Genomic DNA, 57,671 nt, shown 5'->3' on the forward strand with positions numbered 1-57,671 from the left:
TGCGAGCACCACGTTCATCGTGTCGGCGTTCGCCAGACGACCGGCATCCCTGCCGAGTAGTCGTGCGACAGCCTCGGGATATACCGCTGCTTCGTCCGAAAAGAGCTTCTCTTGTTCAGAGTAGAGGCGATCAATATTGCCCGCATCGTAATGCGTCAAAAGATAGCGGAGATCAATTCAACGACGCCGGCGTCAAGTTTTCCCGAAATAGTGTGTGAGATATTTGTCATACAGCATTTCCGCGGCATCGATGGTTCGGGGATCCCCGACTGCGACCAGATCGGCATAGATGAGGAGAGGAGGCGTCACTCCGAGTTCTTGTTCCGGATAATGGAAATTCCAGAAGCGTTGTCTCAATTCCAGCTTGCCCCCGGGAGTTTTTCGTAGATGGAGTTGCTGAATCAGGGGCTTCTGCCCGCCGGTGATATAGAGGGTTTCCCTCCCGGCTACGAGGTAACGCTGAAGAAGGGCCGCCGCGGTTTCCGCACCCGCCAGAGTATCCTGCGGCAAGGCCTCGAGGTTGAGAGGTGTGATGATGTCGTAGCGCCCAAGCAGGAGCTTGGGCCTCAGTTTCTCGATGTAGCCCGCGATCCAGAGCTTGACGAGTTCGTGCTCATCCCGCAAGCGTGTATCGCCTCCGATGGTGATAAGGTACTGTTGCTTCTCAAGATTGGTCATGACGCCGGCCACAGTACCGAGAGCCACGCCCGCGGCTTTCGCGATGTCGCGATAGGGAGCATTCCGAAGCTCCTTCGCGCAAAGCAATGCAAACAGCACCTTGAGAGCAGCCCAGCCAAAGGGCTGCGGCCCCTCGTCATCCGGCTCCCGCTTCTTTCGTCGTTTCCCTTCGATCAGCACATGTACGCCGCCTGCCTTGATGAATGCGTTACCGGCTGTATCGAGGTACTGCACATCCATCTCGCGCAGAATAGCGCCGACGTCGTCGGTCAGGTATTCCGTTATCAACAGCACTCCGGTTTTTTTCCGCCGCGCGTTCTCGTTTACTTCCCTGGCGATGTAATGCGCATTGCTTTTATTCACAAGTCGCTTCGTCTCGGCAACGTACATGTACCTCCGGCCCCCGTGCCTCAACAGAAGCCCGGTATCCGTCGTTGTCGTACCGTCGACAGCCTCATCATCCGCCACGGCAAGATCCATCCCCGTAATTGCGGTGGCTTCCTGCACTGCGGTTTCAATTGTCTCTCTGTTGTCTGTCATCGCTGCACCGTTCGGTGGATCTGTTCAATTATTATGAACATTCAGTTTATTTGAACATAGTATTTTATTGAACGAATGTCAAGGGGGGCATTCTCTCAGTTGTCCAAATAAAATGAACACGAACAATAAATGAACATCCGCGTTATGTACGAATCAGCTTTCGCAGCGTTTCGAAGTGACGGTATTGACATTTCTCGCGCAATCCATCGCGATGGTTGGGCAATATTGGTACTGAAGTCCGGCCAAATCACTTTTCCGATGCGTGGCCTGAACAGGCAGGTCTTCGTGAGGCAGCCATTCTACCTGGTAGTGTGGAATCGCTATGCGGATAACACGCAGCAGCACGGATCCTCGCGGAGGAAGGAATTATCGGGATAGCACGGGAAAGCTGCAGTGATGGGGTTCCGAACTATTTGCGCACGAATCCGCATTCAATCCGCGTTTTTGCAGGTACGAGGTGGTGCACGATAGAAAGAGGCGTAAAATCCTTATGAATAATGCTTTATTTCGTTAAAAATTCATTTGCACTTGACTTCCACAAAATATTTATGTAGAATGCTCCGTACTTCAACACGTAAATGGTGAATCTGATACCGTTTCAGGAAGAAGGGCGGTGTGTCCCTTTTTCGGATCGCGTGATCGTTCGCGTGATCAACGCCTGTGCCTTCCGGACGGTTTTTCATATAGAGGAAGTGAGTATGGAATGAGCGGAATGTGGATAGTCGCGGGGGATGAAGGGGATGTTGATCCCTTTTACAACCACTGTGGTGGTTCGGGCTGTGAGATATTTACCGCCGGACAGGCGCAAACACACTGGAGCGCCAAAGCGGATGCGCCACCCGATGTATTGGTGCTCGACACGGAAACGGTTCCCGCGCAATCCGCGTATCGCCTTGTGCGCATGGTCGGTGCATCCCCTTCGGTTTCGCTCGTTCAGGTTGTGAACGCTTCCAACAGACACGCTGCTCTGGTACCGGCCGACCGCACCATCTCGAGACCCGCCGGTCGCATCGAGCTTCGATCAACACTGAACGAACTCTGGCGGGAGTACGTGGCGAACCAGGAATACACGGAAATCCAGCGCCGCCTGCTGGGTGAGATGGGCGCACGGCAGTTGGTCGGGAAAAGCAAGGTAATGCAGGAACTTGTCGAATTACTGCCGGATGTGGCCGGCGCCGCATCCACCGTACTTATTCTCGGGGAGACAGGTACGGGGAAGGAATTGGTTGCACGGGCGATTCACTCTCTCGGACCCCGTGCGCAACGTCCGTTTGTGACCGTGGATTGTGCCGCCTTGTCGGAATCTCTGGCCGAGAACGAATTGTTCGGACACGCCCGCGGCGCCTATACGGATGGCGGACGCCACAGTAACGGCCTGGTGCAGGAAGCGGATGGCGGCACGTTGTTCCTGGATGAAGTGGAATGTCTCCCTCTCGCGCTGCAAGCAAAGTTTCTCCGTCTGCTGCAGGAACGTGAGATCAAACCGCTGGGGCAGGCAAAATCTCAGACGGTGGATGTTCGTATCATCGCCGCGAGCAATGTGGACCTTCGCGACCTCGTGCGACAACGGCAATTTCGGGAAGATCTCTACTATCGCCTCAGTGTCGTACCGATCATGGTCCCGCCGTTGCGTGAGCGCGCCTCGGACATCCCGCAGCTCGTCCGGTATTTCCTCGCGAAACACCAGCATGAGCCGCTCAACACCGACACGGTAGACGCGAGCGTCCTTCGTGACTGGGAAGCCGAGTCCTGGCCGGGGAACGTCCGCGAACTGGAGAATCGGGTGCAGGAGTTTCTCGCGACCTCGCGGCTGCGACGGAGCAGCGCGGCGCCGGGAGCGCAGCCACGGAAATCCCTGCGCGAAATCCGCGCCGATGCCGAATACCGCTATCTCCGGGACGTCCTTGCCGAGACGCGTGGTAATCTCACCGCCGCGGCGTCTATCGCGGGTATGGACAGGAAAAGCTTGCGTAGTCTGCTGAACAAATGCGGCCTCGATGCGGCGCTGTTTCGGAAATGAGCGGCCGCGCGTACATCGCGAATCTGCGAACATCGGAGAACCCCGGGCCTCACGCCGGGGTTTTTCATTTCAGACTACGCATGATGCGGCGTTTACCGGGGAATCGCGAGCGGCAGGTGGGGGAAAACGCCCCGACCTGAACTTTGAAAATAAAATCAAAATTGGATTTTTCTGCTGCGAAACGGGGGGAAACACCCCGGTATCGCTTCGTGTGCGCCGGAACCGGCATCAATACCTGCTCAAATCGGGGTAAATGGAGCACGTCGTAAACTGGCACCGTATTTGCAGCATCTTCCCGAGTGAATTGCCACGAAACAAGGATTGCCATGTACGCGACGGATGTCCCCGCATCCGCGAACAAGGTGTTTTCACGAGGTGCGGGTGATTGATAAAGCGCTGCAGTTTATCGAGCGGGAAGTGAACGCGTATTTCGACGCGCGCTTCGGCCCGGCCACCCAAAAGTGGGTGACACTGGGTAATATTGCCCGTTTCGCGGACAGCGAAGGCGGCGGCAACGACGACAGCAGTGCCCGGGCGCTCATGACGCTGGTGAATATCGAGGAAGACCGTGTCGCGAAAAGTCCGGAACACAGCTTCCGTACCGTCCAGGGTGTGCGCTACCAGAATCCGGAAATTCCTCTCAATCTCTACGTTCTCTTCACCGCCACAAGTAACTCGTACACACTCTCGCTGCAGACGGTCGCGATGATCATGCAGTGCTTTCAGGGCTGCAACGTGTTTGCGAGCGCCACGAATCCGCGCCTCGATGCGTCCATTGACCGCCTGATACTGGATCTGTTCACGCTGAATTTCGAACAGATCAATCATCTCTGGAGCACCCTTGGCGGGAAATATTTTCCGTCCGTGCTGTACCGCGTGCGCATGGTGGGCATCGTGGACAGCGATCGCTTCGCGGGTGGCGGTCTCGTGCGCGAAATTGTCGTGAACGACGGTGCGATGAACCGGGGGGAGGGCTGACCGGATGCGGTATCGCGAGTTGTTCACCATCGAATTGCTGCATGACTATTTCGCCGATGGCGCTGCGAGGCGCATCGCAATTGTCCCCGATCGCGCAACCCGCACCGTACTTGCGGGTTGCGGTACGCTCGCGAAACAAAGCGGCAACCGCCTCTTCGTGATCGCGCGCACTGACGACGGGACCTCGCCGCGTGTCGCACCCGCGGCAGGGTCTGCGCTTACGTTTTTTCTCCATGCGGAGGACGCGTCCCTCTTTTCCCTGAGCCAACTCCGCTTCAACGCCGCGGCGGGGGAGCGCTTTCTGTTTTCCAATCGCGATGCGGGCGTCGTAGACGGACGGCTGTACTTGCAGCCACGCAACGAACTTTTCGACAATACCAAGGCATACAGTCTGGGGCGCTTCGTCCGCGACGGTGCCGGCGACTGCCATGAAGCTCTCGCGGATCTCGCGCCGGGGAGTTCGCTCAATAATGCGCAGCAATGGAGAAAGCTCGGACAGCTCGCCTACGCCGACGACGCGCAACGCGTGCGTGTGGCGGGTGATACGATGGTCCTGCCTGTGGATCCGCCTTCAGACGTCGTCTCTGTGCGGGTGCTCGGCTTCAACGCCGCGAACGGACAATACGATATCGAAAAGCGCGCGGAAGTATTTCCCTACAGCGTGCCGGTGGCAAGTCAGAGCGTATCGCTTGCCGCTCTGCCGGATGAGTTGTTCCGCGTGACGGTGAACGACACAGGACACACGCTGTATCACCGAAGCGCAGCGGACTGGCAGCAGGCCTTCGGCATCGTGCGGGTATACATCGACGGCGGTGAAGCGGCGACGCATCGCGTGCTGCACGCGGACGGCAGCTTCCTGAGTCCGGTGTTTGCCATCCGCATAGCCCCTGCGAGCGTGCTGTGGCAGTACAACGCGCGGACAGACCGCGTTCGGCGGGTGTTCGACGCTTCGGCGACGATAGAGTTCAGCCCCGTCGAAGCGCGCGTATTCCGCAGTACGCTGCCGCAGCGTTTGCGCGAACAGGCATATACGGGCATTACGGTGGAGTACAACGACAGCAATCCGCTGGATCCCGCCAAGAAAATCGACATCCCGCTGGCCTCCGTACCCGGCCCGGGAAACAGTGCGCTGGTAGAGCAGAGCGGTACGACATACGTAGTGAATCACGTCATTTTAAACTATTAACAACGGTGTGGTGCCATGGCAACAACCTATAAGACTCCCGGCGTCTACGTCGAAGAGATACCGAAACTCCCGCCTTCCGTCGCACAGGTGGAGACGGCCATTCCCGCTTTTGTCGGCTACACGAAACAGGCCGAGAGGAGCGGAGAGAATCTGACAAACAAACCAACACGTATCAGCTCGCTGCTCGAATTCGAGTCGCTGTACGGGGGCGCGAGCGTTCCGACGACCATCAATGTGACCATTGACACGGGCAACAACAATGCCGTGACCGCCGTCACCGCGCCGACGACGCAGCGCTACATGATGTACGACGCGCTTCGTCTGTTTTTCGACAATGGCGGTGGGGACTGCTATATCGTGTCCGTCGGTGGGTATGGCGGCGCACCGGCGGTCGGAACGGACAGCAGTGGTTTGCGGGGAGGGATAAAAGCGCTCGAAAAATTCGACGAACCGACCATAATTCTGATACCCGATGCCGTACAGCTAAACTCGGACTCCGAGCTTTTCTCGCTCCAGCAGCTCATCCTGTCGCAATGCGCGAAGCTGCAGGATCGCGTGGGAGTGTTCGACCTCAAGGAAAACATCAGCGGCGGGCAGGAAACGGCGGTGGACAATTTCCGAAATGCCATCGGGATCAACGACCTGAAATACGGCGCCGCGTACACGCCGTGGGTGCACACGACCTATCCGCGCGATATTGATTTCACCGCCTTCCGCACGACGGTGGTGGATACGGGCAGCAATCCCGTTGATCTCGGGACGCTGTCGTCCGACAGTACGTTGAATGATCTTGTCGCGACAGCAGTCGCGGCGGCAACTGAAAGCGCTCTCGTCGAAGCGGTGATCGAACGGATACGGAAAGCCAGTACCACGACCGGCGCGCTGAACGTCGCGCTCACCGCCGAGCCGACGATGAAGGACATGTTCCGGAAATTCAAACAAGCGGTGGACGCGGCGACGGATGAAGTGGAAGCCCGGAGCGCCTCTCTCCTGTTGTTCACGTTTCTGCGGGCGGCATTGCTCGAATTTCAAACCCTCAAAACCGCGCTCACGACTACCAACCTTCTGAATGATCTGAATGCATACGCTGCATCCACCACATACTGGCGCGGGGCGGCAACGACGCAAATTGCGCTCGAGCGCAATGCCGACGTCCGCAATCTCACCGGTCTTGGAGGTGCGGATGGCGACATCAATGGTGCGTATCCGGGTATCGACGCCACGTGGCTCGGAGTCGCGACGCCCTCGCTTGTGGCCGTCAATACCAAGGACTACGGAGATACGGGCAACGATGCGCTCATCCCCGGGATTGGCCGCATGGTGGCACTCGATGCACAGGCGGCATTCAACATCCTCGTCGCCTTCGCGGATGCCCTGCTCAACGCTGCGAAAACCTACAAGAAAGGCGCGCAGGAAGCACTGTACGAGAAACACCCGATTATCGGTAATATGGTGCGGGCTATCAAAAAGGAACTGAGTACCGTCCCGCCCAGCGGCGCGATCGCGGGCGTGTACGCACGCGTGGACAACTCCCGCGGCGTGTGGAAGGCGCCGGCAAACGAGAGTCTGGTCTCCGTGAGCGGCCCCTCCGTCAACATCAGCCATGAAGAGCAGGAGCGCCTGAACGTGGACGCGGTGGCGGGAAAATCCATCAATGCGATTCGGACATTCACCGGCAAGGGGACGCTCGTCTGGGGCGCGCGTACGCTTGCGGGCAACGACAACGAATGGCGGTATGTGAGCGTCCGGCGCTTCTTCAATATGGTGGAAGAGAGCTGCAAAAAAGCGACCGAACCGTTCGTGTTCGAACCGAACGACGCCAACACCTGGATCAAGGTGCAGGCCATGATCGAGAACTTCCTGACGCTGCTCTGGCGGCAAGGCGCGTTGCAGGGTGCGAAGCCCGAACACGCGTTTTATGTGGCCGTGGGGCTCGGCAAGACGATGACCGCCGTGGACATTCTCGAAGGCCGCATGATCGTGGAAATCGGCATGGCGGTGGTGCGTCCGGCGGAATTCATCATTCTGCAGTTCTCGCACAAGATGGCCGAGTCCTGATGCGCCCTGCGGCGGTCAGCAGTTTCGCATGAGATCATTCACTACAGCAACGGAACATACATATCATGGCAACAGCATATCCACTCCCGAAATTTCACTTCCGCGTCGAATGGGGCGGAAGCAAAATCGGTTTCACGGAAGTCACCGGTCTCGACATGCAGGTGGAGGCCATCGAGTACCGCGAGGGAAGCTCGCCCGAGTATTCGAAAATCAAAATGCCCGGCCTGCAGAAGTTCAGCAACATCACGCTCAAGCGCGGCACCTTCAGCGGAGACAAGGAATTCTACGCCTGGATAAAAACCGTGAGTTTGAACACCGTGGAGCGTCGTGACGTGACCATCAGTCTGCTCAACGAAGCGCACGAACCGGTGGTCACGTGGAAGGTCCGCAACGCCTTTCCTGTGAAAGTACAGGCGAGCGATATGAAATCCGACGGCAATGAAGTCGCGGTGGAGACGCTCGAACTCGCCCACGAAGGCATGGCCATCGTCGAATAAACGGAGCACGGCATCGCATGGCGAAAACGTCCTCACCGGCCGCCGGCGGGTACTATCCCCTTGTGGGTTTCCACTTCAAGGTGGAAGTGCTCGGGTACGGCAACGACAACGATTCCCGCTTCCAGAGTGTGGGCGGTCTCAACGTGGAGTACGACGTGGAGACCATCAAGGAAGGAGGCGAAAACCGTTATGAGCACAAACTGCCCGGACGCAGCAAGTATCCGGATCTGTCGCTCAAACGCGGCATACTGCGTGATTCCGATGTGATTCGCTGGTGTACCGATGCATTACAGGCGCACGACATCAAGCCGGCGATTCTCCGCGTCAGTCTGCTCAACGAAGAGCATCAGCCGGTGATGACGTGGAAGGTGCACAACGCCTGGCCGCGCAAATGGAGCGTGAGCGACTTCAACGCGACGGAGAATGCCATCGTCGTGGAGACCATAGACATCTGCTACTCCTATTTCGAAGTGGAGATTTGAGCATGCCCATTGAAATCAACGAGCTGCATATCAAAGTGACGGTGAATCAACCCGCGCCGGCCGGCGGAGAGGGCAGCAGCACGCCGCCCGCGAAAGCGGGAACGTCGGACGACAAACTGCTTGCGGACGCCGTGGAGCAGACCTTGCGCATTCTGAAAAAGGCGGGAGAACGCTGATGCCGACGACTGGCCAGTTGGAAAAACTGCGTATCATCGCGCACCTCACCGCGGATTACAGCGACGAGGTCACCGAAGCGAACACCTTCGAAGCCATGCTCAACCCCGAGGCCTATACGCTCGACTACAAGGTGGAGTATCAGGACGGGCAGGGGCAGGGCACCAGCGCCGCACAGCAGCGATTTACCGTAAAAAAACCCGAGGAAATCGCTTTCGAGCTGCTGCTGGATTCCACCGGTGTGACGGACGGAAATCCGCGGGACTCCATCGAAGAGGACATCAACAAGCTGCGCGATCTTCTCCTGAAATACGAGGGCGAGATTCACGAGCCGAAGCATTTCGTGGTGCTCTGGGGCAGTCTGCTGTTCAAAGGCCGCTGCACCGGCCTGACTATTACGATGAAGCTGTTCAATCCCGACGGCAAGCCGATACGCGCTCTCTGCAAAGCGAGTTTCAAAGGCAGCGTGGAGGACAATCTGCGTACGGCCGAGGAACGCAATCAATCCCCCGATCTGACGCATTCACGCCTGGTGAAGCAGGGCGACACCCTGCCGAAGCTGTGCTACGAGGTGTATGGTCATTCGAAATACTACCCGCTCGTCGCGCGCGTGAACCGTCTGCCGCAGTTCCGCGCCCTGGTTCCGGGCGAGCGTCTCTTTTTTCCGCCACTGGAGAAAAATACCCCGGTGTCATGAGTGATGAACGCGTCATAGCGAGCGATGCACCGAAATCGGTTGCCACGTTTTCCATACTCAGCGACGGTGTGAAAGTACCGGGCAGCATGCAGGTGCTGTCGGTGCTCGTCGAGCGCGAGGTGAATCGCATCCCTTCAGCGACCATCACCATTCAGGACGGAGCGGCCGCGGAGCAGTCGTTTGCCGTGAGCAACGGCGAAGAATTTGCGCCGGGCAAGCGCATCGAGATTCAGGCCGGTTACAGAAGCAACGAGGAACGGATATTCAGCGGCATCGTGATCAGTCAGGCCGTGAAAGTGCGGAAAAATGTCTCGTTGCTCGTGGTGGAATGTCGCCACAGCGCGGTGCGCATGAGCACACGACCGCTGTGCGCGTACTTCCATGACGTGACGGACCAGGATGTTGCGGACACGTTGTTCGCGGCCCACGGCTTGAGCGTCAGCACCTCGGGCAGCGCCGTCTCGCACGCCCAACTCGTGCAATACGACAGCACGGACTGGGACTTCATGCTCTGCCGCGCCGAAGCCAACGGATGGTGGGTGATCGCGGGCGATGACAGCATCACCGTCGGTCCTCCCGATTTCAGCCGCAGCGCGGAACTCACCCTGCAGTACGGTGCGACCATCCATGATCTCGACGCGGAAATGGACGCGCGTGTGCAGTTCGAGACACTGCGCGCGAACGGCTGGGATCCGGCGAGCCAGGCGTTGATATCTCCGGCGGAGGCAGCGGACCCGGGCGCACCGGCGGCGGGCAATATTGCCGGATCGGCACTTGCCGTTGCGACGGGTAACGACGCGCTGGACTATCGCCACGCCGGCGTCGGCGAGAGCGAGATGCAGGCCTGGGCGGACGGCGCGATGCGTAAACGACGGCTTGGAAAAATTCGCGGTACACTTCGTACCGATGGCACGGCGCTGGCGCTTCCCGGCAATCCCGTCGTGATCAACGGCGCCGGTGAGCGCTTCGAAGGCACGCACATGATGACGGGCGTACGTCACCAAATCGGCAAGGGCAACTGGGAGACGACGATTCAATTCGGTGAGTCACCAGAGCGCTTTGCCGAACGCTTTCGCGTGCATCAACCCGCCGCCTCTGCGCTGCTGCCACCGGTGCACGGTCTGCAGATCGGCATCGTCACCTCGCTCGAGGATCCTTTGGGAGAAGATCGCATTCAGGTGCGCCTGCCCCTGGTGGATGCGGCCGACGAGGGTGCCTGGATGCGCATGGCAAGTCCCGACGCGGGCAGCGGCCGGGGCATGGTGTTCCGGCCCGAAATCGAAGACGAGGTGATCGTCGGTTTCATCAACAACGACCCGCGGCACGGCGTGGTATTGGGTATGCTGCACAGCAGCGCGCATGCGGCGCCGCTCACGGGCAGCAACGACAATCACGAAAAGGGCTATGTGTCCCGGAGCGGCATACGGCTGCATTTCGACGACGACAAAACCATCGTGACATTATCGACGCCCGGAGGGCATTCCCTGGTTCTCGACGACGACGAGGCCGTCGTGCGCCTTGAGGACAGCAACGGCAATAAAATCGTCATGAACAGAGACGGTATCGAGATCGAGAGCGTACGCGATATGAAGTTGACCGCCGCCGTGGATGTCAAGGCAGAGGCCGGAGCGAATGCGGAATTCACGGCAGGCGCCAGCGCCAAGGTCGAAGGCGGCGCGGGTGCGGAACTCTCCGCCGGTGGAAACACCACCGTGCGCGGTGCAATGGTACAGATCAATTAACGAGGATGCGACATGGGGCAACCCGCGGCACGAATAGGTGATATGCACGTCTGTCCGATCGTGGTACCTCCACCGCATGTCGGCGGGCCGGTCATCGCGGGGACTCCTGCCGTGCTCATCGCCGGCATGCCCGCGGCGCGGGTCGGTGACATGTGCGCCTGCGCCGGTCCGCCCGACACCATCATTGCGGGCTCATCCACGGTGATGATCGGCGGCATGCCCGCTGCGCGCATGGGCGACAGCACGGCGCACGGCGGCAGCATTGTCGCGGGCGCCCCGACAGTCATGATTGGATAACACAGGATACAGGAGTTCCGGATGGCGGACACAAAAGATATGTTTCTCGGAACGGGATGGAGCTTCCCGCCGCGTTTCAATCAGGCGGCGGGCGCCGTGGAAATGACCGGTGGCTTCGACGACATACGCGCAAGTCTGGAAATCCTGCTCGGCACCCGTCCGGGCGAACGCGTCATGCAGCCCAAGTATGGCTGCAACATGGAGGATCTGTTGTTCGAAAATCTCAACACGGGCACAAAAACCCTGATGAAAGACAGAATTCAGACCGCGATCCTGTACTTCGAATCCCGCATCGAAATCGAGCGTATCGAACTCGACGATACGCGGCAGAACGAAGGTGTGATCCTCGTGCGCATAGACTACATCGTGAGCTCCACCAATTCCCGTTTCAATTTCGTGTTTCCGTACTTCCTCAATGAGGCATCGGAGCTTGACATGTTGACCACCAATCATCCGCTGGCCGGATAGCACATGGCAGATTGCAGCGAACAACGATCACCCCTGCAGCGGCAGGGCACAGCGCGCGGACAGCGGGCCATCGCTTCCTTGCGCCCGGAATCCGTGGAGCTTATCGACAAGAAGCCGGAAGACTGGATAGTCTGGGCAGCGAGATTCTCCTCCCGCGTCCGTTTTTACGACGAGGAACACCAGCCCTCGGGCAGTTTCGAACCGCTGTTCGGTGTCGATTTCGCGGCACGTCTCGCCACGATCACGACGCATCCCGCCGATACGGTGACGCTTTTTTCGCGTGAGCAGCTGACCGTGCTCCATGACACGTCGGCGCTGCTCGCGGCGCTGCGTGCATCGTACACAGCGCTTTACGACCTGGTGTTTTCGTATGTGCATATCGTTGACCGGCAATATCGCATGGCGCTGCGCGAGCGCGATGCGCTGCTGCGCCGCACAGACGCCGAGACGGAGACGAAACTGCGCGCTCCCGTCGAGGAGTTCTGTGCGCAACTTGAGGAGCACATCGCGAAGCGTCTCCGACCGATGTTCGAAGCGGCAGCGGCGTATGAAAAAGACGCGGTGGCCAAGGGATTGCTCGCCGAGCAGGGGACGCCCGATCTGACCATTTTCCATTCCGCAATGACGGCCCGACCGGCAGTGATAGACGCAGGGCTCTCCGACGTCTGGGGGAGCGAGAAAAAACCCCTGCGGGACTGGTATGACAATCTCACTCCCCTCGACCTGATTCACGTACCGGCGGCAACAGACGAGGCCGCCATACAACGTGCGGCACGGCATCACTTTTTCACCGGATTGCTGGACGAAGTGAGTACTTCGTCGGTGTTCATCATGTCTCTCGCACAACGGAGCCTGAGCGATGTGCTCGGCGAATGGCCGCATCACCAACCGCAGTATGCGCTGTTTCTCGCCTGGCTCAAGCTGATGGAGGAAGCGCGCGGCGCGGTGAACGGGCTCGTCGGAAAGCATCTGGATTTTTATTACGGTGACGTTCTGCGTCTGCGTCCGGCTCCCGGCACCGCCGACACCGCATTCCCCACAGTGGAGCTGAACAAGGCGTTTCCGAGCTACGCGCTGAAAGCCGGAACGCTGTTCAATGCGGGCAAGGATGCGGACGGCAATCCCGTCACGTTTTCTTCGACGCGGGAGACCGTGCTCGGCCATGCGAAGCTGGCGCAGATGAAATCGGTGTACACGACGGCGGAGGACATCGGTGCCGCACTCCCGCGAGTGCGCATGTACGCCTCGCCTGTCGCGAACAGCGCAGACGGAGCGGGCGCCGAACCGGAGACCGAACTGAAGGAATGGCACCCCTTCGCGGCGACAGGGACGTCCGAAGGCGTCACCAGCATTCTCATGCCCGACGCCGCACCCGGGCTGGCGATCGCCTCGCGCTATCTGTTGCTTGCCGAAGGCAGCAGGGGCATCACCTTGCGACTCGATGTGGGAGCGGATCTCTCCGCACTCACTGATCTCGGAAGTATCGGAGTGAAACTTACACACCCGAAAGGCTGGCTCGATGTCGCCGCCTCCATTGCGCCGGGGACCATGCACGCATCCGCGCAGCCCGCCGCCGTGCTCACCATGAATATCGCCGGGGACCTCCCGCCCATCACCGGCTACGACGGCGCAGTGCATGGCCATGTTTTCGGGACAGAGGATCCGGTACTCCTGTTACTTTTTCCGCCAGAGGGAAGCATTCCCGACCGCCTGGCGGCGCTCCATGCCTTGCGTATCGAAGCGGTCGAAATCGAAGTGCGCGCGGGTGAGAAGGTCGGCGAGTACGACAATGCGGGACTGCGAAATGTCGAGGCGCATAACGACGCCGGGCGTGTGAATCCGGCCAAACCCTTCATGCCCTCGGGAGTGGAGCCGACGACAGGGAATGCGCTCATCGTGGGTTGTGAAGAGATCGCGCGCAAACCGGGTGCCGAGGTGCAGTTCAATTTTTCCTGGAAAGATCTGCCGCTGAACGCCGCGGATATCCGCTATGATGGCGGCACGACGGGCACTATCAGCACGGGCTTCCTTATCGGCGACATCAGCTCTTTCGAGGACATCGGCACGCTCATCGAAGCCCCGGGCGTGCAGCCCATGCTTCCGTCGCCGCTGATCGGGAAAGTGCAGATCCCCGACTACTATCCGCTGGTGGACATACACTCGCTCGATGGCGGCGCGTGGAAAAACGTCGGAAGCAGCGAGCATGTGTTCGGCCTCACGGCTTCGCTGCAACCAAAGGCCGATGTCGCCTGCGCCGTCTCCGAAGCGCTGGACGCCGCTTTTTTCCTCGATGAAAAGGAAGAGTTCCAGCCCTACTCTCCCGCGGCGACCAAGGGATTTTTCCGCATACAACTCAGGAAGGATTTCGGGTTCAAGGTCTATCGCGCGGCGCATATCAAGTATCTGATCGACGGTGCCAAAACCGTGCCGGCGCCCGTGGAACCCTATCAACCGGTCCTGCAGGCCCTGCATGTGAGCTATCGTGCGCGCGCGTCCGCTTCCACGCAATTGCGGAGTGCGGATGCAGAGGATGTGGCGATCCGTTTATTTGCGGTCGGTCCCTTCGGTGAGGCACCCCTGTACCGGGAGTCGAACTCGGAGGGTGCGAGACTGTTGCCCGATCTCGCACAGCTGTCGGCTCCGGTGGCTGAAACGCAAGGCGAGTTGTACCTGGGCTTCGAGAATGCGCAAGCGGGCGCATCACTGTCGCTCCTGTTTCAATTGCTGGAAGGCAGCGAGAATCCGCTTCGCGAAAAACCCGATGAACACGTCTCCTGGTGGTACCTGGCGTCGGATACCTGGCGCGAACTGACGGATGAAGTCAGCGACGGTACGACGCAGCTCATCCGCTCCGGCATCGTGACCATCGCCATACCGAAAGACGCGAGCACGACGAATACGCTCCTTCCGTCGGGAATGCTCTGGTTGAAGCTGAAAGTCACCGAAGCCGCCGATGCTGTGTGCAAAATTATCGGCGTCCATCCGAACGCGATCGAGGTGCAGCGCTCGGCATCGCAGGTGCAATCGGGAACAACGCCCTTCATCCCTGCGGGCACGATCGGGAAACTGCGCACTCCCGAACCGGAGGTGCGTCGCGTGACTCAACCCTATCCCAGCTTCGGCGGATCGGCGACGGAAACTCCCGCCGATTACCGGCAGCGCGTGTCCGAGCGACTGCGGCACAAGGACCGCGCGATCACCATCTGGGACTACGAGCGCTTGGTCTTGCAGGCGTTCCCGGAAATCTACCGCGTGAAATGCCTGCACCACACGCGCATCAGCGGCAGCGCCGACGATGGCACTCTCGTGTACAACGAAGTCGCACCCGGCTACGTTACCGTTATCACGATACCGCAATTGCAGAACAGAAACGACGCCGATCCTCTCCGACCTTACACGAAGGCGGCGACACTCGAGAGCATCGCCGCATACCTCGGGGAGCGTATCTCCTGTCACGTGCGTCTCGGAACAGCGCAGCCGCAATTCGAGGAAGTGCGCGTACAGTGCCGCATGGTCCTGCTCAAGGGGTATGACGATACTGTGTTTTATACGGCACAGCTGCAACACGACCTCACAGCGTTTCTCAGTCCCTGGGCCTTCGACACCTCCGCGACACTCGATTTCGGAGGCAGTTTACACAAGTCTGTGATTATCGATTTCATCGAAGAGCTTCCGTACGTGGACTTCATCTCCGAGGTGCAGTTGTTCCATAAGGCGGGCGAAAATGCCGTCGAATCCGGCGACCTCGACGAGGTCATTGCTTCCACGGCGCGAAGCATTCTCGTGTCCGCGCATGCGTCGAAGCATGCCATAACCGTCGAGCTCCCCTCCACCGTTTCCGCTATACCCGAGCATTGCGATGAGTGACGTCGTCAACATACCAAAGCAGCCGCGGCTTGCAGTCTGCGAGGACTACACCGAACTGCGCCGTCAGGGCATCGAGTACCTGAAACAATTGGGCAGCGCGCTGTGGACGGATTACAACATCCATGATCCGGGCATCACACTGCTTGAATTGCTCTGCTATGCCGAGACGGAAATCGGTTATAAAGCCGGATTCCGCGTTCAGGACCTGATCGCCCCGTATCCGGGCAGGCTGAGCAGTACGGAACTGCAGGCCTTGTATGAAGCGCAGGGCTTCTATACCGCGAGGAACATTCTTACCGTCAATCCCTGGACGGCGCGAGATTATCGCAAACTGCTCATCGATGTCTTGGGAGTACGCAACGCCTGGCTGCGCTGCAAGGACTGCGCTTGCGGCATCACCTTGTATGCGGACTGCAAGAGCAGCACGCTCGGATACAAAAAAACGGAGCATCCGGTGCGGATACGGGGATTTTACGATGTGCGCATCGAGCTGGACGAGCATCCCGCGGACGGCGATATCGGCAGCGGCAAGGTGTTGACTGTTTTTCCCGTTCCCGCATCCGGCGGCGCACATCGTGCCACGCTTGAAATGCGCTTTCCCCAGCCGCATGTCGCGGCGGAGCGCATTCCGCAATTGCACGCACTCCTGCAGGAGGACTGCATTCTGCAGTCCATTACTGTGGACGCTATCTCCGGCAGGCGCGGACAGCCGGTAGATGTGCCGGCGCAGCAATTGTATCCCGCGCTGCACCGGCCGTTGTTCGTCACGATGCGCCTGACCTTCCGGGAGAACCCTGCGGCAGCCGAAGCCACGATCACGCTCAGCGACCTGCCCATCCGTGTGTGGTACAGAGAGGATGCGGACCGCAAAGCGATCACACTGGCCATGCTCCGCGAGGTACTCGCCGACGTCTCGGCAGGAGGGGGGATGGCGCGATATCTGCGCATGCTCAGACGGGCGGCCGCGACGACGGCGGATGTCGAAGCCGTATTGCATGCACATCGCAATCTTGCAGAGGATTTCTGCACGATCGGCACGGTACCGATGGAGGATATCGCCGTGTGTGCCGATATTGGTATGCGGGCGGATGCTGACATCGAACGCGTCCTCGGTGAGGCGTACTGGCGTATCAGCCAGTACTTCAATCCGTCGGTGCAATTTCGATCATTGTTCGAAATGCTGGACGAAGGCTTCGTGAGCGAGAGCATTTTCAACGGTCCGGCGCTCGATCATGGATTCATCAGAGATGCGGATCTGGACGCATCGGAGATGAAAACGGTGTTGTACGCTTCCGACGTCATCAACATTCTCATGGATATCGATGGTATCGAACGCGTGAGCAATCTGACGCTGGCGCGCTATGATGAGAACGGGAAGCTCGTCGAATCGCAGCCATGGGAATTGCAGGTGACGGAGGGCTCCCTGCCGCGGCTGTACATCCACGGGTCCAAGGTTCTCGTCTTCAAGAACGAACTGCCTTTCCTCCCCGACCCGGACGAACTGCATGACGCGCTGCAACTGCACCGCGGTCTCGAAGCGAAGAATAAAAGCGTGCAGACGCGAAATGATTTTCCGGTGCCCTCGGGCAGTTATGTGGACAATACATCGTCGTATCCGCTGCAGTATTCGCTGCCGGACACCTACGGTCTCAGTCCGCACGGTTTGCCGGAATCTGTCGGCACCGCGAGAAAGGGGCAGGCGAAACAGCTCGCCGGTTACTTGCTGGTATTCGAGCAGCTCCTCAGCGTGTACCTCGGCCAGTTGCGGCATTTTCGTGATCTCCTGAGCATTGACGCTTCGATATCGCAAAGTTATTTCCCGGGTATGCTGACGGAGACGCAGTTGCGCGGTGTGAGTGCACTCTATGACGCGGTGACGGAGCCGGAGCTGCTGGCGCTCCTGGAGACCCCCGCGTCGTGGACGGCACGCCGCAATCTCATGCTGGATCACATGCTGGCCCGCTTTGCGGAGAGCTTCAGCGACTATGCGCTCATGCTGTATTCGGCGAGCGCCTCGCGGCAACTCGCGGCCGAAGAATTGATAGAGGATAAAATCTCCTTTTTAAAAGCTCTTCCCGTCATGACGCGTGACAGGGGAAAGGCGTTCAATTACAGGGATCCCTCAGCGGTGTGCAGCCCCCTGAACATCTCCGGTCTGGAACAGCGCATCCGAACACTGTTGGGGATGAATGGCCTTGCCGGGGCGTTCACGCCCGTCATCGGGTATGATGCGGTTTCAGGAAGCTGGACGGGGTTGTGGGAGATTTCGAATGGCGCAACAGTATTGCTGCGCGGTGTGGAACAGCGCGCAGCCAGCCGCACCGAAACAGCCCGTCTGCTCGCCGCGCACATCGAAACCGCGGCGGATGCGCTGCAAGAAGCGGCGGGCCTGAAACTGCATGCGAAACGCGGACATAACACCGTGGAGCTGCATGCGGGCGACGACACCGTCCTCGGTGCGCATCCGCAGGAGTTCAGCAAGAAAGCCGATGCGGAGACATTGATCGCGGATATCCAGGCGTTTCTCGCCGGCATGGAGATTGCAGAGACCATTCATGTGGTCGAGCATATTCTCCTTCGTCCGAAGAATGCACCGTCAGCGGACTTCCCCGCAGGGGACCCCGTACTCCCTGTGTGTCTGCCGTCGGATTGCAGCGCCTGCGGAGAAGAAGACCCGTATTCCTTCCGTCTCACCGTCGTGCTCAATGGAGAAGAGGGCCTGGCGAATCATGGCATCGAATTCCGCCGATTCGCCGAGCGCAGCATACGTCAGGAGGTCCCCGCGCATCTCGGTGTGAAGATCTGCTGGGTATCTTCCGCGCAACTCACGGAATTCAGCGCGCGCTACTGCGCCTGGCTCTCCGCCCTTGCGGAGGAGGCACCGGACGCCGCACTCCTGCACGAACGACTGGAACGCGTACTTGAAGAATTTGTGCGCCTTAAAAGCGTGTATCCTCGCGCGACATTGCACGACTGCGTGGACGGCGACGATGAAAATCGCATTTACCTGAACAGAACGATCATTTAGACATCGAGATATCATGCAACCATCACATCCATCCCGTTATCCGGAGTTCGTCTCTGACCAGGTGCTGACGGCGAGCAATCTCAACGAAATGTTCGGCTATCTCGATGAACAGGTGCGCATGACGCGTACCAATCTCATCGGCATCGGCATCGTCTGCGGTCTCGAGGTCCGCGTCGCGGCGGACGGCACGTCCGTCACGATCACGAAGGGGACGGGCGTTACATCGTCCGGCTATCTCGTGACGCTCCCGACCACCACGTACACACAGTACAACGACGAGTTCACCGCGGAGCAGGAGCAGTACTATGACCGTTTCGTTGATCTGGACACGAAGAAGCAGCGTTTTCCGCTCTTCGAGCTGGCGGAGGCCGGCGCTCCCCAGGCGAAGAAGCCCTTGAGCGCGGCTTTCCTGAAGGATAAGGTGGTCCTGATCTTCGTAGAATTGCTCGAAGAGGCCAACAAGAATTGCGATCCGGATTCCTGCGACGACAAGGGCATCACCGTTACCGTCACATTTCGTCCGCTGTTGCTGAGCGTGAACGATGCCGAATCCCTGCTCGCGAAGGACGAGGCGCCGGGTTTCTCTGACGTACGTCACAAATGCAGCGACTGGCCCGAATTGCGTCTGCCCCGCTACAACGTCCCCGCCACGACCTTGCCAACGAGCGCGCATATCCTCAAGGGATTTCTCGACGTCATTCGCGACCCGCTGCTTCCGACGCTGGAACAGACCCTGAGCGCGGCGCACGCGGTGATGAAACCGCTGCTTGATGGCGCAATCGTCGTCAATCCCTTTTCCGGTCTTCGACAGAAGTTCGACTTCCTCTTCAGCTCCGCCATAGGAACGCAGCGACTCATGCACGCGCAGTATTTCATGGATGTGTTCTCCGATGTGCTCCTGGCATACGAAGAATTGCGCACGGTGTGCAACCGCGTTCTCGCTGTGTGCTGTCCGGACGAATCGCTGTTTCCGCGTCACCTCCTGCTCGGAAGCATCACCGCACAGAACCGCGACTGGCGGCAGAAGTTCATTCCGTCGCCCGCGGTCTGTTGTGGTGCGAACAGCGTGGAGGAGCTGCGCTCGCTGCTGCTGCGAATCGCCCGCATGCTTGCGACGGTCAATATCCCGGTGACCCTGAATGCGCTGAAACGCGGCGGCGTCCCAGTGCGCATCACACCGAGTCTGCTTGGTGCACAGCCGTTGTCGGAACGGGCCATCCCGTATTACTACAATGTCATGCAGGCCGCACCACCGCTGTTCGAGGCATGGAGCTTCGAGAAAACCCGACAGGGCAAAGCGCGAACGAATCTCTCCTATCACGCCGAGGCATACAACAGCACCGATGCGTGGGTGCGAACACCGTTGCGCTTCGACATCGAACGATACAATTTCTTCCGTATCGAAGGCCATATCGGCATGCCCTGGCAGAACGCCCTGGCGACGATCACCGACCTTCGGGATTCGCACCGCCTGCCGTTCGATGTCATCGCCCTCAATGGGGACTTCCGGTCCATACTTGCGTTCCTCCGCGAGGCCTCCGCCGATTTGCGCAAAGCGCTGGGAGAGCATCCCGAGCAGTGGAAACGGCTTCTTTGCCTGTTCAGCGATCTGGAGGCACTGTACGATACGCATGCCGCCGAACTGCGCTGCGCCTTGTGCGCCGTGATGCGGTTTTTCTACGATTTCGATCACAAGGGCACGCAGGTCCCGCCGAACACGACGGCTAAGGCCTCCCGCCTGTTGCTCACCTGCTCGCCGGGTCACATCGTGCGTTCGGACTCGCTGGGCGCACTGTTCGAGCAATGGTATCCGCAGCTTCCCGCAGGGACGGCAGCAGCGACGCCTGAGTTTTTCTCACGCGCCAGCATCGCCGCGGGGCTGCAGGTGGCAACGCCGCTCATCCTCATGTACTGGCTGGAAAAAATCCACGAAGCGCTGCCCGCCGGACTCGTCGATCTCTCTATTGCGGATGTTCAGACCCGTATTGACGGCGCTATCGGTGTGGCGACGCAACTGTATCAGGCGCTGCAGAGCGGAACCGCGGACACGCCGCAGAACACGAATATTCGCAGACATCTGGAAATCGTTTTGCGTGTTTGCTCCGCTGCTGTGTTCCGGGAGCTGTTCCGCAATCTCCTCGCGCGTTTCCGGCAGTACTTGCAGAGCCAGAGCTTCGCCTTGTACGCGGCTATGCGCAGCGGGATACAGCACAAGGCGGGCGTCCCTGTTGGCGGAACCTTCATCCTCGTGTACCACGACGCGGCGGCGCAAAGTGCGCGTCTCCCCGGACGGGAAATCGTCGCGGAAAGACCTGCGAGTAGCGTCGCCTCACGCACGACAGCGACGGCGACGGCCACGGTCCGCGCCAGGGAAGCGTTTGACGATAGCGCACGAGCAACGGAAGCGATTCGCACCGACCTGCGATCTGTGTCGGCTAAGCTCAGCGACGTGGCATCCATCAAAGGCATAGGTGAGCGCTTCATTTCCGATTTCTTCCTCAATGTCCGCGATGAGACCGATGTGAAAGAGATTCCGCTGGAAGAACTCATCGCCGAGATCCCCGATGGCGCGGTGATAGCGGACTTCTTCATCCCCGGTATGTGCTCCTCGGATTGTCCGCCGATGAATTTCATCGTGATTCCGCCGAAGGATACCTCCGAGCCGACGCCGGAAGTTACCATCGCTATCGATGCCAAGGAACTCTGCTCGGCGCAGACGCAACCGATCCGCGTGCACGTCACTCCGGAAGGAGGGACGCTGGTCAGCGACGCGGGAGGCGTGGAGGCCGGGAGTTTCGACTTCATCCCCGCGAATGTGCTGATGAACAACGCCGCTTCGCGCAATGTGACGCTTACCTACACGCTCGATGGCGTCAACGCCTCTGTCACCGTCATCGTGTTCAACATGCCGACGGCGGACATCACTGTGACCGCGGTGCCCACCGCGGTGAACGCCTTCGCCTTTGCCGCGAATGCCTCCTTCGCGCAGTCCCTGCAATGGAATTTCGGTGATGGGACGACCTCCACAGAAGAGAAGCCCGTTCATGTGTATCAGCAGCCGGGCACCTTTGCGGTCACATTGACGCTGGTCAACGGCCCCTGCACGCAAACAGCGACGGCCACGGTAACCGTTCAGCCGCAGCAGCCGCAGCTGCGATGCCGCCTCCTCGCCGAATGGCAGAAGGCGTTTGCGACCTTCGACGCACAGAATGACCGGCTCATGACCACGTTCCGCGCGGCCTTCCAACCGTATCCGGATGTGCGGCGGATTTTCCTGGAATTTATGCCGACGATACTCACGGACACGCCCGACGTCCAACTGCAAAAACTCGTTGCGGCCCTGCCCGTACAGAAAATCATGGAATGGTTGCGCTTGCTTCAGGGCATGATCACGGGCACGGCGACCGCAAGCACGCGTCATCTCGCGCTCGAGCTGTTCCGCATACTGAACGGGGTGCTCATGTTCTACGCCTGCGTGCAAAAGGGTGACATGCATCAGGATCCTGTGCCGACGCAGAACGCCTTCGAATTCATCCTGGAGGCGATCACCGCCTGGCCCAATGTGCAGCCGGCGTTGCGTGCTCAGGATAGGGCCGCGATCAAGCGCCTCGCCGAGGACTATGCCGACGAGCACACACGCATCAGCGGCGAACAGCCGACGAAACGGCGCTATATCGGCATGCTCGACAAACTCCGTGCCACCGCGGCGGGTATCGGATGACGGCAGCACGAAACACACATAGAATCGACTCGGCAAACGTCAGCGTTCACCTGAACGACGTTGTGCAGGATGTGGACAGCGAGGCGCTTCGGCGCTGGACCATACAGGTGTTGCTCGAGGAACTGGATGTTGCCGCGACAGATCTCTGTCCTCCCGACCAGTGGTATGTCCTTCCGACGTTTTCCGTTGTGATCGATATACACGGAGAGGACTTCCTGCGGGATGCGCCATCATTGCGCATGCTTCTGCGCGATGCGCTGCGCACGCGGCTGCTCGAACAGCTGGACAGCGCGGGAGGGCGATCCGAGATCGTGTACTACAGCGCCATCGTGCTGGAGTATCTCGCGACCGGCACCCTGAGTGCCGCGAGGCGAGGGACACGTTTGCACACGGCGCTGAACTTTTTCATCGAACATCTGAGCGCGATGGATCAAGGGCAACACGCGAGCGTTATTGAGGTGCTCCGGCAACCGGATGCCTACACGCGCTTCTTGCGTCACATCGGGAACGCTCCCCTGTACGAATTGCTCCATCTGTACAGCGGCGGCTCACCCGAGCTATGGCGCCTCGTCGTGCGGGCATTGCCGCCGGTACTACGGAAACATCCGTCGGTTTTTCGGATGGCGGAACATGATGAAATCCTCCGATATATCTTTGCTGTTCTCTCGGGTATGGAAACCCCGCAGACAGCGGGCATGCAAGAAATTCTCCGACGCGTACTGGCGATGCTGCGTTCCGACCGCCGCGACGCGGGGAAGTATGTCCCCGTTGTTTCGTACGAGGTGATGGCGGACATGGCGGAGGCGCTTTCGGCCGCCGGCCTGGCCGCGGATAGCGAAACCGTCGCGGTGCTGTTCTCTCTCTCACCCGCGGAGGTTTCGTCGCCTGACGACGAGATCGCGCCGCGACCCGGCGACCTGCCGCCATCACCTTTGTTGATAGAAAACGCCGGCATCGTTCTGCTCGCTCCCTTTCTGCAGACGTTTCTTGCTTCGGTGGACGGGCTCGACCACCGAGGTAATCTCCGCGCTCCGGAGCGTCTCCCGATATTCCTGCATTATCTCGCGACGGGGGAGCGCGTCGCCGAGGAATGGCAACTCACCGTGCACAAGATCCTCGCGGGTCTCGATACGAACGCTCTGTGCGACACCGAATTGTTGATCAGCGAGGAGGAGGTACTGCTCACGAGCGATCTGCTGCATTCCGTCATCGGCTTGTGGGATAAACTACAGGGGACCAGCATCGCAGGCCTGCGTGAGACCTTTCTGCAGCGTCCGGGCACACTGTCGCCGCAATCTCCGCATTGGCGTCTCCGCGTGCATGAGGAGGCAGTGGATATACTCCTCCAGTTTGTACCCTGGCCGTTTCACACCGTCCGACTGCCGTGGATGAACGGCATACTGTTGGTGGACTGGTAACGCGCTTCCCGATCGGTACACGGTATGTTCGCCTCCGCCGAAAAAACGCTCAAACCCGCGGCACAGCTGCAGCGCCGTCAGGACAGCGCACCGTTTTTCGCGGCGAAAGCGGGGGAGCAGGTCACAGCAAGCGGATCGTTTTTCGCACCGACAGCGGTGCAGCCCAAACTCACCGTCAGCACGCCCGGCGATACACACGAACGTGAAGCCGACGCCATGGCCGACAGCGTGATGCGCATGCCCGCCCCGCCTCAGCGGGCAGCGCCGCTGTCCGGCCATGCGTCGGTTGAAGCACCCGGTATCGACCGCGCAGCGCAGGATCATGACGATGATCACGACACAGCGTATCCGCTTCCGGTGGTGCAGCGCCTGCAGGACAGGGAAGAGGAAGAACCGCTCCAGACAAAGCGGAGCAATCTCGTCCAGCGTGAGACCGGCAAGGAAGAAGAAGAAGAACCTGTTCAGGCAAAGCATAGCACAGCCCTGCAGCGGCAGGGAGAACAGGAAGAAGAGGAGGAGGTGCAGGCCAAACGCTGCGATGTGCTCAAGCGCAGTGGGCCGGAGGTAATGGATGAAAAAGAGAAGGAAGGGTCCAATATCGGCGTGCAGCCCTATCGCCCGGGCATCAACCGGGGGATGCACGCTTCGGATATCATCCTGCGGAGCGGCCGTGGCCCTCCGCGCGTGCGGGACACATTTGAACACACGCTGCACGGAACCTCCGCGAGCGGGGATGCGCTTCCCGATCATACACGCAGTTTCATGGAGCAGCGCTTCGGAGCCGATTTTTCGGGTGTCCGTGTGCATACCGACACGCGTGCCCAGGAAATGAACAGGGATATTCATGCCCATGCGTTTACGTGGGGCAACCATATCTATTTCAACAGCGGCCGCTACGACACCGAAAGCCATGCCGGGAAAACGCTTCTCGCGCACGAACTGACGCACACAATACAACAGGGCGCCAGTCCCGCGTATCCGTCTTCCGTGCAACGCTATACGCCGGTGCGGGGAGCAACACTCGTACACCGCCAGGCCGTCGTGCCGCAACTCGATCACGCCGTCACTCTTGCACAGGGTGAGCAGGGGAAGGTGATCGCGAACAAGGAAGGACCCGACGGCTATCGTGTCGGCTGGGAACGCCTGCTCGAGTATTTCAAAACCACCTTTGGCGAGGATAAAATCGTAAGCAATGCCAGCGGTGTGCGCGGCACAGTGTGGGAGCAGCATATAAAAAAGAAATCCGAAGTGATGGGACAAATTCCCAATCAGTCGGACCCCAATGAAAAGGAACTCCGCGACGCCATGCCGAGCTGGTGCGGCATCTTCGTGTTCTGGAGTCTGAACAAATCCGGCGTGCCCATGCCCAAGTGGCGTCTGGGCGAACCCATGTTCCCGCCGGAATCCGCCTACCCTCCGGGGTATCTGCCCAAGCCGGGCGACATCGCGTACAGACAGAAGCGCTCGCATTACGGCATCGTCGTGAAAAGCGAAGGCGGCATGATCACATCGGTCAACGGCAATACCGCCGGGACCGACAACCTCGGCGGTGAAGTGCAGGAACAGACGCACAGTCCGGATCAGTGGGACGGGTTCTTCAATCCCCTCGCCGTGATGGAAGGAAATCTCCGCGATCCCGCGCATGGCGATGCCGACACCGAGCCGCGCTCACTGCGCGAATTGCGCAAGGAAAAATTCGGGGCCCAGAGAAAGCACAGCGACGAGGAGCAGATCGAAGAGAATGGGCCGGACGTCGATGCGAAGCACGACCTGAGCGTCTGGAGTGTCACCGAATCGGGGGACCTGCAGCGCACACGTGACAGCGGTGAAAGCGAGAAGAAAGAAGAAGATGAGGAAATGCAGCGCTTCGCGGGAGCGAGCGTGCACGAGAACGCCTTCGCCTCCGACGCCGAGGAGGACGATCATGCGCCCGCCAACGCACCCGATGCAGTTGCGCTTCCGCTCCAACGTTCTTCACTGACGCCCACCGCCGGCCGCGCAGTGCAGGCATCGTGGCTGGGGGATGCCTGGGATGCCGTCAGCAACGTCGTGAGCGAGGCCGCCGAATTCATCGAACAGGGTATTGACGCCGCAAAGGAGTGGTTGCTCGAAAAAGTCCGGGATTTCGTGATCGGTATTCCCGGTTATACGCTGCTCCGTATCATCCTCGAATACGATCCCATCACCGGCGAGCGCGTCACGCGCACCGGCGACACTGTGCTCTCCGCCGTGCTGGACCTCCTGCCCGTGGGAGGCGAACTCGTGCGCAGCGTGCTGGACTATTTCAACGCCACCGTGCCCGTCTCCACCTGGCTGCTGGGAAGCATCGTCTCGCTCGTCACTCTCATCGAAAGCGTGGCGGGTCGCTTCGAGCGCTTCTGGGACGGTCTGAGCATAGACGATGTCGGCGATCCCGACGGCGTGATCACACGCATCGCGGATCTGTTCAAGGGCGTGGTGACCGATGTGGTGGATTTCGCGGTGGACTGCGGCGAGACCTTCCTCACCATGGTCAAAGACATCGCCATCGTGAACGTCACGTCCTTCGTCCGCAATCACTTCCCCAACGCCTTCGAATTGCTCTGCGTGGTGCTGGGCGAGAATCCCATCACCGGCGAAACCGTGCCGCTCACCGGCGCAAACATCCTCAATGCGGGACTTGCCGTGCTGGGCGAGCGCGGTGCGCAGATCAAAGGACAGATGCTGGAGAACGGCATCTTCCAACGTTGCGCGGCATGGATTGACCGGGCGATTTCCGTCGTAACGGACACCGTTTCCGACATCGGCAACGCCTTCACGGAGATATGGGACGAGCTGAGCTTCGAGTCGCTCTTCCATCCCATCGACACCTTCCTCATGATCGCGGGCAAGTTCGAACGTCCGGTAACGCGTGTCGTGGATTTCATCACCGATGCGATGCTCGAATTGCTGAAGATTCTCAAGGAAGTGCTGCTCGACAAGCTGTCGAAATTCGCCAGTGAAACCCGCGGCTATTTCCTCATTTGCGTGATTCTCGGTAAGGATGTGTTCACCGGCAAGACGGTGCCGCGCAACGCGGAGAATCTCATCCGCGGTTTCATGAGTCTGATGGATGGCGGCGAGGAGCAATTCCGCCAGCTCAAGGAGAGCGGCGCCATAGATCGCACAACACAGAAAATCATGGCGGCCATCAAGCGATTGAATTTCACCTGGGCCTATATCACCGGATTGTTCACCGAATTGTGGAATTCCCTGGATTGGACGGCCTTCCTCAATCCGCTGGCCGCCTTCGCGCGCATCGTTGCCACCTTCGCGCAGCCCGTCCGGCGCCTCGTGGCCTTTATCATCGAGATCGTCAAGATCGTGGTCGAGGTGCTGCTCGTCGTCATGAGTTTCCCGATCGATGTCGTCAATCAGCTCATCGCCCGCGTGCTCACGGTGTTCGACAGCATCAAGCGCGACCCGATCGGTTTCCTCAAGAATCTGCTCAAGGCCATCAAACAGGGCTTCATACAGTTCTTCGACAATATCCTCAAACATCTCCTCAGCGGACTCGCGGACTGGTTTTTCCATCAGCTCGGCGATCTCGGCATACAGAAACCACCGGATCTGAGCTTCAAGAGCATACTCAACCTCATCATGCAGATTCTCGGCATCTCCCTGCGCCAGATCATGGACAAGGTCTGGAAAAAGCTCGCGGAGAAAATCGGCCAGGACAAGGTGGACCGGATCAAAGGCATGATAGACAAGCTCGAAGGGGTATGGAAATTCATCCGCGATGTGATGGAGCGCGGCCCCATCGCCATCTGGGAATACATACAGGAGAAGCTCAGCAACCTCTGGACCATTGTGCTCGACGCCGCGAAAAACTGGATAATGACCAAGATCATCGAAGCCGTCGTCACCAAGCTTCTGAGCATGCTCGATCCCACCGGCATCATGGCCGTGATCAACAGCGTCATCGCGATCTACCGCGCCATACAGTCGTTTATCGAGTACATTCGGGAGATGTTGAACATCCTGAACTCCTTCGTGCAGGGGGTGGCCGAAATCGCCACCGGCAATATCAAAGTGGCCGCGGATTTCCTCGAACGCACCATGGCGCGCGCCATTCCCATCATCATCGGCTTCCTGGCCAATCAGGTCGGGCTCGGGAAAATCGGACAGAAGATCGCCGAAATCATCGGCGCCATACGCGAGAAGGTGGACGCCGCCGTGGATTGGCTCATCGACAAAGCCATTGCCGCCGGTGGTAAACTGTTGGAAATGCTCAAAACCGCGGGCCAGAAAGTCGTTGCCGCATTCAGGAAATGGCTGGGCCTTGAAAAGCGCTTTGCGGCGAATGGCGAACAGCATCGTCTGTATTTCACCGGGTCAGAGGAAAACGCCGTACTCACCGTCGCAAGCAATCCCACGCCCTACAGCTCCTTCATCGAAAGTGTGAAAGTGGATGAGAAGAAGGAAAAAGAGAAGGCGACCGCGAAGAAGGAGGCGCTTGCCATCGCCGCAGCAATCGACAAAAAACGTCGTGAAAAGCTGGAGGGTGATACCGACGAGAAAAAGGAGGAGAGCAAGAAGAAAAAAATTGAAGAGGTGGAAAAACTCCTCGAACAGCTCGCCCCCATCACGGTCACCCTTTTCGGTTCCACCGCAGAGGTGGACAAGTCCGAAATCAAGCACACACCGGACAGTGCCGGCCCCACGACCTTCGGGACCTTTGCGCGCGGATACAAGCTCGCGAAAGGCAAGTTCGAGCAGGGCTCCACGCCCACCGCTGCGAAGCACAACATCTACGATGTGCTCGATCAGCGCAGAATGGCGGGTGGAGCAAGCTATTACGTGCGCGGGCATTTGCTCAACGAACATCTCGGCGGGAAGGGCGTCTGGAATAATCTGACGCCGCTCTCCCGCGACGGGAATCACAAGCACGAGGAACAGGTGGAGTCTCTCACCAAGGCCGCCGTTGATTCCGGTGCGATTGTCGAGTACACCATTGCGCCGCAATACGCCGCGCGTCCCGACGCCGCCTCCCTGAAAAAGGATATCGATGCGGCGAACGACCCCGACGCCGCGACCAAGAAAGCCATCATCGACGCCGAGGATTCCGTCCCCCACTCCATGCTGTGCGCATCGTATATCCTGGAGAAAAAAGGCAACGAGTTCGTCCGAAAACAGCCTATTGCGGAAAAAGACGTCCCCAATCCCATCAGCCGCACCGTCAAGGATTACGACCTCGCCGGCGGACAGAAGCCGCCCGTGGTGTATCTGGAAGACGCGCTCAAGGATCCCTCCATCGTGCTCAATCTGGGCGAAGTGGATGCCGTGACCGCCCAGGCAATCGTGGATGCCTACAAAGCGAAGAAGACGCGCTTCGTATCCTGGGAAGCACTCGCCAACGCCGCGTTCGGCGGTGACGAGCCCATTCCGGCCAACCTTGACGAGGCCCGGAAGAAGGAAGCGGAGGAAGAGGCGAAGGTGCGCAAGGAGGCGCGGACACGACTCGAGGCGGTGAAGAACAACGCGCGGATCAAGCTGTATCGTGTCGGAGCGGGGGAGGCCGCATGATGCACTCCTATCACACTGAGAACACCAATACCAATACCATAGGAGAAAGACTATGAAACCTGCCATCAAATATCGAGCGCGTTTCCGTAGACGTATGGCAGCCGGCGCTCGGCGACACACTGCCGCCATGCCGACGCCATTTTTCCAGGGAAGGCAGAAACGCGGCGAAGGGGAGAGTACGCACGACGCGCAACGGACTCCCCGTGTTGCCGTCGGCAGCGAAACGCCGTTCTTCGAGAATTATGTCATGAAGCTCGCGTCCCGCGGCAAGCCCCTTGAAGCCGGGAAGCGCGATTTCTTCGAACGCAAACTCGGCGTCTCCCTCGACGGCATCCGTGTGCACGACGATCACGAGGCCCGGCGCGCGTCCAGGGACATCGGCGCGAAAGCGTTTACCTGGAAAAACCACGTCGTCGTGAATCCCGATTGGCTCACCGCGGGACCCGATGCCGGGCAGCGCCTGCTCGGACATGAACTTCTGCATGCAGCGCGGCACCGGGACAGTGGTCTCGTCCTCATGAAAGCGGAAGAGGATGCCGTTCCGGCGAACGATGCGATGAGCGACCGCAAGGAACAGGAAGCGGAGAAAGAAGAAGAGCGCATGATGCAGCCGGAGAGTCTGCCCGACTTCAGCACGTACGGCAAGCCCAGCGTACGAACGGTATTCGGCAAGAGCATCACCGTTACCGGAAGAACCGACCGCACATTCGACGGGGGCAGCGGAACAACGAAAAATCTGAAAGGGTCGCCCGCAAAGAACTGCGCCGGCTGCGACGACTGCTGGTCCATCACCGGCTCGCTTGTCCTCACGTACAGCGTCACCACCACCGTCACTCTCCCCGACGTCCCCGACGGTCTCACGAAATGCCAGCAACAGCGCGTCCGCGAAGTCATTGACGGCAAAATCGCCCCGCACGAGCAGGAGCATGTGGCGGCCTTCAACACCTACAACGGCACCGTCACGCTGCCGATCAGCTACACCGGCTGCAAGGACGGACTCGAGGCGCATGTACAGAAAATGCACGACGACCACGCCGTTGCCCGCGAAGCCGCCGCGCAGGCCAAAAGCGACGCCCTCGACCCCTACGTCGTTCCCATAGACCTCGACTGCGAAGACAAGTGAGCAGAGAGCAGAGAGCGGAGCGCAGAGAGCCGAGAGCGCTGCGCGGGAATCTCGCTGGTCCTGTGCGGTATTCATTCGAGATGTCTGCGCTAGGCGCAACGCACAACGCAGGCGTTATGCGTGCGCTATGCTCTCTGCGAATTGCTCTTCGCTCTTCGCCCTTTCCCCTCTACATCGTATCTTGAACTCCATGACACCACATAGCATTTCATCTCATTTCACCACGGCGCTGGCGCTGCTGAAGGATATCCTTCAGAGGCGCATCGCTGCGCATGTACACGGCACCGGTTTCGGTCTCGACGAGTTCGACGATGATGCGCGCTGGTCCGCCGTGGATACCTGCATCGGCGTGGCGGATTCGCTGGCGATGGAGGAGAAAATCATTCTTCTGCTCGCATTGGCACCGCAATTGCAGCCGGGTTTTTACGAACGTGTAATCGCGGAGGTGTTGCCTGAAGGAGGGGAATTCCCCGAATTCGGCGGTGTGAAAGGGCAGCAGCATCGCGCCATGCTGCCGACGGGCGAGACGGCGCTGTTCGTGCTCGCGGGCCTGGACATCGCGGGCCGCCTGCGCGCGCAGCGGCTCTTCAGCGACGACGCGGCGCTGGCGAAGCACGCGCTGCTGCAGCTCGAATACGTCAAGGAAGGCGAGCCCGCGATGAGTGGTCGCCTGCAGCCGGACGAGGACTGGCTGGAGAAAGTGCTCATCGGCTCGGACGCGTCGCCCGTCTACAGCGGCGAGTTTCCGGCCCGGCGCATCGGAACGAAGATGGAGTGGAGCGATCTGGTGCTGCATCCGCAGACCATGGAGCAGGTGGAGGATATACGACTCTGGACCGAACACGGCGCGAAGCTGCTGCGCGACGCGGTACTGGCGAAAAAAGTGAAACCCGGCTACCGCGTATTGTTTTACGGTCCGGCCGGCACGGGAAAGACCCTCACCGCCACCTTGCTCGGCAAGGAATACCAGCTGCCGGTGTACCGCATCGATCTCTCGCAGGTGGTGTCGAAGTACATCGGAGAAACGGAAAAACATATCGAATGGGTTTTTTCCCGCGCGGCACGGAAAAACTGGATCTTGTTCTTCGACGAAGCCGACGCCTTGTTCGGCAAGCGCACCACCGTGCAGAGCGCGCATGACAAATACGCCAATCAGGAGGTGGCCTATCTCCTTCAGCGCATCGAGGAATACGACGGTCTGCTTATCCTCGCGTCCAATTTCAAGAACAACATCGACGAAGCATTTTTGCGCCGCTTTCACTCCATCATCCATTTTCCCATGCCCGGCGCCTCCGAACGCCTCCGCATCTGGACCGGCAGCATCCCGGAGCTTCTGACGCCGGAGGAGAGCATCGACTGGTCCGCACTCGCCTCGCAGCATGAGATCTCCGGCGCCGGCATTGTCAACGTCATGCAATACGCGGCCCTTCGCGCCTTCGCCCGCGACGACAGCGCACTGCGCCTCCACGATGTGATGGAGGGGTTGCGGAAGGAATTCCGGAAGGAAGAGAAAGTGCTGTGATCGGGAGGTGCCACGCTGCGGCAATACGTGGCCCATTTCGTGAATGACATCAGCTTTTTCGCGCATTCACAAGTACCGTCACCCTGAGCGTAGCACCTGCGGCAGAATCATGGTTTGAGGTACTCTCGTTTACGGGTGCGTCCGCCTCAGGCGGAGAAGGGCCTGCGTCCGGTTTCTACGACTTTCGCAAGCACCGACTCCAAGATGTCATAAACTGTGTGCCCAGCAGTCCGCCTCAGGCGGACACCGGCCCATTTCGTGGGTGACATCAGCTTTTTCGCGCATTCACAAGTACCGTCACCCTGAGCGTAGCACCCGCAGCAAAATCTTGGTTTGAGGTACTCTCGTTTACGGGTGCGTCCGCCTCAGGCGGAGAAGGGCCTGCGTCCGGTTTCTACGACTTTCGCAAGCACCGACTCCAAGATGTCATTAACCGTGTGCCCACCAGTCCGCCTGGGCGGATACCGGCCCATTTCGTGGATGACATCAGCTTTTTCGCGCATTCACAAGTACCGTCACCCTGAGCGTAGCACCCGCGGCAAAATCTTGGTTTGAGGTACTCTCGTTTACGGGTGCGTCCGCCTCAGGCGGAGAAGGGCCTGCGTCCGGTTTCTACGACTTTCGCAAGCACCGACTCCAAGATGTCATTAACCGTGTGCCCACCAGTCCGCCTGGGCGGATACCGGCCCATTTCGTGGATGACATCAGCTTTTTCGCGCATTCACAAGTACCGTCACCCTGAGCGTAGCACCCGCAGCAAAATCTTGGTTTGAGGTACTCTCGTTTACGGGTGCGTCCGCCTCAGGCGGAGAAGGGCCTGCGTCCGGTTTCTACGACTTTCGCAAGCACCGACTCCAAGATGTCATTAACAGGAGTTGTTCTCTGTTACCCATCGACGATTGCCCCTGCATAACCTCTTCAAGTATTCATTGGTGAAGAGGAAATGCAAATCCTTGATGACGCAGATACCGTTATCGGTGGCCTGGACCTGTCTATTGACGGGTGAAAGTGCCGAAATGATAAAAAAAACACGAAAAAAATCGCGAAATCACTCCGTACACTTGCAACTGTATTACTGCCTTGCCTATATTGGTACTCCAACTTAACTTAAATGTGAAGTGAAGATTACACTCGTCCGAATCCAACAAGCAACGTACCTCGATTCGCGCCAGCGTAGTCAGCGACGGACCCTCTACAGCTACACCAAAGACGATGAGCGTCTTACCGAGTTCGAAAAATTTCTTGAGAACGAGCAACTTAAGCAGCATTCTGCGCATCGACACATAATCGTACGTTTAACAGAGCTGTTGTTCACAACAGGATTCCTGCGAGTGCTTCTTACAGATGACGGAGATTCTGAACATCGAACATACAAGCTTCGTGAGAAGGGTAGGAAAAATGAGCACCATCTCAGGCTTTTCGGTGCCAGGTTCAGCGATAATCTTTTTATCGTCGGCAACGGGGGGGTCAAACCGAAGGACGAGGAACACGCGAGAACCGAGTACAACTCCGAGTTGAAACGTGCGAGAGACGAATTGGCGGCGATACAAGCCGCGATACGAGCCTGGCCGGGCTATCGGCTGATTGATGGTAAATCTGACTTTTCCGGCTTACCGGACCATTTTGAGATCCAGGAAATATTTTGAAAGGTGTACAAATGTCTATCCTAGAGCGCTTTCTGCAGACCGTTACGAGAAGTGAGAAGCGTGAGGTTGAGTTCAAGCATACGATAGCGCTGCGAATTCAGAGCGCGTTAGAGGAAAAGAAATGGTTGCAGCGGGATCTGGCGGACAAGATGAACCTGTCTGAGGCACGCATAAGCTACATACTCAAAGGTGAGGCGAATCTCACGCTACGAGCCATCGCCCGCCTTGAAGAAGCTTTGGATACGGAACTCCTGTATACTGAGCAGAGACAACCTGAAGCGACGGAAGCTTTTCTGCAACACCTGCTTCAACCGCAGCGCACCATGGTCTGGCCGGTGACGACACATATCCCAACGCTTGCGCAGCCGAATGAAGAGGAGTACCGTGTGCCATTTTCACTTTTGGCGCAACGCGCACGTCAAACGGCAGGAGTGTAATATGTATCCCTACTGCAATCTACAACTCGAATACTACTCCCTGGATTCTTTGAACATTCAGGCAAACGACGCCTTTGAGCCCGGGAAGTACGCGGAGTTCAACGATCATCTGGACTGCGATTTCGATTTCTTCAAGAAAGAAGATGAGGAACGCTTCATGATGCCTGTTTCGATTGCGGTGAATGCCGGGTCTGAACTCACTGAAATTATACCGTACTCTCTGGAAATAAAACTCACAGCTTTTTTTAAACATGATCCGGATATCAACCCGGATGCCGTTAAATTTTCACCGCCGGAGATCGTCCAAAACTGTTTCATGGCGGCGTACTCGCTCGCACGGGTAATTCTCGACGATGTGACGTCGAAATCCAGGAATGGAAGATATTTGCTGCCTCTGGTGGATGTCGCCTCTATCATGAAGGAGAAAAATAGGCGTCAGGAGGAAGAAACCGCATCTACTGAGGAAGCAAACATTGAACATCAGTTGTAAAGGGGACTTGCTTTGATGCCCTCGTGCTTATCCGTTGTGTATCCCTCCGTCACAGGTTCGCCCCAAGCCTCGTCGAGGTCGTCCTGTCGGTACTCGTTCGATTCTGTTTACAGAACTGATCTATCAGCCCGGAAAACAACTGGCAATTGCTTTGGCAACAAATTCTGATAGGATTAGATTCAATAATTTGGGGAAGAACCGGTACGTGAATATCGCCCTCATTATTCTTGTTCTCAGTACACTCGCTACAGTGGCCTATGTCTTCACCGAATCGATTTGGCATGTGCTTAGTATTGGAGCAATCACTACCAGCGGGATTATATTAAATTCCCAATCAGCCGGTACAAAAAAGACCCGATGGTTCGGCAACATTATTCTTTTCCTTGGGATGGTGTTTAGCATCTACGCAACTTCAAGCGAGGATACTGAAAATCTTAGAGTGAGCAAGCAGATCCTCTCCAGTAACATGGAAATCATTGCGAAGTTAGACTCAGGTTTTCGCGGCGACACGAGTTCAGTGTCTGTATGGAGAACCGAAGAATTCAGCGATGACGGGAGGGATGCTCGCGAAAGTGATTTTTATGGTAAATCGATTGAAGTCATTAATAAAGGATTACTGAAGTATCTCAGCGACTCTGAGATCAAAGAGATGTCCTTGGTGAAACCTGTGCTCCGCCTTGACGCTTCGCAATCAAAGAACTCGGTGGTCATTGATATCGAATCTATCAACGAAGAAGGGACCTCGATTGATGCGCTGTATTTGAAATTTGATATACCTGGAATAATGACAGGATACTCATTCAGATACCGAGATAAAGCTGATTTGGACACGTTGTACGCCCGCCTTCTCACGGGACATGGTGGTAAAACCACTTCTGAAACTGTCTATGTCTCCTTTAAACGTGTTTTTCCGACCTCATTTGTGCGACTTGTCGTCGACTACATTCCCACCAAGATCGGTTCTGACCCTGACTTCAGCGCTCGAGCATTGCAAAGCATGAAAATCGAGCAGATGAAAGGAATCACCCTTCCTCCGGAGTTTCTCGATCTTCATGATTATTTGCGCTGTTCGTATTTTTGGTCATACAAAGGGATCATGAAACCTGAGTACATGTTTCATGACATGGCAGCTCTCAGCTACATCCGGGAAGACAATTTTAACATGGCCCAACGGTTGGATTGGTTCAAAGACACAAGTGACGTCCGGTCAATGGAGCTTCGGCGAAGAAAATGGTGAGGTGCTCACTCGTTGACGGCGGTGAGGCGGATCAGGCGGTTTCATACGGAGTGGTTAAGGCGTTGCGCGTTTGCTGCTGAAACTCAAAATATTCGGTCACCTAATCTAATCGATTACGAGCATTCGGACTGAAGATAAATTCTATGGCGCTCGATGAACGTATCCAGCACGTCGACTCGCAGAACCGTTGGCGTGTGAGATATTGAGTGGATAGACTTCTTGGGAGGGGCGGGGGAATTACACCCCCCTTGCTCTAGTCCTCACGCGTTTAGCGCCCACTTCATGAATGTAGTGCTCAGTTGCTTCTGGCTACAAGTGACAAAACCGTAAGTTAGGTCGCCCCGCTAGAGCCGCCCCAAGAGCCATTACTGCAAATACGAGTTCCATAGTAACCTCCTTCAAAACGATTTGAATTATGATGACGAGGGCTCTGCAGCCTGAAAAAACTGAAACGATTACACCAATTGTTGGACAAACGATTGAGCTTGTTGCGAGTTGAGATTATGTCTCAACGATACATTCAATGCAATTTACGAAAAGAATTCAATTCTGCTTCTTTGATGCGAAAGTTTCAAAGATCGTCCCACTCGTTGGCATTGTTGGGCCGCTATCCCCACTGAGCAAGCCGGTATCTGCGCGGCTGAATAACGATTTCAGCACAATCTCCCGATCCTCCGGCTGTATGGCGCCCTCTTCGATCAAGGCCAAGAAATAGCTGGTCAGCACGAGGCGCTCAGACGCATCGCGCTGTAGGTGAAATGAACTGATTGCCAATTTTGAGAACGTTCTCACCAGAAAGGCAAGTAACGAAAGCAAAGCTGCAAACAACAACAATCCCTTGATGGTCTCTGGCTTTGTCCATTCCGAAATTGATACGCCGAAAACCTCCGGGGGATTATAAAGAAGATGCACCACGAGTATGGTTGAACATACGATTGTTGCGATCAGCAGCGCGGCCCATTTTAATCCCCAGTTCCTGTGCTCCGTCGCCGCAGCCTCCCACTGTTTGGATGGCCCCCGCAATCGAAGTTGCTCTTGAAATCGATTCTTCAGATTGTCGAATTCTACGTCCACCTGATGTGCGGCTTTTTCTCGTTCAACTCTCTCTTCCTCCCACTGGGTGTTCGCCTGACTAATCAGAGATTCCATGTCTGATGTGAACTTCGTAGTATTTGTCTCAAGTTTGTCCCTCGTTTCGCCCAACTCTGAAAATGCAACAGTGTACGTATCTCTTGCTGTCTGCAGGATTGAGTTGAGTGCACTGAGCGAGGGATCTGTACCCAGTTCGCCCGTCTGAGTATGCATTTCCCGAAGACGGTGCGCGGATAAAAATCCTCGTAAGAGCTCAGCGGACTCCGGGCGACTATTGCCAGAGAACAATTGTTCACCAATGTTGGCATGTCCGAGATAAGACATTACTCCTTCGGCAAATGCACCTTTACGCTGTAGGTAATCGATAAGACGACTTGTAATCGGAGAATCAGAGAACAAGATGAGAACCTTCGATCCGTGCAGTACTTTAGTGTTCAGGCCCTTCTGTATCTCCTCGATCGTGATACTACTCGGAGACTTGGGATCGATGAATGCAGATAATCGTTGTCTTTGGTGGTTGTAGTGTATCGCATGCCGATTGGCAATAATCCCAACCGGATCCCGTGGTTTATCTGCTCTAATGCTTTCCCAAAAATCGTACTCTCGTGTGCAGAATTCGATCGCGGCGGATATTCCTACGACGGTAGCGGTTTCTGTATGAATGAAGCCTGATGAAAAGGTGATCGATGGTGCTTTCGCTTCTGTGTCAACGTTCTCTGACATGATCAGTCTCGGATTATGGAGATTAATATTTCAATTATTTTGCGGTGCGTTGTGCGGAGATTCTCCAGATCGCTGCACCACATATCTCCTCACTGCGTGCCTTCTGTGGAACTATTGATTCGCTCTCGTACAAAAGGTGTACATAAAAACCAAATTGCGGTACAGCGGCACCTGAAGTTCCATCCACGCTCGGCCCTATGTTCGCGGAAGTAGCACGCCATTACGTACGTATTGATTGGTTGTTCAAGTAAGTGGATGGCTGCAAATGTAATACCGACAACGTTACAGCAATACTGCACAACGATTTCGAAATATTTGTGAGGGCGGGTGTCATGCAAGGCACTTCTCGAGCTTGGCAATGAGGTCGAGGGCTTTTTGGACCTCATGTTCGTAGAGCGGAGTATCACCACCGTGGGCGCTGGGGTTCAGGACGCGTTCGGTGGTCTTGAGGACTTCGTCAATAAGTTTGATGTTTTCCATCACCTTCCAGTTTTCGTCCTTGAGAAGAGAACGAAGGTGCTTGCGGGAATTCTTGAGCTTACCTCGGTCGGCGATGTCGAGGCCGGGTAGAACGTCCACATCGTCATCGCCTGCGGGGATGAGGTGCTCCCGGTGCGTCGGGGGTGTGATATTGAGCACGCGGTCGTAGAGTTGAGTTGGTATTTTTTCCTGCAGCTTCTTTTTTGCGGCGCGAAGGTTTTCCGTGAGCGTGAAAAACTCGCCTGGAGGGAGTTTTTTCTGTTCGGCCCATTCGCGGTAGCGTTTGGCCATGTCCTCAGCGGCTTTGCGGAGGCAGACGGCGGCTTCATCGAGGTTGTGGCCGTGCAGGTACTCTTCGGCTTTTTTTAGACCGGTTTTCTCCTCCTTGCAGGTGATGTTGGCTGCTGGGTTACCCACCAAACTGATGAAGCTCCAATCCGGGTGACATTGACCAATCGTACGGTGAAATTCACGGAAAAAACCTAGATCGTGAGTGAGAATGATCTTTTGGTAATCAGCTAAGGCCGCATCAGTCAGAAGGATTTCGACTACCTTCATTCGGTTGCTCATGTCAAGGCTGACTAACAAATCGTCTAGCACGAGAAGCTTGAAATCGGAGTCGTGTAGATTGACTAGTGATGCAGCGAAGCGGACTGAAAGGGCGAGTTGAGTGAGCTTTGCCTCGTTCAGAAACACCTGAGGACGATTTACGATTCTCCCACCAATCTGTATCCCTAACTCAATGACTGGAATCTGAAACTGTCTATTCTTCTGGCTCGTTCCAATGAATGATGGTGGGACGGTGACTTTGAGCTTAAGGATAATGGGAGCGACATCACCGGCAGCAAAGTGTTTGTTGTAGAAGTTCTGAGCTTCGTTACTTATGGAATCAACGATGCTGGAGAGCGTCCTCGCAAAGACATCCGTGTTATGTCTGAACTCGTCGTAGGAATAGGTGCCGCCTAAACCCCGACTTCCGGTTGGATTTGGATCGCCTTTGCGAATCCGAAACCACATGTCCTGTGGGACAACGCCACTAGTGCTCACGCAAAACGGTAGGATTTCCTTCTCGAAGATAGGCCAGAGGTTGAACTTCTCGGAGTTGCGGAAGTGGGAAAAGCCGAAAAAAAAGCGGTAGGTGATGAAATCACTTGCAAGATCGCCCTTCTCAATCAATGGCTGCTTGAAGGTTCCGTGGTCTACCTGGCTGATGCGGTAGGTGGTGTCGTTCTTCGTGGCGACATCGCGAAGAGTCAGTGCGATTTCTCCAAGCTTGGGTGCCGCATCCGCCTGCTCGTGAAGGTTGAGGAGGTTCTCTGGTCCAGCGGGTTCGAAGTATTTGGCGATGGAGTTCTTCGGCTTTCGAGCGCTTTGGAGGAAGGTGTAGAGCGCCCAATAAAGGGAGGATTTTCCGGATCCGTTTTCGCCGTAAACGAGGAGGTGGCGACCCTCAAGATTAAGGGTAAACTCGCGGAAGGCTTTGAAATTGGTGATCTCTATCTTGTGAAGTCGGCATTTCATACGCGGCCCTCCTGTTTGATGATGGCGAGGAGGTCCGGGCTGTCGGCAGTGAGGCGTAGGAGGCGGTTGCGCACGGGGTGGCTGGGAGCGTTGAGCGTGCGGTGCAGGCGGTCGAGGAACTCGCGCTGCTGCACTTCGCTTGCGCTGGGATCATAGGCGGCGAGGTGCGGGACCACAGTGTCGTGGAAGAGCAAGTCTCGCTCCGTCATGTGCTCGCGGAAGTAACACTCCATCACGCAGGCGTCGATGAGGTCTTCGAGGAAGGCGGCTGCAACGGCTTGGCCATGTGCCTTAGCAGACTGGATGAGCGGAACTAATCGTTCAAATAGGTTCACCTCTTCGGAAGTGGGTTTCTTCACTGGGATCTTGTCAAAGAATATCTTTCGTAGTTCACGCCGATCCTCCCCTTGTGTGGGAAACTCGTCCATAAAGCTGCATCGGAACAGTGTCGAATTGAAGAAGGCCGTCAAGTATTCGAGCGAGTCGCCACGACTGTTTATAATGAAAGCCTTATTGTTTGGGAAGTAGTGATTTTCACGGTCAAAATAGAACCCCAACCATTTTGTGATTTCTGGATAGATGATCTTGGGTTCGCCGAAAAGATCTAGGTAGTCGTCCGTCGGGTTATTATCGAGTTCAAGCCAATGGTGCTGACCGGCGAAGGAGCCTTCAGTTGAAGCGCTCCGTGAACGCGAATATTGGCACTGCGCACGCGCATGTAATCGGGGCTCGAATGCGCAGAGATGGCGATAAAGTGCTGGATAGCGCTCCTCCAAATACATGTGGGCACCAAACTTGATGATGAGCTGATAAGTGTTCTCCCAATCTACCTTGTAGGCATCGATTTCCCTACCACGTATTAGTTTGACAATCAAGTCGGTCGATGCCGCGTCCTCCCCAATAAGCATGTCCCTTTGTTCGGCGGTAAGATAGAATGCTTCGTTCAGGCCAGTAATGATGCCGCGTGAGATTTGAATATTCCATTCTCCAAGTTTAATGCCCTGAGAACTAACTTGTTCACGAATGCTTTGCCGAGCGTATGAAAGCACCGCCCAAGAATGTGAACCGTCGGTCGGAAGCTTGAAGGTGCTTGCGTTGGCCTCGGCAAACGCTGCCAAGGGCCGGTCGAAGGTGAATGTCGAGCGCATGTAGCTGGAAGGAAAGGTCAAATGCGGTGTGCTGCGTGACAGTCGGAGCGTGCATGTGTCCACCGTCGCCGAGTTGAAAACTAGCACTCCACCAAAATCGAGGATTTCATTGATTCTTACTTTTCTAAGAAATAACTCGCGGAGGTTTTTACCGTAGCCTGCACGCATCCACTTGTTCGAGGTGATATAGATGAGCGTGCCATCATTTCGTAGCATCTCGATGCCACGCTCGTAAAAAAAACAGTAAACATCGCCGCGTGCAGCGTAGGTTTTAAATCGCTCTTGCCAGAGTTTTTGAATCGCGGTGCCTGCGAAGCGCTCGACGGAAATATAAGGTGGATTACCGATCACAATATCGAACCCTTTGGCAAGCGAACGCCCAAACATCCAATGCGGATCAAAAAAGTCCGCGCTTGCTTGCGGATCAAAGGGATCCCATGCCGCTACCTGCTGCGCTTTTTTTAGCAGCTCGGAATCCTGCTTTGTACCAACTTCATTGACGAGTGTATGTGCGAGCTTCTGACGTAGTGTCTTGATTTTCTGTTGGAGGGCCAACTTCTGATCGCGTCGCTGTATGGCGAAATGGCTGTGGTACGCAGCTTCAATTTCCTTTTCTATAGGTTCAATCAGCGCATTGACGAAGAGATCGGGCTCGGGAATGGGCAGTCCAATGAGACTATTCGCCGCCACAAACTTCGTCTCCAGATTCGGCAATGGGCGTATGCCGCGATTCTTTGCTTTGTCGTTGTTGGTCTGCTGGTCGCAAACGAGAGAGATGAAAAAGCGGAGCTTGGTGATCTGTATGGCGATGGGCTGTATGTCCACGCCGTAGAGACAGTTCTCGATAAGGTAGAGCTTGCGGCCGTAGTCGTCGTTGTTTTCGGCGAAGTTGCTCACGATCTCGGCAAGCTTCTTGCGCCGCTCTTCCGTGTCCGTTATTTCTTGCGCCTTGGCGAGTTGGATTCTCTCCCATGCCACATTCTCCGGATCGACCTTGCTGAGGAGGTACACCAGCTTGTGCAGGACCCCCATGGGGAAGGCGCCTGAGCCGCAAGCGGGATCGAGGACCTTCACTTCGTCGATGGCGGTGATGAGTGTGGCGACTTCGGTATCCGAAAACGGGTGCGCTTTTTCCGTGTAGGTAAAGAGCAGGTCGAGTCCGGCCTTGGCATCGTCTTCCTTTATGCCGGTCTTTTCCGTGAGTATGCGGGTGAGGTGGGCCTTGAGCGATTCGTCCACCATATACTCCACAATGGGACGCGGGGTGTAAAAAGAGCCGGTTTGCTTGCGCGCGGTGGTCTTGGTCTCCTCGTTGTAGGAGGCGAGGAGGTTTTCGAACACTTTGCCGAGCAGCTCGGGATCGAGCGCGATTTCCTGATCGATCGGCGTATTCTCGACGATGGTGAACTTATAGCGGTTCAGTATGGTGATGAGGCCGGTGACCTTCTCGGATTTTCGCTTTTTATCGCCATAGACGTCGGAGAGGTCGGCGGTTTCTCCGGAATCGAAGAAGAGGCGGTCGGGGATGTGGGGGCGCTTCGCCTTCCTGCGCGAGAAGCCGTCGAGATAGAGTTTTTTGTCCGTGCCATCCTCGGTGCGGTCGAGGCATTCGAAGAGACCGCCATTGAGAAAGGGAATGTCTGCGAAATGTGCGAGGGCTTCTTCCTGCGATACGGCGAACAACTTCTCGTAGCGGAAGAGGTTGTTGACGTCGTAGGTGGCCTTGTTTTTCTGAAATCCCTCATCGGTGGCGAACACGCGGTAGGGATTGCCCTTGCTGTCCTTGCCCATGCGCTGGTTAAGCGTGGCGAAAAAGAGATTCTGCAATATGGCCTGATAGTACACGGAGCTGGTTTCGCTCTCGGGATCGAAACCCTTGAGCAGCTTTGCGAGATCGACGGGATGGAAGAGCTTCTCTGGGATGAGGCCCTTTTCCTTGAGAAACCAGCAAAAAATGAGGCGCGTGAGCAGGCGAATAAGGCCCATGGCACGGCGTTTTTCATCGTCGGGCTCCAGATCCGACGGAAACTCGACCTGCGGCAGCGCCCAGAAATACCAGTTGGCCAGCTCGCGGTAGAAGCGCTCGTTGAGCAACTCAATGTTGAATATTTGCTCCCACGCGGCATGCAGGGTGTCGAAGTCCTCGATGGGCAGCTTCTTCGGGTGCCGGAGCTCGGACAGCGCCAGCGATGCGAGTATGTCGAGATGGCCGCGGTGAGGTTGCGCGAGGGAAATGTCCCGAATCAGCGTGGCCTTTTCGAGCACGTCTTTGCTTTCGTCGAGCTTGTTCCGCCGCCGGTTGATCACGGCGATAGTGAGCCGTTCGCCGTGTTTGAACAGCACCATGACGGGCATGGGGAAGAGGCGATTGATCTGCCGGGCTATGGCAGAGAATTTGCCGCGTGCATACTCGCTGCCCTTCAGCTCGATTGCGATAAAGACGTAGGATTTGAGCAGGCCGCGCTTGACGGAGTCGTCGGTAAAGAGGCTGGATTCGCGGCTGAGCTCCTCGTCGGTGAGCTGGAAGATGAGGTCGGCTGACTGCCACTCCGTAACGAGCGCCTTCACCGGGTCAAATGCGTGGCCGTCGCCTGCGAAGAGATCCAGTAAGTCTTGCGGCGAAGAGCCTGCGCCCGCAATGAACTTGTCGCTCCTGTAGCCGAGTTCGTCGAGAAGTTGGCGGGAAGCGTCTTTGAGCGGGAGTGTCCGGAAATTGGCGAGTGCTGTTATCATGGTTTCTCGTCGTTGTCGTCTGAAAGCTTAAGGGTACGTTCCAGTTCCCGGCGTAGTTCTTCGCGGTCGGGCAGGTAGAGTTGGTATTTCTGAACGAAGAGCTGGCTGTTCATCTTGTAGGTGGCGTACTCGACAAGCAGTTCGTCTTTGTGTCTGGAGAGAATGATGCCAATGGGCGGGTTGTCGCCCTCGGTGTTCTCTTCCGTTGCGAAGTAGCCGAGATACATGTTCATTTGGCCGATGTCGTGGTGCTCCACCTTGTCCATCTTCAGGTCGAGGAGGACAAAACAGCGCAGAATGCGGTGGTAGAAAACGAGATCGACGTGGAAGTGAGTGTTGTTGAGCGTGATGCGGTATTGCCTGCCGACGAAGGTGAAGCCTTTTCCCAGCTCCAGAAGGAAGGGCTGGAGTTGATCGCAGAGGAGGCTTTCAAGCTCCGTCTCGGTGAGATGGCTGGATTCCGGAATTTTGAGGAACTCAAAGACGTAGGGGTCACGGACCAGTTCCGCCGGCTGCATCACGATTTGCCCCACACGAGAGAGTGCAAGAATACCTTCCCGGTCTTTTCCTGCAGCTAGACGGAGGAAGAGAAATGTGCGTTTCTGCCGTTGCAGCTCTTTCACACTCCACTTCTCGGCGATGGCTTGCTTCTCGTAAAAGCTGCGTTCCAGTTCGTCGGCAATCGAGAGCAGTTCGACATAGTGCGACCAGCTCAATTGTCCAGACAGCGTCTGGACTTTTGGGAAGGCCAGGTAAAATGCCCTCATCATCATCACGTTGCTGCGGCTAAAACCCTTGCCATGCCGCAAGGTGAGGTCTCTTGCAAGATTGGCTACCAGCCGCTTGCCATATTCGGCGCGGGTGCTGCCACCCTGTTCATACTCCACGATGTCACGGCCAACCTGCCAGTATGTTTCGGTAATTTGGACATTAACGGCCTGTGTCGCCCGTATCTGACCAGTGGAGTACACCTCGGAAATTTTTTGCAGCAAATGCTGGTAGCCGCTATCGGTGGTGAGATCCTCGTCGCTCACGCCTCATCCTCCTTGATAACGAGCCAGGTCACAAGCTCCAGCTCGGTACTTTCGTGGAATTGCTGACCGACATCCGGCAGGACGAAACCTCGGCCGGATTGCAGTCCGGAGGCGGCGCGCTTACGGAAAGTGGCGGCGAGCGAAGCGACTGCCTTATGCAGAAGCGTGTCGTACGCCTTCATGTCGCTGCCGTGCGCGGTCTCCTGGTCAAAGAGGTTGCAGAGCCGGTCGTACACATCCGCTTTGCCCGCACAGAGGATGCGGTAAATGTCGAGAATCTGCTTTGGTTGCGCAAAGCCGAAGCGCACGTTGCCATCGTCCAGAACATACACGAGGAAGTAGGGATGGAGAGGGTTGATGGCTTCGCTCGGCGCGGGCTTGGCTTCGCCGACTGAATCGCGTTTGCCCTCATGCCTAAAACAGAAGATAACACCCGGGCCTATCACCTTGTAGTCGGCATGCGGCGGTACGCAGGTGTAGAGACCAAAGGGGGCGTCCTCGAGGGCGGTCTTGTTGGCTTCGATGTATTTCAGCAGATCGAGACGGAAGTCGTCGAGCGTGAACTCGGTGAGCGAAACGCTGTCGCCGAGGTCTTCGAGGTCGAGAACCTCCTCCTTGAGTCGGAGGAGCTGCTTGTCGCGATAGCGGAGGTCGCCGGAAATGATCTCTTCGATTTCCTCGTTCCTGAGCACATTGTCCTCGAAAGTGGCGGAAATGTCCACGAGGGCCATGCGGGCTTCGACACGGTTTTTGAGGTTGATGTATTTATTGAGATCTTCAGTCGGCCAGAAGTTCACGAGACTGACGGACGTGTTGACACTGCCGATACGGTCGATACGACCAAAGCGCTGGATGATGCGGACGGGATTCCAGTGTATGTCGTAGTTGATGAGATAATCGCAGTCCTGCAGGTTTTGTCCCTCGCTGATGCAGTCCGTGGCGATGAGCAGGTCAATCTCGCCTTGTTGCGGCATGGATGGAATTTTCGCGCGCTGCTTGGCTCGTGGTGAAAAGTTGGTGAGAATATGATCGTATGCCGCTCCGCCAAAAGAGGTACGGGTGTCGCCGCCGCCGCAAACCAGGGCCATGTGAATGCCGAGTTCCTTGCGGCCCCAGTCAAGAAGTGACGTATAGAGGTAGGCGGCGGTGTCGGCGAAGGCGGTGAAGACGAGCACTTTCCGATTTGCTTCGCCGAGTTTATTCGTGCTCGGCTTTGTCATTTTTTCCGCGATGAGCTTTTTCAGAGCGGCGAGCTTGGCATCGTTCTCGGGCGTAACGGCTTTCGCGGCATTGTAAAGAGTAAGAAGCTGATCCTTGTCATGTGCGAGGGCTTTGAGCCAGCCGTCCGGGCCTTCGAGCAGGAGATGGTTCAAGCGGAATTTCAATTTACCGCCGACATGCATGGCGGCTTCCAGTTCCTCGTCACGACCGGGATCGTCGAGTTCCAATTCCAGTTCTTCGGATTCGGGATTCTGCCCGGGCAGAGCCAGGTAGTTTTTAATCTTCTTCTCCAGATCTTCGATCTTTGCTATAGTCCGCTCCATCGTGGTCCCGAAGGACTTCACCGAGCTTTCAAGGCGCTTGAGGAAGTTCACCTTCATCATGCCAATGAGAAAGGTCTCGCGTTCACCCTGTGTGAATGGTAGTGGGCCTTTCGTTTCGTACTCGGCCTTATGCTCGGGCCGTACAAAACGGGACGGATTGAAGAGCGCAAGAGTATAGCCGACGATTTCGTCGTTGAGTTTGTCGTAGGAGTGGAAGCGCCCGCGAATATCGATTTCTGAGTATATGGATAGCGGCTTTTCGCGCTTCGGGAAACCGCCAAGCTGGGCGATGGCGTCCTTGTAGTACTTCAGAATGTGTTGCCGCGAGCGGGCTATGGTGAGTTCGTCGAGGAGTTTGAAAAAGGCGGCATTGAGCTTTTCCAGCAGTTCGCGCGTGTTGCGTTCATGCGTGTGCTTCTTTGCCCAGGTCGTGAACACCTTCTGTGCGCTGGAGAGAGTTTCCTTGAGACTGTCGACGCCCATGGATTCTGCAAAAGCGTCGTCGCGGTTTTCGGTGAAGAAGTACAATTGGTTGCGCAGATCCTTGAGATCGTTATTGACCGGCGTAGCCGAAAGCAGAAGAACTTTACTGCGGATACCCGCTTTGATGATGTCATCCATCAACCGCTGGTAACGGCTCTTGCGGATGACGTGCCCATCCTCGTCTCTCTTCCCGGGCGTGTTGTTCCGGAAGTTATGCGATTCGTCGATGACGATGAGGTCGTAATTGCCCCAATTCAACGTCGCGAGATTGATGTCGCCCGAGTGACCCGTCTCACGGCTCAGGTCGGTATGAGAAAGCACGTCATAGCGGAAACGGTCGGAGTCGAAGGGATTGAGGAGGCTGTTGCTGGTGTACACCGTCCAGTTGTCACGCAGTTTTTTCGGGCAGAGAACGAGCACACGTTCGTTCTTCAGTTCGAAGTATTTGATAACGGCGAGCGCCTCGTAGGTCTTGCCCAAGCCGACGCTGTCGGCTATGATGCAGCCATTGTGCAGGAGGATTTTGTTGATCGCTCCTTTCGCACCGTCCTTCTGAAATCCGTACAGCGCCTTCCATATCTCCGTCTCGAAAAGGCTGGTCCTTCCCAGGTCCGCATCGGTTTTGCCTGTATCGCCCAGGAACTTTTCGAAAATGTGGTACAGCGTTTTGTAGTAAATAAATTCGGGCGAGTTGTTCTCGTACAGTTGCCTGAGGTAATTCAAAACATCCTGCTTCACGTCCTTCACCAGTTCTTCATTTCCCCATAGCTCTTCGAACCATCGCTTGATTTCCGTCCGATCGCGCTCACTGTCCACGATGAGGTTCAGCTCGATATTGTTGCCCGCATTGCCGAGGCCGAGACCCCGCACCGTGAAGTTGGAACTGCCGAGAATGGCGTGTTCCACCCTCGCGTTGTCCACGTGATACATCTTCCCGTGAAGGAGACTGGATTGCTTGATGGTTTTGATGTCCACCTTGCGCTCAATCCAATCGGCACACTCTCTGGCGACACGCTTTTGCTGAAGCTTGTTAGAGAGTTCCAATCCCTCGGCGTCGATGAAAAAAGCTTTTTTCTCGGTCTTACTCGGATCAAGCCTGTTCACAAACGACGGTTCACCGAAGAGGAAGTCGAGATGTTCGATGCGATCAAGTTCTTCCTTCAGCGCGTCGTAGGCATAGATGGTAAAGTAGGCCGACACGATGGACAACTTTGAGCCGGAATGGCACTTTTCCCGCAGGAAGTCGGCAACCGTCCCCCTCGTGTGATTGTCGCGCAGACCGGAAGTATTGCTGGGTGAGGTCATAGTATTGGGGCGAAAGTATGCTGATGACAGAGTACTGTTGGGACTAAAGTGTTGTCAGAATGGTGAGATTGATTCCAAACAGTAGAATTTCATCCCTGTTGCAGGCCCAGCGAAGCAATCGCTGCACATGAAGCCAGAGCCTGGCCTCGAAACCAGGATTCGCGGAAGCTGTATTCGCTTTACCGCTGCTGTATGTTCGTTTTCCCAATCACTACCTCGGCTAAGGGGGTACAATTTATCGAATCAGGACTAACAAGATCTCTATGACAAGCACGCAGTGGCGACACATACCGGCACCCCTTCAGTGTTCAACGAAAGGTCACCACCTGTTCTCAGTACATACCGCGTCGTTTGCCATGCCTTGGATATCAGGCTTCAATGCGTGGACGCCGAGGTGATGCATACTATTCCGGTGCATTCGTACTCTCATTCTGATGTATTCAAAAAATAGGACAATTTTAGCAAATGCAAAAGAGTAACCGGTCAGTATTTCTGCTCACATGTGTCACGACTCATGGCTAAGGGTGGATGCTCTGACAGGTCGATCATCAATTTTTTTTGATTTTTCACCGATCGCGGCTAGTCAATAGGTCATCGCAATCTTCGTTGTAGCAGGAGTCACTGTGTTGGCCGCTAATAACCGGAATCGGTGATAGTATAACCCGGGAATACGACCGGCACGTTGCGGATGTTGCTATGCGAAGCCCCATACCGTACGGTCTCGCGTCACGCCCTCAATAACGCTGTCAGCGAAAATCAGTGTGTTTCCTCGCTTATCCGCGAAATCCGTACAGGAATTCCTGCGGTACGCGCATTAAACCGTGGACCCGTCCTTGAAATAGGGACGCTCCATCAACACTTCCGACCGTTTAACCTCAGTTGCATCCTTGTGCATTACTTCCTTTATTCCATACACAGAATCTTTACCGCAATTATGGTGCGAACCGCCTGATCCTCCAGGCAACCGCCGGTGTTTCACGACTGCTCCACATCGATCCAAATCGCTCATGACTTTTGACATGATTATCGTTCTCGCAGTGATTCTGCTCGCGGTGATTCTCTTCGCCACGGAGAAAATACGCGTCGACCTGACCGCGGTCATCGTGATGGGAATTCTGTTGCTCAGCGGAATCATCACGCCGGAAGAGGGGGTGTCGGGCTTCAGCAATACGGCGACGGTGACGGTGGCGGCGATGTTTATCGTAAGCGCCGCGCTGCAGAAAACAGGCGCGGTCAATTCGCTCGGTATGCTGACGTCGAGAATTTTTAAACGGAGCTACTGGCTCGGCATCATCGGGACCATGCTCGTGGTCGGCGTCAGTTCCGCGTTCATCAATAATACGCCGGTGGTGGCGGTGTTCATACCAATACTGCTCACCGTGTCGATGGACAACTCTATCAGTGCGTCCCGGCTTCTTATGCCCGTGTCGTTTGCGTCCATGTTCGGTGGGCTGTGCACGCTGATAGGGACGTCCACCAATATTCTTGTCAGCGCCATCGCGGTGGAGCATGGACTGGAACCCTTCGGTATGTTCGAGTTCAGTATCGGCGGTGCGCTTCTGTTCGTCGCCGGCATGGTGTATATGGTCGTGGTTGGCATCAGACTCATTCCGGACCGGAAACTCGATCAGGACCTCACTCAGCGCTACAGCATGAACGACTATCTCATAGATGTCGTGCTGCTTCCGACAGCGCAATCCGTGGGGCATCATGTTACGGATTCGCCGTTGATCAGGGAGCTGGAAATCGATGTACTCGAAGTACTCCGTGATGGCCGCCGTCTGAAGCGCCCTCTTCCTTCGATCATGTTGGAGGCAGGGGATGTGCTCAGAGTACGCTGCGATGTCGCAACGATACGCGAGCTGAAAGACAGGATGGGAGTGGTGCTGAAAGCGGAGCATACCCTGCGCGAGGATGATTTCGACGATGAAGACCTCCTGCTGGTCGAAGCGATCATTGCGCCGAACTCCATGCTCGAAGGAAGGACGATCAAAGGGGTTCGTTTCAGGAATACGTTTCAGGCAAATGCGCTCGCGCTTCGGCACAGGGGCGCCCTGCTGAGAAAGGGCTTCAGCGAGACGCGATTGAAATCCGGCGATGCGCTGCTGATTCAGGTACGCAAGGAAGACTACGATACGCTCCGCCGGGACAGCAATTTCGTCATTGTATCGGATATCGAGCTGCCGACCTACAGGAAGCGGAAAATCATTCCCGCGCTAATCATTATTCTCGGCATCATTTTAACTGCCACGTTCAATGTCTTACCCATCATGGTTTCGGCCATCGCGGGTGTGGTGCTGCTCATCGCCACCGGTTGCATCACGCTGGAGGAGTCGTATGAGGCGGTGGACTGGAAGGTGATTTTCCTGCTCGGCGGAATCATCTCGCTCGGTGTAGCACTCGAAAAAACCGGAGCGGCGCTGCTGCTGTCCGATACCATGATTTCGCTTTTTGGCGATTTTGGCCCCGTCGCCATCGTTGCCGCGCTGTTTTTCATCACCTCGCTGCTCACCGGCATCATGTCCAACAACGCCACCGCGGTTCTGCTGGCGCCGATCGCCATCGCCGCCGCCGCGAGCATGGGTGTGAATCCACGACCTTTCCTCGTTGCGGTAACCTTCGCCGCATCGTCGAGTTTTATCACACCTGTCGGATATCAGACCAACACCATGATTTACGGCGTCGGACAGTACCGGTTTGCGGATTTTCTGAAAGTCGGCACTCCTCTCAATCTGATTTTCTGGATATTGGCTACATTGCTGATTCCACTGCTCTTCCCGTTTTAAGGAGGCCCCATGGAAGACCTTACACGCGCATTTGATTCCCTCCGCACATGGCTGAATGTGCCGCTGTTCACCGTCGGCAATGTCACGCTTACGTTATGGACCATCGTTTACCTTCTCATTCTCCTCGTACTGCTGTATTGGATTACCTCCAAGTTGACCAAGGTCATCGTGTACAAGCTGTTGGCGAACAGCAGAATCGAGCTCGGGACGCGCGTGGCCGTGGGCTCCATACTTCGCTACACCCTGCTGACCATCGGCTTCATCGTCATACTGCAAACCGCCGGAATCAATCTCAGCAGTCTTACCATCCTGCTCGGCGCCCTGGGTGTAGGTATCGGCTTCGGCTTGCAGAACATCACGAACAACTTCGTCAGCGGACTCATTATCCTTTTCGAGCGTCCTATCAAGGTCGGCGACAGAATCGAGGTCTCCGGTATTGCCGGCAACGTGGTGGATATCTCCATGCGCGCTACCACGATAATCACGAACGACAACATCTCCATCATCGTCCCGAATTCCGAGTTCATTTCCGGAACGGTGATCAACTGGAGTCACACCAGCCGCAACGTGCGATTCAGTTTCCCCGTTGGCGTCGCATACAAAGAAGATCCGGAGCAGATCCGCCGCATCCTGCTCGACGTCGCCCTCGCCACCGACGGCGTATTGCGCGAACCCAAGCCCGATGTGTTGTTCAAGGAATACGGCGACAGCTCCATCAATTTCGATCTGCGCGTTTGGACGAGCGAGTACACCGACCGGCCCGGCGTATTGAAAAGTATTCTGTACTACGAAATCTGGAAGCAGTTCAAGCGCAATGGTATCGAGATTCCCTTCCCGCAGCGCGACCTCTACATCAGGCAAATGCCCGGCGGCCGGGAAGGGCAAGAGGAAGCAGCAGACGATTGACGCACAGGAAGGCCTCCGGTCCCCGTGTCCGGCAGCTGCGCCACGGCTGGGGTAACCGCCGTTCTCTCCGCGTCCCTTCGGCTTCGCTCCGGGACCGCCGAAAACCGCACAGGGGCCGCCGACATCCGTCGGGGGCTGCGGAAAACCGCTCAGGCACCGCTCCCGAGGCACGCCCGGGATCCCTAAAAACACCACATAATGACGTCAGCCCCAAGATGGACAGATGCGCATCCACCTCAGGCAGGAGGGCTGATCATACCGTCGCCTCGAGGTAGGGCCGCTTGATTCTGGCTACCCGATTTACCTCGGCGGCGTTGATCAGTTCGTCGACACTGGCTTTGCGGGATCGCCAAACCTCTCGAAGTGCTTCGATGGCGACATCAAGACCGACCTTACTCCGGTGCTTGAAGCAATCCGCGACAGTCTTGGCTGGACTATACACACGGACGGTCACACCATTCACATTGTGCTCCTCAACGCCGAAGGAAAACGCAGCACCGCAAACATACGTGAGGTTCAGGTGAGGATATCCGATCAGCGGACGCCAGATGCCTCTCGGAATGGCAAGCCATATTTCATGGGGAATTTGTGTTGTGATGTGATGAAAGCTGTGGGCGGAAATCAGAAACACGATGGAATTCGGTACACGTTTTACGATCTCGGCGAGCTGCCGCCGATTCAGTCATCCCTATTGCTTTTTTGCAGTGAAAGTTCCGTGTTTAAGAATATTTCCTTCTTTGTGTTGATAAAGCCCAGTTAAACTTCTTCTATCTGAACTTGCATATCCAGTAAAGCTCCACATATCATCGCCACTTACCGTGTTAATCGCGATGGCGCCATTTGTCGAAACTGTTCCAGCGATAGGTCTTGTTGCGCCGATACCGAACAGCTGAAAAGTTCCGTTCAAAGAACCACTGTTCTCAACGATGACCATCATCGAGGTGGAATAACTTCCAATACCGAGTGACACACTGAATGTGCCAGTTAGTTTTGGAACATCGGGACTGTGCGCTTGATCTTCGCCGCAAGCGAAAGTGATGAAAATCGAGGCGAGCGTAATCATCATGCAACGATTCATGTGACCTCCAGTAACCATTCCTGGATAAGAATTTTCACGCAATACTATAAAATATTGCACCTGTTTACAACCGCGTTGTTTGAGCGGATATACGACGCCCGTTTCTCTTACCTTGGTGAGCACCGCACAGGAAGTTCGCACTCACGCTCTCATCTGACCGTATTTCAACCCCTCGACTAATGTGGCTCCCGTCAAGGAACCTGTACGAGCCACCGCGCAGCAGTGAGTACGCGAGGCTCGCCGGTGTCGCTTCATGCTAGGGTGGGCAACTGATATCCAGCGCCTTCATCACTCAGCATCCCTGCCGTGGAGTAGCTATGAACGTTGTCGATGATCAACTCGATCTGCCACCCATGAGTGATGATTTTCCACCCGTTTTTCTGCCCACTTCCATCACATTCGTTCACGATTTGGCGAGTTGCAGCAAATTCTGCTCCCGAAGCTCAACACAAAAAATGGCCTGAAATGTTGATTTCGTGCCGTCTGTCACTCTCGGGCTGAAGCTTCGGCACTATGTGCTTCTTCTACCTCGGCGGAGAGTCCGTCTCAGTGGGAGTTCCTCGACCCTCAACAACTCCAGCCTCGCTCTCGCGATAATCAACAGGCCTAACCACTCCGTGCGCACTCCGATATTTCTCACCCAGCGTCAGAACTGAAACGGCATCACAGATATCGGCATGCAGGTGCGTATCGCTGCCCGTTCGAAACCGGTGTGTCGCTTACAACAACTGACATTTTGGTGACATCCCATCGCCGGATTTCCGCGAGATTTGTGCAGAAGTCGAACCATTTCACCGTCCCGGAGCATGTCATGAGTAGCCGTTTCCTTGTCATTGTTGTCATCTCCCTCGGCAGCGTTCTGGCAATACACAGTGCGTCGGCCCAGAAGGGACAGCGGATGACCTTCGTCCTGCAGTCCGACACCGTGATGCACGCGATTCTGTTGTTAGCGACGGACTCCGCACTCTATGTTGATGCGGTGAACAAATCCCTGTACCGGGACGCCGTCGTACGGATATGCAATGTGCGTGTCCTTCCGCTCGGTGATATCCGCTACGTGATTGGTCGCGGTTCTGCCGGCAGTGGCGGTGGCGCCGCAGTGGCAGGCCTACTTGCGGGCGGATTGCTCGGCCTGCTGTCCTATGAGAAACCATCCGGAGGGGGTGGCTTCATGACTCTGGATTTCGGACCGGGGCCGCCAATCGTCCTCGGGGCGGCCGCCGGACTCGGATTCGGGCTTCTGGTGGACGCAGCAATAAAACCAGAGGCCCGTGAGAACAATCCGTTGTATCTCATGACCGACACCGGCGTGATCGAGAAGCTCCGCGACGTAGCGCTGCACAGCGACGAACTGCGCGTGTTCACGAATCCCCGATGAAAACTGCTCTCGACCACATCTTCTGACCCGCGAAAAAAAGCGCCCTGAAATTTCTTTCAGAGTGTTCTGTCAGCCCAGGCGGACCGGTGCCCACACGCAGGGTGATAGACGAACGGTCATTCTGCGAGGAGCGAAGCGGAGTCGCAGAAACCATCCCTCCCCGCGCCCGACCCTCCGATTTCGCTCAGGACGCGCCTTTCGACTTCGCGCAAGGTCACAGACGAACGGTCATTCTGCGCGGAGCGAAGCGGAGTCGCAGAATCCATCTCTCCCCGCGCCCGACCCTCCGATTTCGCTCAGTACGCGCCTTTCGACTTCGCGCAAGGTCACAGACGAACGGTCATTCTGCGCGGAGCGAAGCGGAGTCGCAGAATCCATCCCTCCCCGCGCCCGACCCTTCGATTTCGCTCAGGACGCGCCTTTCGATTTCGCGCAAGGTCACAGACGGGCGGTCATTCTGCGCGGAGCGAAGCGGAGTCGCAGAATCCATCTCTCCCCGCGCCTGACCCTCCGATTTCGCTCAGGACGCGCCTTTCGACTTCGCGCAAGGTCACAGACGAACGGTCATTCTGCGCGGAGCGAAGCGGAGTCGCAGAATCCATCTCTCCCCGCGCCCGACCCTCCGATTTCGCTCAGGACGCGCCTTTCGACTTCGCGCAAGGTCATAGACGAACGGTCATTCTGCGCGGAGCGAAGCGGAGTCGCAGAATCCATCCCTCCCCGCGCCCGACCCTCCGATTTCGCTCAGGACGCGCCTTTCGACTTCACGCAAGGTCACAGACGAACGGTCATTCTGCGCGGAGCGAAGCGGAGTCGCAGTAACCATCCCTCCCCGCGCCCGACCCTCCGATTTCGCTCAGTACGCGCCTTTCGACTTCGCGCAAGGTCACAGACGAACGGTCATTCTGCGCGGAGCGAAGCGGAGTCGCAGTAACCATCCCTCCCCGCGTCTGCCCCTTCGATTTCGCTCAGGACGCGCCTTTCGACTTCACGCAGGGTGACAGACGAACGGTCATTCTGCGCGGAGCGAAGCGGAGTCGCAGAATCCATCCCTCCCCGCGCCCGACCCTCCGATTTCGCTCAGGACGCGCCTTTCGACTTCGCGCAAGGTCACAGACGAACGGTCATTCTGCGCGGAGCGAAGCGGAGTCGCAGAATCCATCCCTCCCCGCGCCCGACCCTCCGATTTCGCCTCTTCGTCTGACATGCTTGACGATACGGGGTGACTCTGTGGTAACGCCGCCGCGTCCGAGAACCCCTGACCCGCTGAATGCAGGAAGCTGAGGGCAGGTAACCGAAGAAGCTTGAGGTTTTTGAAAAAATTAAAAACAACACACAAAAATAATATGTGATATTAGTAAAAATATCAAATACCGGGTAAAAGATTTGACGTTATTCATGGAAACACATACATTGTTGTGTGTTATGCGATGCCATGTCCGGTGAATGGAATGAAGCACGAAGAGTTTTTCAGGAGACATCCGGTGTTTTCCGGAGGGGAATTCGCCGAATATCTGAATTCGCGCGGCGGTTATGGCGCACGCGCACAGGAGGCGCTGCTCGCGTATCATCGGCGGACGGGGAAGCTCGTTCAGATAAAACGAGGTTTGTATGCAGTTATTCCGGCCGGTGAAATTGGCAACACATGGCCAGTCGACCCATTTCTTATCACCGGAAAGGTCACGCCCGATGCAGTGCTGTCGTACCACACGGCATTGGCGTTCCACGGACGTTCATACTCGATGCGTAACGAATTTTTCTACTCCTCCGTCCGTCCCGCCTCATCGTTCACCTTTCGCGCGCAGCGCTTTCGCGGCAGCCGTTTTCCCATCGGGCTGACGAAGACCGATTCAACGGACATCGGAGTCTTGCTTGCAGAGCGACAGGGTGTCACTCTGCGCGTCACCAGTCTGGAACGCACTCTCGTGGATGTGCTTGATCGTCCACGCCTGTCCGGGAGCTGGGAGGAAATCTGGCGTTCTCTCGAGAGCATCGAATTTTTCTCGATTGATTCGGTCATCACGTACACGTCCTTGCTTGGTAACGCGACCACCGCTGCGAAAGTCGGATTTTATCTCGAACAACATCGGGAGATCTTGATGGTAGAGGAGCAGCACCTCGGGCAGCTTCGCGCGTTGCGACCCCGGCAAGCCCATTATCTTGATCGCGGAAGCAGAGTTTCAGGCAAATTTGTAGCGAAGTGGAATCTGGTAGTACCGGAAGATATCTATCATGCGCGCTGGGGAGAAATTGCATGAAGATATCGCGGGAGAAACTATTCGCCGAGGCAGCCTCCACCGGTTTCAGAGCGGACATGCTTGAAAAGGTCGCACGTCTGCTCGGGCTGCTTCACGCAATGCAGCAGCATCCGTATTCCAACGGGAAGCTGGTGTTAAAAGGCGGGACGGCACTCAACCTCTTTGTGTTTGACGTGCCGCGGCTTTCGGTCGATATTGATTTGAACTACATTGGCGCGGTTGGACGAGATCAAATGCTCGATCAACGCCCGAAGCTGGAAGCGGCACTTCAGGCCGTATTTGCCCGCGAAGACTACACCGTCCGCCGCGTACCCTCCGAGCATGCGGGAGGCAAATGGTTGTTGAGATATACTGATGCATCGGGGATGTACGGGAATCTGGAAGTGGATCTGAACTATATGTTTCGCGTACCGCTTTGGCCCATAAAGAAATCTGATTCTCATCGACTGGGGGCCTGGCAGGCATCGGAAATTCCCATCCTCGATCTTCACGAACTTGCGGCAGGGAAGCTCGCTGCGCTGCTCGCACGAGGCGTCGCAAGGGATATCTTTGACGCTGTAAAAATACTTGAGCATCCGGATATTGAGTTTGCGTCGTTGCGTACGGCGTTCGTCGTCTACGGCGCGATGAACCGGAAGGACTGGCGCACCGTGAGCGTTGATGATGTCGATGTTGACCCGGTGGAACTGGGCCGACAGCTCATCCCCTTACTGCGCGTGGAGAGCGAGGAATTCACGCTGCCAGCAGAGGAGTATGGGGCTGGTCTGGTAGCTACATGCAAAAAACTCCTCGCTCGATTGCTTCCATTCACCGGCAATGAACGCGCGTTCCTCGACAAACTCCTCGAGTATGGAGAAATCGATGCCGCGCTGTTAACCGATGACGCCGACGTCCAGACCCGCATTCAGAATCAGCCGTTGCTCTATTGGAAAACTCTCAATGTCCGTGAACATCGGCATCTCGATTGATTATCAATAGTGCCATACCGCACCGGAGCCTGCACACTCCGCCCGGATATCAATCCCATTTCCCTCGTGAAGACAAAAAGTGCCCTGAAATTTCTTTCAGAGTGTTCTGTCAGCCCAGGCGGACTGGCGGGCGCCCTCAGGGTGATAGACGGCGGTCATTCTGCGCGGAGCGAAGCGGAGTCGCAGAAACCATCCCTCCCCGCGCCCGACCCTCCGATTTCGCCTCATCGTAGGACATGCTTGACGATACGGGCTGACTCTGTGGTAACGCCGCCGCGTCGGAGAACCCCTGACCCGCAATAAAAAACGGCCCGAAATGTTCATTTCAGGCCGTCTGCATTGGGTTTGGGCACTTATGTGCTCGTACACGCGAGGTCCGCCTCA

37 protein-coding genes (1 of these 37 cut by a window edge) are annotated in these 57,671 nt (G+C 56.7%); 27 read left to right on the forward strand and 10 right to left on the reverse strand.

The window, feature by feature from the left end; translation table 11 throughout:
* Positions 1-159: the 5' portion of a hypothetical protein gene (locus tag M5R41_18965; GenBank protein MCZ7558474.1), read on the reverse strand. The gene continues 180 nt to the left of window position 1, outside the view; 159 of the gene's 339 nt are visible here — the first part of the coding sequence; its start codon is at positions 157-159; its stop codon lies beyond the left edge, outside the window.
* Between the two features lie 33 nt (positions 160-192).
* Positions 193-1,218, reverse strand: coding sequence for a type IV toxin-antitoxin system AbiEi family antitoxin (locus tag M5R41_18970; GenBank protein MCZ7558475.1), 1,026 nt, complete (start codon positions 1,216-1,218; stop codon positions 193-195).
* Positions 1,219-1,921: 703 nt separating this feature from the next.
* On the opposite strand from M5R41_18970, the gene M5R41_18975 reads away from it, so the two are divergent.
* Positions 1,922-3,238: a sigma-54 dependent transcriptional regulator gene (locus M5R41_18975; GenBank protein MCZ7558476.1), complete on the forward strand. Its 1,317-nt coding sequence runs from the start codon at positions 1,922-1,924 to the stop codon at positions 3,236-3,238.
* Between the two features lie 64 nt (positions 3,239-3,302).
* Here the strand turns inward: M5R41_18975 and M5R41_18980 are convergent, their stop codons facing one another.
* Positions 3,303-3,566 (reverse strand): hypothetical protein, encoded by a 264-nt coding sequence (locus M5R41_18980; protein ID MCZ7558477.1) that lies wholly within the window; start codon positions 3,564-3,566, stop codon positions 3,303-3,305.
* Between the two features lie 53 nt (positions 3,567-3,619).
* On the opposite strand from M5R41_18980, the gene M5R41_18985 reads away from it, so the two are divergent.
* The 21 genes from M5R41_18985 (at position 3,620) to M5R41_19085 (ending at position 35,850) form a co-directional block, all read left to right on the forward strand.
* Positions 3,620-4,216, forward strand: a complete 597-nt coding sequence (locus M5R41_18985) for a DUF4255 domain-containing protein (protein MCZ7558478.1) — start codon at positions 3,620-3,622, stop codon at positions 4,214-4,216.
* Between the two features lie 4 nt (positions 4,217-4,220).
* Positions 4,221-5,402: a hypothetical protein gene (locus tag M5R41_18990; protein ID MCZ7558479.1), complete on the forward strand. Its 1,182-nt coding sequence runs from the start codon at positions 4,221-4,223 to the stop codon at positions 5,400-5,402.
* 15 nt (positions 5,403-5,417) lie between these two features.
* Positions 5,418-7,460, forward strand: coding sequence for a phage tail sheath subtilisin-like domain-containing protein (locus M5R41_18995; protein MCZ7558480.1), 2,043 nt, complete (start codon positions 5,418-5,420; stop codon positions 7,458-7,460).
* Positions 7,461-7,525: 65 nt separating this feature from the next.
* The gene (locus M5R41_19000) at positions 7,526-7,957 is read left to right on the forward strand and encodes a phage tail protein (protein MCZ7558481.1); all 432 of its coding nucleotides are present in this window, start codon (positions 7,526-7,528) and stop codon (positions 7,955-7,957) included.
* 17 nt (positions 7,958-7,974) lie between these two features.
* Positions 7,975-8,439, forward strand: coding sequence for a phage tail protein (locus tag M5R41_19005; protein MCZ7558482.1), 465 nt, complete (start codon positions 7,975-7,977; stop codon positions 8,437-8,439).
* Positions 8,440-8,441: 2 nt separating this feature from the next.
* Positions 8,442-8,615: a DUF5908 family protein gene (locus M5R41_19010; protein MCZ7558483.1), complete on the forward strand. Its 174-nt coding sequence runs from the start codon at positions 8,442-8,444 to the stop codon at positions 8,613-8,615.
* Positions 8,615-9,310: a LysM peptidoglycan-binding domain-containing protein gene (locus M5R41_19015; GenBank protein ID MCZ7558484.1), complete on the forward strand. Its 696-nt coding sequence runs from the start codon at positions 8,615-8,617 to the stop codon at positions 9,308-9,310. Before M5R41_19010 ends, M5R41_19015 begins: the two co-directional genes overlap by 1 nt.
* Positions 9,307-11,052 (forward strand): type VI secretion system tip protein VgrG, encoded by a 1,746-nt coding sequence (gene vgrG / locus M5R41_19020; protein MCZ7558485.1) that lies wholly within the window; start codon positions 9,307-9,309, stop codon positions 11,050-11,052. Before M5R41_19015 ends, vgrG begins: the two co-directional genes overlap by 4 nt.
* A 12-nt stretch (positions 11,053-11,064) precedes the next feature.
* Entirely contained in the window at positions 11,065-11,349 is a 285-nt protein-coding gene (locus tag M5R41_19025; GenBank protein ID MCZ7558486.1) for a PAAR domain-containing protein, read from the forward strand.
* A 21-nt stretch (positions 11,350-11,370) separates the two neighbouring features.
* Positions 11,371-11,817, forward strand: coding sequence for a GPW/gp25 family protein (locus M5R41_19030; protein ID MCZ7558487.1), 447 nt, complete (start codon positions 11,371-11,373; stop codon positions 11,815-11,817).
* 3 nt (positions 11,818-11,820) lie between these two features.
* Entirely contained in the window at positions 11,821-15,684 is a 3,864-nt protein-coding gene (locus tag M5R41_19035; protein ID MCZ7558488.1) for a baseplate J/gp47 family protein, read from the forward strand.
* Positions 15,677-18,712, forward strand: coding sequence for a hypothetical protein (locus M5R41_19040; protein ID MCZ7558489.1), 3,036 nt, complete (start codon positions 15,677-15,679; stop codon positions 18,710-18,712). The genes M5R41_19035 and M5R41_19040 overlap by 8 nt, the downstream gene beginning before the upstream one ends.
* Before the next feature lie 2,905 nt (positions 18,713-21,617).
* Entirely contained in the window at positions 21,618-22,433 is an 816-nt protein-coding gene (locus M5R41_19045; protein ID MCZ7558490.1) for a PKD domain-containing protein, read from the forward strand.
* The gene (locus M5R41_19050) at positions 22,430-23,851 is read left to right on the forward strand and encodes a contractile injection system tape measure protein (GenBank protein MCZ7558491.1); all 1,422 of its coding nucleotides are present in this window, start codon (positions 22,430-22,432) and stop codon (positions 23,849-23,851) included. The genes M5R41_19045 and M5R41_19050 overlap by 4 nt, the downstream gene beginning before the upstream one ends.
* Positions 23,852-23,875: 24 nt before the next feature.
* Entirely contained in the window at positions 23,876-29,395 is a 5,520-nt protein-coding gene (locus tag M5R41_19055; protein MCZ7558492.1) for a DUF4157 domain-containing protein, read from the forward strand.
* A 52-nt stretch (positions 29,396-29,447) separates the two neighbouring features.
* Positions 29,448-30,518 (forward strand): DUF4157 domain-containing protein, encoded by a 1,071-nt coding sequence (locus M5R41_19060; GenBank protein ID MCZ7558493.1) that lies wholly within the window; start codon positions 29,448-29,450, stop codon positions 30,516-30,518.
* Positions 30,519-30,708: 190 nt separating this feature from the next.
* Positions 30,709-32,040: an ATP-binding protein gene (locus M5R41_19065; GenBank protein ID MCZ7558494.1), complete on the forward strand. Its 1,332-nt coding sequence runs from the start codon at positions 30,709-30,711 to the stop codon at positions 32,038-32,040.
* Between the two features lie 1,118 nt (positions 32,041-33,158).
* The gene (locus M5R41_19070; protein MCZ7558495.1) at positions 33,159-33,686 is read left to right on the forward strand and encodes a hypothetical protein; all 528 of its coding nucleotides are present in this window, start codon (positions 33,159-33,161) and stop codon (positions 33,684-33,686) included.
* Positions 33,683-34,123, forward strand: a complete 441-nt coding sequence (locus M5R41_19075; protein ID MCZ7558496.1) for a helix-turn-helix domain-containing protein — start codon at positions 33,683-33,685, stop codon at positions 34,121-34,123. Before M5R41_19070 ends, M5R41_19075 begins: the two co-directional genes overlap by 4 nt.
* 49 nt (positions 34,124-34,172) lie before the next feature.
* Positions 34,173-34,613 carry a hypothetical protein gene (locus M5R41_19080; GenBank protein ID MCZ7558497.1) on the forward strand — a complete coding sequence of 147 codons (441 nt, stop codon included), beginning with the start codon at positions 34,173-34,175 and terminating at the stop codon, positions 34,611-34,613.
* Between the two features lie 205 nt (positions 34,614-34,818).
* Positions 34,819-35,850, forward strand: coding sequence for a hypothetical protein (locus M5R41_19085; GenBank protein MCZ7558498.1), 1,032 nt, complete (start codon positions 34,819-34,821; stop codon positions 35,848-35,850).
* 543 nt (positions 35,851-36,393) lie between these two features.
* Here M5R41_19085 and M5R41_19090 read toward each other — a convergent pair.
* From M5R41_19090 to M5R41_19110, 5 genes are all read right to left on the reverse strand, one after another.
* Complete coding sequence (locus M5R41_19090; protein MCZ7558499.1) at positions 36,394-37,665, reverse strand: DUF6161 domain-containing protein; 1,272 nt, start codon at positions 37,663-37,665, stop codon at positions 36,394-36,396.
* 330 nt (positions 37,666-37,995) lie between these two features.
* Entirely contained in the window at positions 37,996-39,666 is a 1,671-nt protein-coding gene (locus tag M5R41_19095) for an ATP-binding protein (protein MCZ7558500.1), read from the reverse strand.
* Positions 39,663-43,547, reverse strand: coding sequence for an Eco57I restriction-modification methylase domain-containing protein (locus M5R41_19100; GenBank protein MCZ7558501.1), 3,885 nt, complete (start codon positions 43,545-43,547; stop codon positions 39,663-39,665). The genes M5R41_19095 and M5R41_19100 overlap by 4 nt, the downstream gene beginning before the upstream one ends.
* Positions 43,544-44,581: a PDDEXK nuclease domain-containing protein gene (locus M5R41_19105; GenBank protein MCZ7558502.1), complete on the reverse strand. Its 1,038-nt coding sequence runs from the start codon at positions 44,579-44,581 to the stop codon at positions 43,544-43,546. Before M5R41_19105 ends, M5R41_19100 begins: the two co-directional genes overlap by 4 nt.
* On the reverse strand, positions 44,578-47,913 hold the full coding sequence (locus tag M5R41_19110) for a helicase-related protein (GenBank protein ID MCZ7558503.1): 3,336 nt from the start codon (positions 47,911-47,913) through the stop codon (positions 44,578-44,580). Before M5R41_19110 ends, M5R41_19105 begins: the two co-directional genes overlap by 4 nt.
* A 1,019-nt stretch (positions 47,914-48,932) precedes the next feature.
* On the opposite strand from M5R41_19110, the gene M5R41_19115 reads away from it, so the two are divergent.
* Together M5R41_19115 and M5R41_19120 are read left to right on the forward strand one after the other, a co-directional pair.
* On the forward strand, positions 48,933-50,699 hold the full coding sequence (locus M5R41_19115; GenBank protein MCZ7558504.1) for an SLC13 family permease: 1,767 nt from the start codon (positions 48,933-48,935) through the stop codon (positions 50,697-50,699).
* Between the two features lie 9 nt (positions 50,700-50,708).
* Positions 50,709-51,605, forward strand: coding sequence for a mechanosensitive ion channel (locus tag M5R41_19120; protein ID MCZ7558505.1), 897 nt, complete (start codon positions 50,709-50,711; stop codon positions 51,603-51,605).
* A 253-nt stretch (positions 51,606-51,858) separates the two neighbouring features.
* On the opposite strand, the gene M5R41_19125 is transcribed toward M5R41_19120, so the two are convergent.
* Together M5R41_19125 and M5R41_19130 are read right to left on the reverse strand one after the other, a co-directional pair.
* A complete protein-coding gene (locus tag M5R41_19125) occupies positions 51,859-52,068 on the reverse strand; it encodes a hypothetical protein (protein ID MCZ7558506.1) in 210 nt (69 codons plus the stop codon).
* Positions 52,069-52,293: 225 nt separating this feature from the next.
* Positions 52,294-52,683: a hypothetical protein gene (locus M5R41_19130; protein MCZ7558507.1), complete on the reverse strand. Its 390-nt coding sequence runs from the start codon at positions 52,681-52,683 to the stop codon at positions 52,294-52,296.
* Between the two features lie 811 nt (positions 52,684-53,494).
* Between M5R41_19130 and M5R41_19135 the strand changes: the two genes are divergently transcribed.
* From M5R41_19135 to M5R41_19145, 3 genes are all read left to right on the forward strand, one after another.
* A complete protein-coding gene (locus M5R41_19135; GenBank protein ID MCZ7558508.1) occupies positions 53,495-54,061 on the forward strand; it encodes a hypothetical protein in 567 nt (188 codons plus the stop codon).
* A 1,451-nt stretch (positions 54,062-55,512) separates the two neighbouring features.
* Positions 55,513-56,319 carry a transcriptional regulator gene (locus tag M5R41_19140; GenBank protein MCZ7558509.1) on the forward strand — a complete coding sequence of 269 codons (807 nt, stop codon included), beginning with the start codon at positions 55,513-55,515 and terminating at the stop codon, positions 56,317-56,319.
* Positions 56,316-57,287: a nucleotidyl transferase AbiEii/AbiGii toxin family protein gene (locus M5R41_19145; GenBank protein MCZ7558510.1), complete on the forward strand. Its 972-nt coding sequence runs from the start codon at positions 56,316-56,318 to the stop codon at positions 57,285-57,287. Before M5R41_19140 ends, M5R41_19145 begins: the two co-directional genes overlap by 4 nt.
* The last annotated feature ends 384 nt before the right edge of the window (positions 57,288-57,671 follow it).

The organism is Bacteroidia bacterium (assembly GCA_027493955.1).
In the GTDB taxonomy this organism is placed as follows: domain Bacteria; phylum Bacteroidota; class Ignavibacteria; order SZUA-365; family SZUA-365; genus JAOSJT01.

Coding starts and splice junctions, on each gene's coding strand:
- M5R41_19045 (MCZ7558490.1), top strand. CDS start 21,618: ATGCCGACGGCGGACATCACTGTGACCGCGGTGCCCACCGCGGTGAAC.
- M5R41_18990 (MCZ7558479.1), top strand. CDS start 4,221: ATGCGGTATCGCGAGTTGTTCACCATCGAATTGCTGCATGACTATTTC.
- M5R41_19120 (MCZ7558505.1), top strand. CDS start 50,709: ATGGAAGACCTTACACGCGCATTTGATTCCCTCCGCACATGGCTGAAT.
- M5R41_18970 (MCZ7558475.1), bottom strand. CDS start 1,218: ATGACAGACAACAGAGAGACAATTGAAACCGCAGTGCAGGAAGCCACC.
- M5R41_19110 (MCZ7558503.1), bottom strand. CDS start 47,913: ATGACCTCACCCAGCAATACTTCCGGTCTGCGCGACAATCACACGAGG.
- M5R41_19015 (MCZ7558484.1), top strand. CDS start 8,615: ATGCCGACGACTGGCCAGTTGGAAAAACTGCGTATCATCGCGCACCTC.
- M5R41_19035 (MCZ7558488.1), top strand. CDS start 11,821: ATGGCAGATTGCAGCGAACAACGATCACCCCTGCAGCGGCAGGGCACA.
- M5R41_18980 (MCZ7558477.1), bottom strand. CDS start 3,566: ATGGCAATCCTTGTTTCGTGGCAATTCACTCGGGAAGATGCTGCAAAT.
- M5R41_19060 (MCZ7558493.1), top strand. CDS start 29,448: ATGAAACCTGCCATCAAATATCGAGCGCGTTTCCGTAGACGTATGGCA.
- M5R41_19135 (MCZ7558508.1), top strand. CDS start 53,495: ATGAGTAGCCGTTTCCTTGTCATTGTTGTCATCTCCCTCGGCAGCGTT.
- M5R41_19055 (MCZ7558492.1), top strand. CDS start 23,876: ATGTTCGCCTCCGCCGAAAAAACGCTCAAACCCGCGGCACAGCTGCAG.
- M5R41_19010 (MCZ7558483.1), top strand. CDS start 8,442: ATGCCCATTGAAATCAACGAGCTGCATATCAAAGTGACGGTGAATCAA.
- M5R41_19065 (MCZ7558494.1), top strand. CDS start 30,709: ATGACACCACATAGCATTTCATCTCATTTCACCACGGCGCTGGCGCTG.
- M5R41_19145 (MCZ7558510.1), top strand. CDS start 56,316: ATGAAGATATCGCGGGAGAAACTATTCGCCGAGGCAGCCTCCACCGGT.
- M5R41_19050 (MCZ7558491.1), top strand. CDS start 22,430: ATGACGGCAGCACGAAACACACATAGAATCGACTCGGCAAACGTCAGC.
- M5R41_19140 (MCZ7558509.1), top strand. CDS start 55,513: ATGAAGCACGAAGAGTTTTTCAGGAGACATCCGGTGTTTTCCGGAGGG.
- M5R41_19130 (MCZ7558507.1), bottom strand. CDS start 52,683: ATGAATCGTTGCATGATGATTACGCTCGCCTCGATTTTCATCACTTTC.
- M5R41_18995 (MCZ7558480.1), top strand. CDS start 5,418: ATGGCAACAACCTATAAGACTCCCGGCGTCTACGTCGAAGAGATACCG.
- M5R41_19115 (MCZ7558504.1), top strand. CDS start 48,933: ATGATTATCGTTCTCGCAGTGATTCTGCTCGCGGTGATTCTCTTCGCC.
- M5R41_19040 (MCZ7558489.1), top strand. CDS start 15,677: ATGAGTGACGTCGTCAACATACCAAAGCAGCCGCGGCTTGCAGTCTGC.
- M5R41_19030 (MCZ7558487.1), top strand. CDS start 11,371: ATGGCGGACACAAAAGATATGTTTCTCGGAACGGGATGGAGCTTCCCG.
- M5R41_19090 (MCZ7558499.1), bottom strand. CDS start 37,665: ATGTCAGAGAACGTTGACACAGAAGCGAAAGCACCATCGATCACCTTT.
- M5R41_19005 (MCZ7558482.1), top strand. CDS start 7,975: ATGGCGAAAACGTCCTCACCGGCCGCCGGCGGGTACTATCCCCTTGTG.
- M5R41_19095 (MCZ7558500.1), bottom strand. CDS start 39,666: ATGAAATGCCGACTTCACAAGATAGAGATCACCAATTTCAAAGCCTTC.
- vgrG (MCZ7558485.1), top strand. CDS start 9,307: ATGAGTGATGAACGCGTCATAGCGAGCGATGCACCGAAATCGGTTGCC.
- M5R41_19000 (MCZ7558481.1), top strand. CDS start 7,526: ATGGCAACAGCATATCCACTCCCGAAATTTCACTTCCGCGTCGAATGG.
- M5R41_19025 (MCZ7558486.1), top strand. CDS start 11,065: ATGGGGCAACCCGCGGCACGAATAGGTGATATGCACGTCTGTCCGATC.
- M5R41_19100 (MCZ7558501.1), bottom strand. CDS start 43,547: ATGATAACAGCACTCGCCAATTTCCGGACACTCCCGCTCAAAGACGCT.
- M5R41_18975 (MCZ7558476.1), top strand. CDS start 1,922: ATGAGCGGAATGTGGATAGTCGCGGGGGATGAAGGGGATGTTGATCCC.